Annotated in this window: 48 protein-coding genes and 4 pseudogenes (2 of these 52 running past the window's edge); 24 read left to right on the top strand and 28 right to left on the bottom strand. The window is 61.3% G+C overall.

The genetic code is table 11. From position 1 onward, the window contains the following. From NQL71_RS14845 to NQL71_RS14825, 5 genes and pseudogenes are all read left to right on the top strand, one after another. Positions 1 to 1,853 carry the 3' portion of a copper resistance system multicopper oxidase gene (locus tag NQL71_RS14845; RefSeq protein WP_274642893.1) on the top strand. 7 nt of this gene lie to the left of the window's left edge, so the window shows 1,853 of its 1,860 coding nt (coding positions 8-1,860); the start codon falls outside the window, past its left edge; its stop codon occupies positions 1,851 to 1,853. A gap of 63 nt (positions 1,854 to 1,916) precedes the next feature. Continuing rightward, on the top strand, positions 1,917 to 2,771 hold the full coding sequence (locus tag NQL71_RS14840; protein WP_274642988.1) for a copper resistance protein B: 855 nt from the start codon (positions 1,917 to 1,919) through the stop codon (positions 2,769 to 2,771). Positions 2,772 to 2,846: 75 nt separating this feature from the next. Beyond that, complete coding sequence (copC, locus tag NQL71_RS14835; protein ID WP_077183454.1) at positions 2,847 to 3,233, top strand: copper homeostasis periplasmic binding protein CopC; 387 nt, start codon at positions 2,847 to 2,849, stop codon at positions 3,231 to 3,233. A 3-nt stretch (positions 3,234 to 3,236) separates the two neighbouring features. Further along, positions 3,237 to 4,187: a copper homeostasis membrane protein CopD gene (gene copD / locus NQL71_RS14830; protein ID WP_274642892.1), complete on the top strand. Its 951-nt coding sequence runs from the start codon at positions 3,237 to 3,239 to the stop codon at positions 4,185 to 4,187. A 165-nt stretch (positions 4,188 to 4,352) separates the two neighbouring features. Continuing rightward, positions 4,353 to 4,481: pseudogene (locus tag NQL71_RS14825) on the top strand (response regulator); the annotation flags it as partial. A gap of 12 nt (positions 4,482 to 4,493) precedes the next feature. Here the strand turns inward: NQL71_RS14825 and NQL71_RS14820 are convergent. Beyond that, a complete protein-coding gene (locus NQL71_RS14820; RefSeq protein WP_274642891.1) occupies positions 4,494 to 5,261 on the bottom strand; it encodes an SDR family oxidoreductase in 768 nt (255 codons plus the stop codon). A 16-nt stretch (positions 5,262 to 5,277) separates the two neighbouring features. Beyond that, on the bottom strand, positions 5,278 to 6,015 hold the full coding sequence (locus tag NQL71_RS14815) for a sulfite exporter TauE/SafE family protein (protein ID WP_274642890.1): 738 nt from the start codon (positions 6,013 to 6,015) through the stop codon (positions 5,278 to 5,280). A gap of 196 nt (positions 6,016 to 6,211) precedes the next feature. On the opposite strand from NQL71_RS14815, the gene aptA reads away from it, so the two are divergent. Beyond that, complete coding sequence (gene aptA, locus NQL71_RS14810; RefSeq protein ID WP_046819192.1) at positions 6,212 to 7,522, top strand: omega-aminotransferase AptA; 1,311 nt, start codon at positions 6,212 to 6,214, stop codon at positions 7,520 to 7,522. Here aptA and pdxR read toward each other — a convergent pair. Continuing rightward, a complete protein-coding gene (gene pdxR / locus NQL71_RS14805; protein WP_046819193.1) occupies positions 7,519 to 9,012 on the bottom strand; it encodes a MocR-like pyridoxine biosynthesis transcription factor PdxR in 1,494 nt (497 codons plus the stop codon). The genes aptA and pdxR overlap by 4 nt on opposite strands. Before the next feature lie 183 nt (positions 9,013 to 9,195). Here pdxR and tauA point away from each other — a divergent pair, with 183 nt between their 5' ends. From tauA to NQL71_RS14790, 3 genes are read left to right on the top strand one after another with little or no spacing between them, the layout of a single operon-like run. Next, positions 9,196 to 10,212 (top strand): taurine ABC transporter substrate-binding protein, encoded by a 1,017-nt coding sequence (gene tauA / locus NQL71_RS14800; protein ID WP_046819194.1) that lies wholly within the window; start codon positions 9,196 to 9,198, stop codon positions 10,210 to 10,212. A gap of 46 nt (positions 10,213 to 10,258) precedes the next feature. Further along, the gene (locus NQL71_RS14795; RefSeq protein WP_080957067.1) at positions 10,259 to 11,098 is read left to right on the top strand and encodes a taurine ABC transporter ATP-binding protein; all 840 of its coding nucleotides are present in this window, start codon (positions 10,259 to 10,261) and stop codon (positions 11,096 to 11,098) included. After that, positions 11,095 to 11,964, top strand: a complete 870-nt coding sequence (locus NQL71_RS14790; protein WP_274642889.1) for an ABC transporter permease subunit — start codon at positions 11,095 to 11,097, stop codon at positions 11,962 to 11,964. The genes NQL71_RS14795 and NQL71_RS14790 overlap by 4 nt, the downstream gene beginning before the upstream one ends. A gap of 87 nt (positions 11,965 to 12,051) precedes the next feature. Here the strand turns inward: NQL71_RS14790 and NQL71_RS14785 are convergent, their stop codons facing one another. The 3 genes from NQL71_RS14785 to NQL71_RS14775 all read right to left on the bottom strand — a co-directional run bounded on the left by NQL71_RS14785 (position 12,052) and on the right by NQL71_RS14775 (position 13,374). Continuing rightward, positions 12,052 to 12,513, bottom strand: a complete 462-nt coding sequence (locus tag NQL71_RS14785; RefSeq protein WP_046819196.1) for a hypothetical protein — start codon at positions 12,511 to 12,513, stop codon at positions 12,052 to 12,054. 104 nt (positions 12,514 to 12,617) lie between these two features. After that, entirely contained in the window at positions 12,618 to 13,004 is a 387-nt protein-coding gene (locus NQL71_RS14780) for a cation transporting ATPase C-terminal domain-containing protein (protein WP_256721417.1), read from the bottom strand. A gap of 118 nt (positions 13,005 to 13,122) precedes the next feature. Further along, complete coding sequence (locus NQL71_RS14775) at positions 13,123 to 13,374, bottom strand: Lpp/OprI family alanine-zipper lipoprotein (protein ID WP_052760658.1); 252 nt, start codon at positions 13,372 to 13,374, stop codon at positions 13,123 to 13,125. A gap of 224 nt (positions 13,375 to 13,598) precedes the next feature. On the opposite strand from NQL71_RS14775, the gene NQL71_RS14770 reads away from it, so the two are divergent. From NQL71_RS14770 to NQL71_RS14760, 3 genes are all read left to right on the top strand, one after another. Next, positions 13,599 to 14,246, top strand: a complete 648-nt coding sequence (locus tag NQL71_RS14770; protein WP_077183440.1) for a BON domain-containing protein — start codon at positions 13,599 to 13,601, stop codon at positions 14,244 to 14,246. 85 nt (positions 14,247 to 14,331) lie between these two features. After that, positions 14,332 to 16,179, top strand: a complete 1,848-nt coding sequence (ftsH, locus tag NQL71_RS14765) for an ATP-dependent zinc metalloprotease FtsH (protein ID WP_248686705.1) — start codon at positions 14,332 to 14,334, stop codon at positions 16,177 to 16,179. A 219-nt stretch (positions 16,180 to 16,398) separates the two neighbouring features. Next, positions 16,399 to 16,917 (top strand): GNAT family N-acetyltransferase, encoded by a 519-nt coding sequence (locus NQL71_RS14760; protein WP_166620288.1) that lies wholly within the window; start codon positions 16,399 to 16,401, stop codon positions 16,915 to 16,917. A gap of 49 nt (positions 16,918 to 16,966) precedes the next feature. Here the strand turns inward: NQL71_RS14760 and NQL71_RS14755 are convergent, their stop codons facing one another. From NQL71_RS14755 to NQL71_RS14745, 3 genes are read right to left on the bottom strand one after another with little or no spacing between them, the layout of a single operon-like run. Further along, the gene (locus NQL71_RS14755; protein ID WP_274642888.1) at positions 16,967 to 17,620 is read right to left on the bottom strand and encodes a dienelactone hydrolase family protein; all 654 of its coding nucleotides are present in this window, start codon (positions 17,618 to 17,620) and stop codon (positions 16,967 to 16,969) included. Then, on the bottom strand, positions 17,613 to 18,317 hold the full coding sequence (locus tag NQL71_RS14750) for a phosphoribosyltransferase (RefSeq protein ID WP_046819202.1): 705 nt from the start codon (positions 18,315 to 18,317) through the stop codon (positions 17,613 to 17,615). The genes NQL71_RS14755 and NQL71_RS14750 overlap by 8 nt, the downstream gene beginning before the upstream one ends. 59 nt (positions 18,318 to 18,376) lie before the next feature. After that, positions 18,377 to 19,267 carry a universal stress protein gene (locus NQL71_RS14745; protein WP_046819203.1) on the bottom strand — a complete coding sequence of 297 codons (891 nt, stop codon included), beginning with the start codon at positions 19,265 to 19,267 and terminating at the stop codon, positions 18,377 to 18,379. A gap of 322 nt (positions 19,268 to 19,589) precedes the next feature. On the opposite strand from NQL71_RS14745, the gene NQL71_RS14740 reads away from it, so the two are divergent. Together NQL71_RS14740 and NQL71_RS14735 are read left to right on the top strand one after the other, a co-directional pair. Further along, positions 19,590 to 20,156 (top strand): phosphoribosyltransferase family protein, encoded by a 567-nt coding sequence (locus NQL71_RS14740; protein WP_046819204.1) that lies wholly within the window; start codon positions 19,590 to 19,592, stop codon positions 20,154 to 20,156. Positions 20,157 to 20,196: 40 nt separating this feature from the next. Further along, on the top strand, positions 20,197 to 21,177 hold the full coding sequence (locus NQL71_RS14735) for a ribose-phosphate diphosphokinase (protein WP_274642887.1): 981 nt from the start codon (positions 20,197 to 20,199) through the stop codon (positions 21,175 to 21,177). Positions 21,178 to 21,392: 215 nt separating this feature from the next. On the opposite strand, the gene groL is transcribed toward NQL71_RS14735, so the two are convergent. Further along, a complete protein-coding gene (gene groL / locus NQL71_RS14730; RefSeq protein WP_077183427.1) occupies positions 21,393 to 23,009 on the bottom strand; it encodes a chaperonin GroEL in 1,617 nt (538 codons plus the stop codon). A gap of 605 nt (positions 23,010 to 23,614) precedes the next feature. Here groL and NQL71_RS14725 point away from each other — a divergent pair. The 3 genes from NQL71_RS14725 to NQL71_RS14715 all read left to right on the top strand — a co-directional run bounded on the left by NQL71_RS14725 (position 23,615) and on the right by NQL71_RS14715 (position 26,908). Next, entirely contained in the window at positions 23,615 to 24,487 is an 873-nt protein-coding gene (locus NQL71_RS14725) for a TauD/TfdA dioxygenase family protein (protein WP_274642987.1), read from the top strand. 106 nt (positions 24,488 to 24,593) lie between these two features. Next, positions 24,594 to 25,073, top strand: coding sequence for a 2,4'-dihydroxyacetophenone dioxygenase family protein (locus NQL71_RS14720; RefSeq protein ID WP_274642886.1), 480 nt, complete (start codon positions 24,594 to 24,596; stop codon positions 25,071 to 25,073). 185 nt (positions 25,074 to 25,258) lie between these two features. Continuing rightward, positions 25,259 to 26,908, top strand: a complete 1,650-nt coding sequence (locus NQL71_RS14715) for a 3-(methylthio)propionyl-CoA ligase (RefSeq protein WP_274642885.1) — start codon at positions 25,259 to 25,261, stop codon at positions 26,906 to 26,908. Between the two features lie 107 nt (positions 26,909 to 27,015). Here the strand turns inward: NQL71_RS14715 and NQL71_RS14710 are convergent, their stop codons facing one another. After that, positions 27,016 to 28,077, bottom strand: coding sequence for an alpha/beta fold hydrolase (locus NQL71_RS14710; protein ID WP_274642884.1), 1,062 nt, complete (start codon positions 28,075 to 28,077; stop codon positions 27,016 to 27,018). Positions 28,078 to 28,436: 359 nt separating this feature from the next. Between NQL71_RS14710 and NQL71_RS14705 the strand changes: the two genes are divergently transcribed. Next, entirely contained in the window at positions 28,437 to 29,450 is a 1,014-nt protein-coding gene (locus NQL71_RS14705) for an AraC family transcriptional regulator (RefSeq protein WP_046819210.1), read from the top strand. Positions 29,451 to 29,608: 158 nt separating this feature from the next. On the opposite strand, the gene NQL71_RS14700 is transcribed toward NQL71_RS14705, so the two are convergent. Both NQL71_RS14700 and NQL71_RS14695 read right to left on the bottom strand, forming a co-directional pair. Next, entirely contained in the window at positions 29,609 to 29,743 is a 135-nt protein-coding gene (locus NQL71_RS14700) for a hypothetical protein (RefSeq protein ID WP_265183387.1), read from the bottom strand. Then, positions 29,740 to 31,065, bottom strand: a complete 1,326-nt coding sequence (locus NQL71_RS14695; RefSeq protein WP_046819211.1) for an MFS transporter — start codon at positions 31,063 to 31,065, stop codon at positions 29,740 to 29,742. Before NQL71_RS14695 ends, NQL71_RS14700 begins: the two co-directional genes overlap by 4 nt. Positions 31,066 to 31,216: 151 nt before the next feature. On the opposite strand from NQL71_RS14695, the gene NQL71_RS14690 reads away from it, so the two are divergent. Then, positions 31,217 to 32,248 carry an AraC family transcriptional regulator gene (locus NQL71_RS14690; protein WP_248686710.1) on the top strand — a complete coding sequence of 344 codons (1,032 nt, stop codon included), beginning with the start codon at positions 31,217 to 31,219 and terminating at the stop codon, positions 32,246 to 32,248. Positions 32,249 to 32,353: 105 nt separating this feature from the next. On the opposite strand, the gene NQL71_RS14685 is transcribed toward NQL71_RS14690, so the two are convergent. Then, positions 32,354 to 32,749 (bottom strand): helix-turn-helix transcriptional regulator, encoded by a 396-nt coding sequence (locus NQL71_RS14685; protein WP_265183389.1) that lies wholly within the window; start codon positions 32,747 to 32,749, stop codon positions 32,354 to 32,356. A gap of 30 nt (positions 32,750 to 32,779) precedes the next feature. Then, positions 32,780 to 33,136: pseudogene (locus NQL71_RS14680) on the bottom strand (AraC family transcriptional regulator ligand-binding domain-containing protein); the annotation flags it as partial. A gap of 225 nt (positions 33,137 to 33,361) precedes the next feature. On the opposite strand from NQL71_RS14680, the gene NQL71_RS14675 reads away from it, so the two are divergent. Together NQL71_RS14675 and NQL71_RS14670 are read left to right on the top strand one after the other, a co-directional pair. Then, complete coding sequence (locus tag NQL71_RS14675) at positions 33,362 to 34,165, top strand: enoyl-CoA hydratase-related protein (RefSeq protein ID WP_077183423.1); 804 nt, start codon at positions 33,362 to 33,364, stop codon at positions 34,163 to 34,165. 43 nt (positions 34,166 to 34,208) lie between these two features. Beyond that, on the top strand, positions 34,209 to 35,192 hold the full coding sequence (locus NQL71_RS14670) for an NAD(P)H-dependent flavin oxidoreductase (RefSeq protein ID WP_235431869.1): 984 nt from the start codon (positions 34,209 to 34,211) through the stop codon (positions 35,190 to 35,192). Positions 35,193 to 35,258: 66 nt separating this feature from the next. Here NQL71_RS14670 and NQL71_RS14665 read toward each other — a convergent pair whose 3' ends face one another. From NQL71_RS14665 to NQL71_RS14645, 5 genes and pseudogenes are all read right to left on the bottom strand, one after another. Beyond that, positions 35,259 to 36,071: an HpcH/HpaI aldolase/citrate lyase family protein gene (locus tag NQL71_RS14665; RefSeq protein WP_046819214.1), complete on the bottom strand. Its 813-nt coding sequence runs from the start codon at positions 36,069 to 36,071 to the stop codon at positions 35,259 to 35,261. 13 nt (positions 36,072 to 36,084) lie between these two features. Beyond that, positions 36,085 to 37,299, bottom strand: a complete 1,215-nt coding sequence (locus tag NQL71_RS14660) for a CaiB/BaiF CoA transferase family protein (protein WP_046819215.1) — start codon at positions 37,297 to 37,299, stop codon at positions 36,085 to 36,087. Between the two features lie 157 nt (positions 37,300 to 37,456). Beyond that, positions 37,457 to 37,975, bottom strand: a pseudogene (locus NQL71_RS14655) (MmgE/PrpD family protein); the annotation flags it as partial. Between the two features lie 10 nt (positions 37,976 to 37,985). Continuing rightward, on the bottom strand, positions 37,986 to 39,146 hold the full coding sequence (locus NQL71_RS14650) for an acyl-CoA dehydrogenase family protein (RefSeq protein ID WP_046819216.1): 1,161 nt from the start codon (positions 39,144 to 39,146) through the stop codon (positions 37,986 to 37,988). A gap of 48 nt (positions 39,147 to 39,194) precedes the next feature. Further along, the gene (locus NQL71_RS14645) at positions 39,195 to 40,022 is read right to left on the bottom strand and encodes an HTD2 family dehydratase (protein ID WP_248686763.1); all 828 of its coding nucleotides are present in this window, start codon (positions 40,020 to 40,022) and stop codon (positions 39,195 to 39,197) included. A gap of 285 nt (positions 40,023 to 40,307) precedes the next feature. Between NQL71_RS14645 and NQL71_RS14640 the strand changes: the two genes are divergently transcribed. Continuing rightward, on the top strand, positions 40,308 to 41,276 hold the full coding sequence (locus tag NQL71_RS14640) for a LuxR C-terminal-related transcriptional regulator (RefSeq protein WP_274642883.1): 969 nt from the start codon (positions 40,308 to 40,310) through the stop codon (positions 41,274 to 41,276). Between the two features lie 64 nt (positions 41,277 to 41,340). Here the strand turns inward: NQL71_RS14640 and NQL71_RS14635 are convergent, their stop codons facing one another. Together NQL71_RS14635 and NQL71_RS14630 are read right to left on the bottom strand one after the other, a co-directional pair. Continuing rightward, positions 41,341 to 42,708 (bottom strand): DUF1329 domain-containing protein, encoded by a 1,368-nt coding sequence (locus tag NQL71_RS14635; protein ID WP_046819217.1) that lies wholly within the window; start codon positions 42,706 to 42,708, stop codon positions 41,341 to 41,343. Positions 42,709 to 42,734: 26 nt separating this feature from the next. Further along, a complete protein-coding gene (locus tag NQL71_RS14630) occupies positions 42,735 to 44,642 on the bottom strand; it encodes a DUF1302 domain-containing protein (RefSeq protein ID WP_274642882.1) in 1,908 nt (635 codons plus the stop codon). Between the two features lie 302 nt (positions 44,643 to 44,944). Here NQL71_RS14630 and NQL71_RS14625 point away from each other — a divergent pair, with 302 nt between their 5' ends. Next, complete coding sequence (locus tag NQL71_RS14625; protein ID WP_274642881.1) at positions 44,945 to 47,452, top strand: LuxR C-terminal-related transcriptional regulator; 2,508 nt, start codon at positions 44,945 to 44,947, stop codon at positions 47,450 to 47,452. 54 nt (positions 47,453 to 47,506) lie between these two features. On the opposite strand, the pseudogene NQL71_RS14620 reads toward NQL71_RS14625, so the two are convergent. Beyond that, positions 47,507 to 48,586 (bottom strand): annotated as a pseudogene (locus tag NQL71_RS14620) (LuxR C-terminal-related transcriptional regulator); the annotation flags it as partial. Positions 48,587 to 48,628: 42 nt separating this feature from the next. Further along, entirely contained in the window at positions 48,629 to 49,744 is a 1,116-nt protein-coding gene (locus tag NQL71_RS14615) for a CaiB/BaiF CoA transferase family protein (protein WP_274642880.1), read from the bottom strand. 204 nt (positions 49,745 to 49,948) lie between these two features. Between NQL71_RS14615 and NQL71_RS14610 the strand changes: the two genes are divergently transcribed. After that, the gene (locus tag NQL71_RS14610) at positions 49,949 to 51,661 is read left to right on the top strand and encodes a hypothetical protein (protein ID WP_274642879.1); all 1,713 of its coding nucleotides are present in this window, start codon (positions 49,949 to 49,951) and stop codon (positions 51,659 to 51,661) included. 272 nt (positions 51,662 to 51,933) lie between these two features. On the opposite strand, the gene NQL71_RS14605 is transcribed toward NQL71_RS14610, so the two are convergent. From NQL71_RS14605 to NQL71_RS14590, 4 genes are all read right to left on the bottom strand, one after another. Then, entirely contained in the window at positions 51,934 to 53,121 is a 1,188-nt protein-coding gene (locus NQL71_RS14605; protein ID WP_077183408.1) for a lipid-transfer protein, read from the bottom strand. Positions 53,122 to 53,204: 83 nt separating this feature from the next. Further along, on the bottom strand, positions 53,205 to 54,572 hold the full coding sequence (locus NQL71_RS14600; protein ID WP_077183407.1) for a DUF1329 domain-containing protein: 1,368 nt from the start codon (positions 54,570 to 54,572) through the stop codon (positions 53,205 to 53,207). 25 nt (positions 54,573 to 54,597) lie between these two features. Next, the gene (locus tag NQL71_RS14595; RefSeq protein WP_046819224.1) at positions 54,598 to 56,418 is read right to left on the bottom strand and encodes a DUF1302 domain-containing protein; all 1,821 of its coding nucleotides are present in this window, start codon (positions 56,416 to 56,418) and stop codon (positions 54,598 to 54,600) included. Between the two features lie 110 nt (positions 56,419 to 56,528). Further along, a protein-coding gene (locus tag NQL71_RS14590) for a long-chain-fatty-acid--CoA ligase (protein ID WP_248686720.1) crosses the window boundary here: on the bottom strand, positions 56,529 to 56,582 show its 3' portion. The gene runs 1,509 nt beyond the window's last position; 54 of the gene's 1,563 nt are visible here — the last part of the coding sequence; the start codon falls outside the window, past its right edge; its stop codon occupies positions 56,529 to 56,531.

Here is a 56,582-nt window from a genome sequence, read left to right as displayed (position 1 = left end):
CCAGAACATCAAGACGCACTTTCGTGAAAGCCCTAGCGGCAGGCGGAGTACTTGCAGGCTTTGGACTGTGGCGCAGCCCCGTGTGGGCGATTACCAGCCAAGGCCAGCCGAATGTGCTCGCTGGCACCGATTTCGATCTTTCCATTGGTGAGATGGGAGTGAACTTCACGGGCACACCTCGCACCGCCATGACCATCAATGGCAGCCTTCCTGGCCCGATATTGCGCTGGCGCGAAGGTGATACCGTAACGCTGCGTGTCAGGAACCGTCTCAAGGAAGACACGTCGATCCATTGGCACGGCATCATTCTGCCGGTGAACATGGACGGTGTACCGGGTCTGAGTTTTCACGGCATCGAACCGGGCGGCCTGTACGTTTACTCATTCAAGGTCAAACAGAACGGTACCTACTGGTATCACAGCCATTCCGGGTTCCAGGAACAGGTAGGCGTGTACGGCCCCTTGGTTATTGATGCAAAGGATCCCGAACCCTTCAGCTATGACCGCGACTACGTAGTGATGTTGTCCGACTGGACGGATGAAGACCCTGAGCGACTCATGAAGAAGCTCAAGAAACAATCCAGTTACTACAACCAGCACAAGCGCACCGTCGGCGACTTCATCGATGACGTCAGCAAGAACGGTTGGTCTGCCACCATCGCGGATCGGAAAATGTGGGCTGAAATGAAGATGAACCCCACGGATCTTGCCGATGTCAGCGGCGCCACCTACACGTACTTGCTCAACGGGCAGGCCCCGGACAGTAACTGGACAGGCATTTTCAGGCCCGGAGAACGGCTGCGCCTGAGGTTCATCAATGGCTCGGCGATGAGCTACTTCGACGTGCGCATTCCTGGACTGAAGATGACTGTCGTCGCAGCAGACGGGCAGTACGTCAAGCCGGTGAGCGTCGATGAGTTCCGCATTGCCGTGGCCGAAACCTTCGATGTCATCGTCGAACCCACCGAAAACGCCTACACCTTGTTCGCCCAATCGGTGGATCGCACAGGATTCGCGAGAGGCACGCTGGCTGTACATGAGGGGCTCTCGGCCCCTGTTCCGTCCCTGGATCCACGCCCATTGATCACGATGAGCGACATGGGAATGGGTGATATGGCTGGCATGGATCACGGCGATATGACAGGCATGACCCAGGACTCCATGCAAGGTATGGAGGGTATGGATCACAGCCAGATGGCGCCCACTAGCGACATGCAGGGTATGACAGGCATGGACGGTGGAGCTATGCAGAGCATGGACCACAGCCAGATGCCAGACTCAGCAAGCATGTCTGGCCACTCGATGCACAGCATGAGCGGCATGAGCTCGATGGAGCCGCACCCGGCCTCGGAAGTGAATAACCCACTGATTGACATGCAGGCGATGAGCCCCACGCCGAGACTCAATGATCCTGGCATGGGACTGAGAAACAACGGTCGCCGAGTACTGACCTATGCAGACCTCAAGAGCACCTTCCAAGATCCCGATGGCCGGGAGCCTGGCCGCACCATCACCTTGCACCTGACCGGACACATGGAAAAGTTCTCGTGGTCTTTTGACGGTGTCAAATTCGCGGATGCCCAACCGCTTCTTCTCAAATATGGAGAGCGCATTCGGGTGGTGCTGGTGAACGACACCATGATGATGCACCCCATTCATCTGCATGGCATGTGGAGTGACCTGGAGGATGAAAACGGTGACTTCATGGTTCGCAAGCACACCATCGATATGCCGCCAGGCAGCAAACGCAGCTACCGCGTGACCGCCGATGCCCTAGGGCGATGGGCGTATCACTGCCACCTGATGTACCACATGGAAATGGGCATGTTCCGCGAAGTCCGTGTGCAAGAGTAGGAGCCAGACATGAACTTCGAACGAACCGCTAAACCAATACTCACCGGCCTGGCTATCCTGGGTATGGTTGTCATGCCACTTGCATATGGGCAGACCGAGCCGATGCAAGGTATGGACGGCAAACAGATGCAGGATATGGATCATTCCCCAATGCAGGGTATGGATCACTCCCAGATGCAGGGTATGAAACCCGCCGTGCCCCAGCAAAGCCGTACGCCGATCCCAGCGCTCACCGATGCCGATCGTGCAGCGGTGTTTGAAAGCCATGCCGGCCATCAGATGCACGACCGCTCGATCAACTCGTTTTTCCTGATCGATCAACTCGAATGGCAAGACGCCAACGAGGGCAGTGCATTGCGTTGGGAAGCCAACGGTTGGATTGGCGGCGACACCGATCGTCTCTGGCTACGCAGCGAGGGCGAGCGAACCAATGGTGTAACCGAAAACGCTGAGCTTCAGGCGCTCTGGGGACACGCCATCAGCCCTTGGTGGGACGTGGTCAGTGGTGTGCGACAAGACTTCAAACCTGGCTCCCCCCAGACCTGGGCGGCACTTGGGTTGCAAGGCATGGCGCTCTACAACTTCGAAACGCAAGCCACCGCCTATTTGGGCGAGGCTGGCCAGACCGCGCTGCGGCTCAAGGGCGAATACGACATTTTGCTGACCAACCGCTTGATTCTGCAGCCTACAGCTGAAATGAATTTCTATGGCAAAAACGACCCACAACGTGCCACTGGCTCCGGGCTGTCAGATACCGAAGTTGGCCTGAGGCTGCGTTATGAAATACGCCCCGAGTTCTCACCCTATATCGGCGTAACCTGGAACCGCTCATACGGCAATACAGCAGATTACATCCTTGAAGAGGGAGAAGACCGCAGCGATACGCGTTTTGTCGCCGGTGTGCGGATGTGGTTCTAAACCTGAGAGATACGGTATCTCAACGCAATTCAAACAATAAATCCCATCCACGGCTCAAGCCGTCAGGAGCTTTGCATGTCACCTCTGAAAACCCTCATCACTGTTGCAGCACTCAGCACCGGTCTGTTGTTGAGTGCTGGCGCCCAAGCACATCCAAAACTGCTGTCCTCTTCCCCGACCGAGGGAGCCACGGTGACTGCACCGGCAAAAATCGAACTTAACTTCTCGGAAAAGCTCACCACCCAGTTTTCCGGCGCGAAACTGATCATGACCGAAATGCCGGGTATGTCTGCGCACTCCCCCATGGGTGTCAAAGCGAGTGTCGCAGGCGCCGCCGATCCAAAAATGATGGTCATCACCCCCACAGCACCGCTCACACCTGGCACCTACAAGGTTGAGTGGAGGGCAGTTTCTTCCGATACCCACCCGATCACAGGCACCGTGACCTTTAAAGTCAAATGAACCATGGACGACTCAATCTACATTAGCCTCCGCTTTGCGCTCTATATCGACTTGATGCTGCTCTTCGGACTGGCACTGTTTGGCCTGTACAGCCTCAAAGGAAAGGAGCGCACAGACGGGGCCGTATTGAGTTTTGGGTCGTTGCTGGTGGGAACGGCTGTTATCGGCATACTGCTATCGATGGCGGCTATGCTGCACATGGCCAAGACGATGAGCGGTGTGTCCAGCGTCATGGAGCTGCATCACCACATCCTGCAGATGATGCTGATGGACACTGAAGTCGGGCTGACCTGGATGGTTCGAATAGCCTCGTTGACGGTGGCGATCATCGCCGCGCGCCTCAATCGACGGGCCCCCTCAACGAGCCTCTGGCTGGTCTCACTGTGCGGGGCCATCGCCCTGGCGACGCTGGCCTGGACAGGACATGGCGCCATGGATGAAGGCAGTCGGCGCTACCTGCACTTCACCAGCGATATCGTACATCTTCTCGGAGCGGGCAGCTGGCTGGGCGCTATCGCCGCGTTCGCGCTTTTGTTGCGTACAAACAACCTCACAGGTGATCTGCAGGTTCATCTACTGGCTCGAACGTTGACTGGTTTCGAATCAGCGGGGATGCTCATTGTTGCAACTCTGACCATCACCGGAATCGCCAACTACTTACTGGTTGTCGGGCCAGCATTCGAGACATTGACAAGCTCCACTTACGGGGCCCTGCTGTCTTTGAAAGTCTTCTTGTTTTTCGGGATGCTGGTATTCGCAGCAGTGAATCGCTTTCATCTGAGCCCGCTGCTCAAACGATCCATCAAGACAGGTACTCACAAAATCGCTATCAACGCCTTACGACGCAGCATGATTCTGGAGCTCTTGGTTGCCGTGATCATCATGGCCTTGGTTGCCTGGCTCGGCACCCTCAGCCCAGAGATGGAGATGGAGATGGAGATGTCAGCTCAGTAGACCGTGAAGTGAATGCAGGCAGTGCTTTCCAGTTCTCTATGCCGAACACGTGCGCCCGCGCTGAGTCGACTGTAGAAATTACATTTTCGTCAGCTTGTATTGGAGCATCGGTTTTGGCCGCAAACTGCTGCATTACAGGTCGTGGAGACTGCCAACATGTAACTCTTGGTAGCTGAAGATGAACTAAAGACCGGAATCTACCTGCAGCAAGGCCTCACTGAAGCCGGTTTCAACGATGTGATGATGCCCGGTCTCAATGGTTGGGACGTCCTAAGAAAGATCCGAGACGCCGGCGTAAATCGCCATTCAGCCCAACGCCCCACGCTCAATCGCAAAGTTGTTCCAGGCCTGGGTCACCGGCATCAGCTCCAGGCTGTTGACGTTGATATGCGCCGGCTGGTTCATCAACCAGAAAATCGTTTCGGCAATGTCCGCCGGTTGCAACGGCTTGGCGTTGGCGTACACCGCGTTGTACTTCTGGGTGTCACCGGCAAAGCGCACCAGCGAAAATTCGCTTTCGCACAAACCCGGCTCCAGGTTGGTGACCCGCACCCCGGTGCCTTGCAGGTCGCAACGCAGGTTCAACGAAAACTGGCGCACGAAGGCCTTGGTGGCGCCGTACACGTGGCTGCCGGGGTACGGCCAGTTGCCGGCGATGGAGCCAAGGTTGACGATGCTGGCCCCGGCGCCGTGGGCAATCAATCGCGGCAGCAACAGACGGGTGCTGTAGAGCAGGCCCTTGATGTTGGTGTCGATCATGGTTTCCCAGTCATCCAGCGAGCAGACCTGGGCCGCCTCGGTGCCCAGGGCGAGCCCGGCGTTATTGATCAGCCCGCGCAAGGTTGTGAAGCGCTCCGGCAATTGGTCGATGGCTGTTTGCATGGCAGCGCGATCACGCACGTCCAGTACCCGTGGCAACACATCGCACTGCTTGCCCAGTTCGTTGGCCAGGCTCAGCAAGCGTTCTTCGCGACGGCCGGTGAGCACCATCGACCAGCCGGCCCGGGCGAAGCGCCGGGCGCAGGCTTCGCCAAATCCGGAAGTAGCGCCGGTGATAAACACAGTAGGTTGCATGATCAAACTCCAGTGGTCAGGACCACGACCGACCCAGCAGGCCGAAGCCCGCCAACGCCAGCAATAGCCATTGGGTGAGTCGCGCCGCGTGTTCGGCGCGAATGTGCAGGAACAACCGTTGCCCGATCCACAGCCCCGCCATCAGGGGCAAAAGCAGGGCCAGGGCCTGTCGCGGGACCTGGGGGCCGATGGCCTGGGCGACTGCCAGCCCGGCCAGGGCCGCCAGGTCCACGGCAAAAAAGAACATGATCAGGGTGGCGCGCAGCGTCCGCGCCCGCAGCCCGCAGTGGCTGAGCCAGGCCACCACCAGTGGCCCGCCGATGGAAAACGCGGCGATCAACGCCCCACTGCTGCCGCCCACCAGCCAGGCCGCCCAAGGTCCACGGCCCATGGGCAACGCCACGCGCGCCAGGCCCAGCAACGCCAGCGTCGCCACCAGTCCGTAGACCCACAGGCTCAGCCAGTCGCTGTCGAGACCGGTCAGCAGCCAGATGCCGCAAGGCACGCCAAGCGCCGCCGCGACCAGGACCCGCCGCAGCAGCGGATAATCGGCCTGGGCCCAGGCGCCGCGCAGCAGTATCAGGCTGGATGCCACCTCCAGGCACAACACCAGGGGCACGGCATCGCGCAAGGTACCGAGCATCGCCAGGCCGACGACCGCGATGGCCGCAAAGCCGAACCCGGTGAGGCCACGCACAACGGCGGCGACCAGTACGCACAAGGCATTCAAGGTCCAATTCAATTCCGGGTTCACGGCGCGCTCCTTTGATAATGGCGCCACTCTAGTCAGGCATCCATCCATGCTTTAGAGCCAGACGGGCTTTTCAATGGGTCCAGTGCCGGATGCCCTGGCTCCATCGAAAAGGCCAACTGGATCTAAGCGCGCCGCAGCTGCATGGCTAGTCTGCGGGGCAACCGGCCGATCCGTGCCTGCCCTCAGGAGTAACCCCATGGCAACGAACCTCAACCACCAATGGATGCCCTTCACCGACAACCGGGAGTTCCAGCGTGCCCCGCAACTGTTCGTTCGCGCCGAGGGTGTGCGCTACTGGACCAGCGAAGGCCGCGAGCTGCTCGACGGCAGCTCGGGGCTGTTCTGTTGCGCGGCCGGGCATGGCCGTACCGAAATTGCCGAGGCGGTGTGCAAGCAATTGCTGACCCTGGATTTCACCCCGCATTTCCAGCGCGCTTCGCCCTTGTCCTTTGAACTGGCCGAACGCCTGAGCGAGTTGCTGCCGACGGGGTTGAACAAACTGTTCTTCACCAACTCCGGTTCCGAGTCGGTCGACAGCGCCATGAAGATCGCCCTGGCTTACCACCGCGCCCGTGGCCAGGCCCAGCGCACCCGCTTCGTGTCCCGTGAATGGGCCTATCATGGGGTCAATTTTGGCGGCGTGGCCCTATCCGGCATGATGCGCAACCGCCAGGCCTTCGCCACCGGCGGCCTGCCCCACGTCAGTCACATGCGCCACACCTGGCAGGAAGAACAGCGTTATCAATTGGGCGAACCGGCCCAGGGCGCAGACCTGGCCAGCGACCTCGAGCGCATCATCGCCACCCACGGTGCGGACAGCATCGCGGCGTGCTTTGTCGAGCCCATCGCCGGTTCCATCGGCGTCTATGTACCACCGGCTGGCTACCTCAAGCGCCTGCGCGACATTTGCGACCGCCACGGCATCCTGCTGGTGTTCGACGAAGTGATCACAGGCTTCGGTCGTACTGGCGAGGCTTTTGCCGCACAGAGTTTTACGGTCAAGCCGGACATCATCACCATGGCCAAGGCCTTGACCAACGGCGCCATCCCCATGGGCGCGGTGGCCGTTGACGAGTCGATCTACGACGCCGTGGTCGGGGCCAGCCAGGGCCAGGGTCCGGAGCTGTTCCACGGTTATACCTACTCCGGTCACCCGGCCGCGTGCGCCGCCGCCCTTGCATCACTGGACATCTACCGTGATGAGGATTTGTTCGGTCGCGGTCGGCAATTGGCGCCCTACTTCATGGAGTCACTGAGCGGCCTGCGCGGGCTGCCCCAGGTCAGTGACTTGCGCGGCTACGGCCTGCTCAGCGGCATCCAGCTGACCCCGGGAACCGCCCCCGGCGCCAAGGGCGCACGGGTGCAGCGGGCGCTGTACGACGCCGGCCTGCACGTGAAGACCACGGGCGATGCGATCATCTTCGCCCCGGCGTTGGTGGCCAGCCGCATGGACGTGGACGCGATGTTTGAAGTCCTCAAGCACACACTCGCCCAGGAAAGCCTTTAAGCCAGTTCGGCCTGGCGCAATTCGCGCCAGGCCTTGCCCAACGCCTCGATGCCCGGTTCGATCAAGGCTTCGGCAATCGCGCCGAAGCCCAGGCGAAAGTAACAGCCGGTACGTCCCTCCCCCAGAAAATGAATATCGCCCGGCTCGATCAACACGCCATGCCGGGCAACCCTGCGCTGCAAGGCCCAGGCGTCTACCGCCGGCGGGCCGCTAACCCAGATCGATGAACCACCGGCCATGCCACTGGCGTTGCACTCCGGTAAATGCTCGGCCAGGGCGCGACTGATGACTCGCCACTTACGCGCCAGCCGGTCACGCAGGCGGCGGGCATGGGCGTCGTAATGCCCCATGGCCAGGAACAGCGCCAGGATGCGCTGGTTGTTCGACGGTGGATGGCGATACATGTAGCGGCGCAGCGCGCGTAGCTCATGAATCAGCTCGGCATCGGCGGCAATGAACCCCAACCGTACGCCCGGCAAGAGGCTCTTGGTCAGGCTGCCCAGGTAAATCACCCGGCCACTGTCGTCATAACTTTTGAGCGCAGGATGGTTGCTGCCCAGAAAGTTCTGCTCGCTTTCGTAGTCGTCCTCGATGATCAGAAAATCATGCTCGCGGGCGCTCGCCAACAACTCCAGACGCCGGTACAGCGGCATCGTCACGCCGGTCGGCGATTGGTGGCTGGGCGTGCAGAAGAGCATTTCGCACCCCTGCAATTGCACGTCCACCACCAGGCCCTGGCGGTCGATGCGCAGCGGACGCAGGGTGCAGCCGGTGAGGCTGAAAATGTTCCGTGCATCCACATAACCGGGTTCTTCCAGGCCCATTACAAGGCCAGGGCGGCCCAGCAGGCGCGCGAGCATGTACAGCGAATTCTGCGTGCCGATGGTCACCAGCAATTGCTCGGGCCGAGCCTGGATACCGCGTTTGGGCAAGACCCGCTGGATGATCTGTTCAACCAGCAGGGGATCGTCAAGCATCACCTGGTCATCGACCCAGCTGCGCATGTGCGCACCACTGGCGGCGATCCGTGTGCAATCGCGCCAGCGCGCGGCGGTCTGCTCGTCGTCCTCGATCTGGCCGTAGATAAACGGGTAGCGGTACTCGCGCCAGTTGCGCGGCTTGACGATGGCACGCATCTGCGCCGATTCGGTTTGCAGCCGACGCTCCCAGTCCGGCGCGTGATCGGGCCGTTCGAACAGGGCCGGGGATTTGGGGCGCAGGCTGACGTTGAGCTGTTGGCGCAAGAATTTTTCATTGATGAAATAACCGCGCCGGTCCGAGGGCGTGAGGTAGCCGTCCTGTACCAGTTGTTCATAGACCAGCACAACGGTATTGCGCGACACCTTGAGCAACTGGCACAGCTTGCGCGACGACGGCATGGCATCGCTGGGCGCCAGCGCGCCATCGAGGATGGCGTTGAGCAGGCTCTCGCGCAGTTGCTCCTGCAAACCGCGCCCAGCTTCGAACGGACGAAAATAACGCTCCAACATGGTTCCCATTCCCTAGATGACGCACCCCGATGGCGCACCCGATGCGCTGCACGCCTTACCCGCAAAGGCCTGGCGCTTTGGCTGGTACCAAAGCCCGGCGCAACTGGATCTAAAGCAAGCAACGGGCCGGCCCTAAGATCGAGGTGTGCCAAAAACAATGCCTTCCACCTTAGGAGCCACACCATGTTCAAGCCCCTGCACCAATGGATTCGACGCTCGCTGCTGTTACCCGCCGCCGCGCTGACCCTGGGCCTTGCCACCGCGGCCCAGGCGCAGACAGTGACCATCGGCGTGCAAAGCATGTTCGCGCCGTGGAAGAACGCCATCGCCGAAAAGCAATTCGAGAAGGCCACTGGCTGGGATATCCAATGGCGCAACTTCGACAGTGGCGGCGATGTGATGCTGGCGATGGCGTCCGGCGACGTACAGATCGGCGTGGCGGGCAGCAGCCCGATTGCCGCTGCCGTGAGCCGTGGTGTAGACGCGCAGTTGTTCTGGATTCTCGACAACATCAATGACGCTGAGGCGTTGGTGGTGCGCAATGGCAGCGGCATCGTCGCGCCCCAGGACCTGGCGGGTAAAACCCTGGCCGTGCCTTTCGTCTCCACCACGCACTTTCATGCCCTGTTTGCCCTGGAGCAATTTGGCCTGAGCGGCAAGGTCAAGGTCATCAACCTGCAACCGTCGGACATCCCGGCTGCCTGGGAACGCGGCGACATCGACGCGGCCTTCATCTGGGACCCGGCTTTGGGTCGCCTCAAGCAAAGTGGCCAGGTACTGCTGACCTCCGGGCAGTTGACCCAATGGGGCAAGGCGACCTTCGACGGCATCGTGGTCGACCGCAAGTTCGCCGCCGAGCACAGCGCCGGCATGCTCGCCCTGACCAAGGTGCTGCAGGCCAGCACCGCCGACTATGTGGAGGCGCCCGGGCGCTGGACCGCCGACTCGCCGCAAGTGATCAACGTGGCGCGCCAGTCCGGGGCCAAGCCTGACGAAGTACCGCCTGTGCTGGCCCTGTACCAGTTCCCGCTGGCCACCGAACAGGCCGGAGCCAACTGGCTGGGCGCCGGCAAGGATGGTGGCGCGGCCAAGGCATTGGCGGCCACCGCTGCCTTCTTGAAAGAACAGAAAAAGATCCCGGCGTTGCTGCCCGACTACAGCGTCGCCATCAACCCGGGCTTCGTCCAGGCCGCCCAGTAACCCCAGCCACGGGCGGCGCAGGCCGCCCCACCACGAGGAAATAGCCATGGGCCTGAGCCTGAAAATCCATGACGTGTCGGTGCACTACCCCGCACAGCAAAAAGGCCAGCGGGTCACGGCCCTGGCCGGGGTCAACCTGGACATCGCCTGCGGCGATTTCGTTGTCGCCCTGGGGGCATCGGGTTGCGGCAAGACCACCCTGCTCAACCTGATGGCCGGTTTCATCCAGCCCAGCAGCGGCTTGATCACCCTGGGCGATTTCCACGGCCAGGTGCCGCAACAGACCTCGGCGGTGGCGCAACTGCGCGACCAGGTCACCGGGCCAGGCTCCGAACGCGGCGTGGTGTTCCAGAAACATGCGTTGCTGCCCTGGTTGAATGTACTCGACAACGTCGCCTTCGGCCTGAAACTGCGTGGCGTGGCCAGGGCTGAACGCGAGGAGCGCGCACGGCACTTCCTTGAGCTCACGGGGCTGGCGGATTTTGCCGGCCACGCGGTGTACCAGCTTTCCGGCGGCATGCAGCAACGGGTGGGGATCGCGCGGGCACTGACCAATGATCCGCAAATGCTGTTGCTCGATGAGCCGTTGGGCGCACTGGATGCACTGACCCGCGAACGCTTGCAGGAACTGATCCTGCAGATCTGGATGCGCACCGGGAAGATGATGTTTTTCATCACCCATGACGTCGAGGAAGCCCTGTTCATGGCCACGCGGCTGATCATCATGTCACCGCGCCCTGGTCGCATCACCCACGAGTTCCCGATCGATTTCGGCCGACGTTTTCTCGCCGGCCAGGACGCCCGCACGGTCAAGTCCAGTGCCGATTTCATTGCCTTGCGCGAGCAGGTGCTGAGCATTATCCATGGTGATGAGGAGGCCGCATGAGCCTGTTCGACGAAAAACAACGCAACGCCGTGCTGCGCGCCCTCAACGAACTGCGCCGAGCCGCCCCGGCCCGCCCGGGCGAGCAGTATGGGGCGCCGGGCAACGGTTCGAGCCTGGTCTTGAGTCTGGTCACTGTGGTGCTGGCGTTTGCCGCCTGGTACATCGCGACCAACGCCGGCTGGGTCAAGCCACTGTTCCTGCCATCGCCCCAGGCGGTCTGGGCGCAATTGCTGGAGGTGGCCCGCGACGGTTTCGCCGACGCGACCCTGCTCAATCACATCGCCTGGAGTGCCTTGCGTGTCTTCGGTGCGTTCGTCCTGGCGGTGCTCACGGCGATCCCGGTGGGCATCATGATGGGCGTCAATCGTGTGGCCCGGGGAATTTTCGATCCGTTGGTGGAGTTCTACCGGCCACTACCGCCGCTGGCGTATTTGCCCCTGGTGGTGATCTGGATGGGCATCGGCGAGGGTTCCAAGGTGCTGCTGATATACCTGGCGATGTTCGCGCCATTGGCGTTGAGCGCTCGCGCCGGGGTCAAGTCGGTGGCCATCGAGCAGATCCATGCCGCCTACTCCATGGGCGCCAGTCGCGCCCAGGTGCTGCGACACGTGATCATGCCGGCGGCATTGCCCGAGGTACTGACCGGCATGCGCATCGCCATCGGCTTCGGCTGGACCACCCTGGTGGCCGCCGAAATGGTCGCGGCCACCGCAGGCCTGGGCTTCATGGTGTTGACCGCTTCCAAATTCATGGCCACGGACGTGGTGATCATGGGCATCCTGGTGATCGGCGCCATGGCGCTGCTGTTCGACTTGGGCATGCGCTGGCTGGAGCGACGCCTGGTGCCGTGGAAAGGCAAGACCTGAGTCATGCGCCGCGCCTGTCAGCTCGTTAAGAGCCGAGATTGGCGATGACTTATTCATGCTGAACATGACGGTACGATTTTCAGTCTGTCACTCAAGGGTCAAGCGCTTGGCCAGTTCAGCGCCAGGCTTCCACAGGGCGTTGATGCAGAACTTTCCATCCTCCTCCGTTACCGGTTCTAGTGTCTGCGGATCCAGTAGGTGGCTGTCGACCAAGGCAAGTCGCAGAACGCCGTTTTTATTGAGCAGTGTTTGTGCCTGGCATTCGCACAAGGAGCGCGATAGGGCTTGGATGGGAGGCTCTATCTCGGCTTTTTCAAGCTCGATCTCGAAACGCGCAGAGCAAGAGTCGACCAAATCCCTCAACGTATGGGCTGCAAAGTGATACGCGGTGAAATAACCCGCCGGCAACGCCAGCGAGATCATCAGCAGGTAGATTGCATCACGTTTGCCGGGCCTTTTGCCCGGGCGGCGCAGGTTTCCTGTTGTTGCTCCCCTGCTCCGCCACCAGCCTTGCACCGCATGAATCCCGACCAGCTTGTTGATGTTCATGACCAAGCGCCCTTACCCATGTGTAATAAAAGCATGGGACCGCTAACAGAATGCCCATTGATTTAGATCAACCGCCCTGCACCTGCCTATTCACGTTTCGCACGCTATGTTCTTAACCACTTCCGGCCCTTCAATCGCAAAAACAGCTTGCGCAGTTCAATGAACCAGAACACAGAGCTGGCCACTACAAGACAAAATCCCCACTGGCTCAGCGTCAATGCACGGGTTCCGAACGCCGTGTTCAGCGGCGGCGAGTGCACCACTGCGATCTGCAGGGCGACGGCCAGGCCAATTGCCCCCCACAGCCATCGATTGGCGAACAGTCCGCGCAATGCACTGGTTGATTCCGAGCGCGCGCACAATGCGTTGAACAACTGCGCCAATACAAGGACCGTGAAACCGCCGGTGCGGGCCTCAGCCAGCGACGCATCGCCCGCTATCATCCCTCCGGGCAGCATCCAGTCGAACGTTAATAAACTCGCCAATGCCATGACCAGCCCCACCTCGATCACACCAGGCGATTTGTCCAGTCACGCTATCACCTCTGAATCGCCACTCAAGCGTCAGGCGCTCAGCCAGCTCGGCGTAGGCTCCTTCCCGCACGCATTACTAGCGCCTTGCCTTTTCGCTCATACGGCCGGCACGTTCATTGGCTTCGTCGGCGGTCCGTTGTGCCTGGCGTGCCACTTCCATTGCCAGTTCTGCCTTGAGGTGCGCCTCATCGGCCCTCAATCGCGCCATTGCGGCGTTATTTTCAGCGTACTCCAGCCGGGCATCCAGTTCCTGGGCCTGCTTATTGCTGCAACCGGCCGTCGTGGCCAAAAGAATGCCGAGGCAAACAACAGGCAAACGCTTTTCCATGATGTTCTCCAAATAAGTTCCGACAGTAAAAGCCAGTCAAACCCAGTATCCGGCGTCACCCTCGGATTTCACTGATATTTATCAAACAACCGGCTGGCCTATGGGGACGCGGGCCACTGCGGCCTTCTTGATTTAACTCAATGTCTTTCTGTCGTTCAGGCGTAAAAAAAGACATGGGGCTTTGGTGGCCCATGTACTTCAGTCACACGGGAGAGGACAGGATCATGAGCGACTTAACCTTGCGCAATACCATTTTGGATGAGCTTGATTTTCAACCCGATATCGACGCCGCCCAGATCGGCGTGAGCGTGGACAAAGGCGTTGTCACGCTCTCCGGTCACGTCAAGAGCTATGCTCAGAAAGTCAGTGCCGAACGCGCGGTCAAAGCGATCAAAGGCGTACGTGCGGTGGCTGAGGAAATAGAGGTTCGCCTGGAAAAAGGCGCGGGTACCGCTGATGACACTATCGCCAATCGTGCCGTCAACATTATCTCGTGGCGCTCTGATACACCCGAAGGCGATATCAAGGTCGTCGTGCAAAAAGGCTGGGTAACCCTGGAAGGCCAGGTGGACTGGCAATATCAGAAGGAACTCGCCGAAAGCGCCGTGCGCAAATTGTCGGGGGTGGTGGGCGTGGACAATCGCATCACCCTGCGCCCGCAAGTGAACGTCGTCGATATCCAGCAGAGCATCGAAGAGGCCCTCAAGCGCAATGCTGAAGTCGATGCCAAGGGCATACGTATCAAGGTAGAAGGCAGTGTGGTGAAACTTGAAGGCAAAGTGCACTTCTGGCGCGAGCGTGAAATCGCCGAGCGTGCTGCCTGGTCGGTGCCGGGTGTCACCAGGGTGGATGACCAGTTGCTGATCGCCTGAATGATCGCCCCGGGAAATTCCTGGTTACCCGGGGCCATCCAATGCAATGGCGCCCGCTCCAGCCCCTCCTTCGCGAGCCAAGGCCATGAAAAAAAATCATCAATGGAACCTGTCTTTCTTTGCCGTCGCGTTCGTCGTGCTCACCCTGATGCAATTTTTGTTTATTGACCGCCCAGTGGTGCAGTCCCTTCCGTACAGCCAGTTTCTGCAGTTGCTCAGTGAGCGAAAGCTCAGCGACCTGAGAGTCGAGAAGGACCAGATCAGCGGCAAGCTGGAGGAACCCATTGAGGGCCGCAACCGGTTTTCCACCGTTCGGGTCGATCCTGCACTGGCGACGGACCTCGCCCGTTCGGGGGTCAGCTTCACTGGCGTCAATGAAAACACCTTGGTCAGCGGCCTGCTGGGCTGGTTGCTGCCTTTCGTCCTGATCATGGTGATCTGGCATTTCCTCTTTCGCGGGCTCGCGGAGAAGCAAGGCATGGGCGGGCTGATGAGCATCGGCAAGTCCCGGGCCAAGGTATTCGTCCAGCGCGATACCGGTATCACCTTCGCCGACGTGGCAGGCATCGATGAAGCCAAGGCCGAACTGGTGGAAATCGTTTCATTCCTCAAGGACAAGGAGAAATACGGTCGCCTGGGCGCCCATATACCCAAGGGTACGCTGCTGGTCGGCCCACCAGGCACCGGCAAGACCCTGGTCGCCAAGGCCATTGCCGGTGAAGCCGGGGTGCCGTTTTTCTCGATCTCGGGTTCAGAGTTTGTCGAACTGTTCGTCGGCGTCGGCGCGGCCCGGGTGCACGACCTTTTCGAGCAGGCGCGGCAGGCGGCACCCTGCATCATCTTCATCGACGAACTGGATGCGCTGGGCAAAATGCGCGGCGTCGGTTCGTTCGGCGGCAATGACGAAAAAGAACAGACCCTCAACCAGTTGCTGGCCGAACTGGATGGCTTCGATCCCCGTGAGGGCGTGGTGCTGCTGGCCGCGACCAACCGTCCGGAGGTGCTGGACCCTGCCCTGCTCAGGGCGGGTCGTATCGACCGGCAGATATTGGTCGATCGTCCTGATCGCAAGGGGCGCCAGGCAATCCTCAAGGTGCACCTGCAAAAGATCACCGTGGATCCGGGGCTCAATCGGGAGCTCATTGCCGACATCACCACAGGCTTCACCGGCGCCGACCTGGCCAACCTGGTCAACGAAGCGGCTATCGTCGCCACCCGTCGCGGCGCCAATGCCGTCAACCTCGACGATTTCACTGCCGCCGTGGAGCGCATCGTCGCCGGCGTTGAACGCAAGAGCAGCGTGCTGCGCCCCGAGGAACGCCAGGTGGTGGCCTATCACGAGATGGGGCATGCCCTGGCCGCCAGCAGCCTGCCAGCCATGGACCCGGTGCACAAGGTCTCGATCGTGCCCCGGGCCATTGGAGCGCTGGGCTATACCCTGCAGCGCCCGACCGAAGATCACTTCCTGATCAGTTGCCAGATGCTCAAGGACCGGATTGTCGTTCTGATGGCCGGACGCGCAGCCGAGTTCCTCACGTACGGCCAGATCTCCACCGGGGCCGCCGATGATCTGGCGCACGCCACGGACATCGCCCGGCAATTGATCACCCGGTTTGGCATGAGTAGCGAGTTGGGCCTGTCGGTACTGGAGCGCCAGAACACGGCTTATCTGGGCGATCGCCTGCCCGGTCTTGGCGAAAAGTACTATTCGGAACAAACCGCCAGGGAAATCGACCTCGGCATCCGCGCCCTGCTCGATGAAGCCTACGAACGCGCCAAGGCATTGCTGGCCAGCCGTCGCGCCGACCTGGAGGCCGGGGCACGACTACTGCTGGAAAAGGAAACCCTGACGCCCGAAGATTTTCCAGCGCTCAAGCCTGCACTGCCGATCCCGATGCCCGCCCCGGCAAGGGTAGTGCCACAGGCCAGGTGAAGGTCCACTGCCCTCGTTGCAGCACACCCTGAACAAGATCCCCGGTCGCCGGCTGTCACAAGTTCGCCACAGTTTGACCCCCGCCCATCAAGACTCGCCCTCCTATCCTTAGCCGTGCCTGATCCAGATCAAATCCGGGCGCGGCCAACGGCGTAAAAAAGAACTTGAGCACGGGGATTTCCCTGCGCATCAAGTGACCGCCAGATGGAGGGTTGCACGATGTTCGCTGACAAGCGCCCCGAAGATTGGCATGGCTGGGTCAATGCCGGTGAAAAATCCCGGATTGATGTTCTCAGCAACGGTCGTCCGGTGTTGATCCGGCATGTCGAGCAAGCAGACCGAGCTCGTGAATACGCGCTTGTCCGGCATTCGGCGCCGGCGTCCCGGCACGCGTTTTTACTCAGGCAACAGCATGAACCCCAGAAGGGCCAAGGCTGCATCGCACTGGTCCACGATAATGGCCGCGTGATCGAAATCGGCGCCAGCCGTTATACCGCCATGGGTCAATACCAGTGCGAATGCGCGGTCACCGTCGCCACTGCCTGGAAACGCCTGGGCCTGGGGACGTTACTGCTGGAGCACTTGATCGACGCTGCCCGCAGCAATGGCGTCCACCAGTTGTACTCGGTTGGCGCCTCCAGCAACGCGCCGCTGCGCGAGCTGGCCAGGTTTCTGGGTTTTGAAGCCCACGACGATCCCTTCGACCCCCACCAGGTCATTCACCGCCTGTACCTGTAAAGTCCGAGCAACATCACCATGACACGTCGCACACAGTAAGGGCGACACCCTAAGTGGCCCGCAGGTGTTGTTCAAACCAGTCGCCAGCGAGCCTGGCGACTTCCTCCAGGGTGCCAGGCTCTTCAAAAAGATGCGTGGCGCGCTCCACGACTTCCAGCCGTTGCTCGCACTGCAGGGTCTGGCTGCTCTGGCGATTCAGGCCCAGTACCACCGGGTCCTGTGCGCCGACAATCTGCAAGGTTGGCGCCTTCACCCCGGGCAGAGCCGGCCCGGCCAGATCGGTTCGCCCGCCTCGGCTGACCACTGCCCCTATCACCGACGCTCGCTCGGCGGCGGCCACCAGCGCCGCCGCCGCACCGGTACTGGCGCCGAACAGACCGATGGGCAAAGAACACAATTGGCGATCCCGGCCGACCCAGTCGATCACATCGATCAACCGTCTGGCCAGCAGGGGAATATTGAAGCGCAACTCCCCGCTGAGATTATCCAGGCGCTGCTCCGGTTCCGTCAGCAGGTCGAACAGCAGCGACGCCAGGCCCCGACCGGCCAGGACATCGGCCACATATTGATTGCGCGGGCTCAAGCGCCCACTGCCGCTGCCGTGGACGAAGATGACCAGGGCGTGCGCGTTCGCCGGCAAACGCAAATCGGCCGACAATTCAACGCCCGGCAGCTCCAGGGATCGGAATTGAACTTCAGACATCGCGATGTTCCGTCTGGGAGGCGCTCGACAGTTCCCTCTCCCAGGCCCGTTGCATGAGATTGATGACTTCTTCGTCCGAGGTCTGGGAAAAATCCAGGTACCAGTAGCCGATCGACATCATCCACTCGGGAATGAGCGGGCAAATCACTTCGTCTACTTGCATGGATAAATCCTCGACCGTTTCCCGAGGAGCAACCGGTACCGCGACGACGATGCGCTCCGGCGCCTGCATGCGCACCGCCTGGATCGCAGCCATCATCGAAGAACCTGTGGCCAGGCCGTCGTCGATCAGGATCACCACCTGGCCCTTGAGTTGCGGTGGCGGGCGATCTCCCCGATACGCCTTTTCACGTCGCGACAGCTCCTGCGCCTCCCGGGCGACCACCGCCTCGAAACTGGCTCGATCGATCGGGTGCGCCCGCAGCGCTTCATCATTGAGGACTTGTACACCGCCGCTGGCAATGGCGCCCATGGCGTATTCCGGGTGCGAAGGAGCACCGAGCTTGCGCACCAGCATCAGGTCCAGGCGCACATTCAGGGCGGTGGCAACTTCATAAGCCACCGGGACACCGCCACGGGGCAGGGTCAGGATGATCACCTCAGGCCGGTTGGCGTATTTGAGCAAGGGCTGCACCAGGCGTCGGCCGGCTTCGGCGCGGTTGAGCAAGGTGGTTTGTAATGAGGGACTGTGGATCACGGCAACCTCCTGGGGCGCTGACGACTGGGTTCTTAAGCTGCGGTCCTGGCCGGACTGCGCTAAACGGCCAGGATGCTGCACGCCACCTGGTACAGGGTATGTTCGGTGGTGCTGCCCAACAGTTTGTCCAGGCCATGGGACTGGACCCTGCCCATCACAATCACGTCCATTTCTTGCTCATCGGCGAGCGCATGCAGCACGGCCACAGGATGCCCCTCGATGAAATGTCGCCGGTCAGCCGGCACGCCATATCGGCCAGCCAGGTCGAGGAAGGATTTTTCATGGCGCTGGCGCAACTGACTGTAGAGGTCCGCGAGCGTCAAGCCCCCGCCGCCCATATCGCCCAGGAACAGCGCAGAAGCGTCGCAGGCATACACCAGGTGCAACTCGGCCTGACACTGGATAGCCAGGCTGGACGCCTGCTGGATGATCCGCTCATTGAGCTCGTCGTCCTGTACCAGGGAATTGGAAACATCAACCGCTGCCACGACCTTGCGCGGCAAAGGATGATCACCTTCGCCAGGCAGGTACACCGGTACCGGGCAATGGCGTAACAGACGCCAGTCCAGCGGGGTAAAGAAACCGCGCTTGAGCGCCGGTTCTCGTTGCACCTGCTTGATCAACAGGTCGGGCTGCATTTCCGCGACATAATCGAGAATGTCTTGCTGCAGGTCGTCGGCCCATTTCGCCTCGGCAGTCACTTCAAGCCCCCTGTTGCGTAGATGATCGGCGTGGTATCTGAGCCAGTTGCGCTGGTCTTGCAGATACTCTTCGCGAGCCTTTTCCCGATCGCCTTCTTCGAGTAGCGACAAGAGCTTCCAGGATGGGATCAAGGCGGCGATGTGCAGGCTGGCACCACTGGCCTTGGCCAGCGCGGCGGCATGATCCATGGCTTTGGACTGGCGCAGGGCCGGGTTGATGATCAGCAATAACCGTTGATACTGGCTCATGATCGGACTCCACGAAGCTCGCTTGTTTGTCACTGCCCGCCACCCTGAAGCGCTGTGCTCGCCGGTGGACCAGGCGCCTGTGTCATGGATTCAGAATCCTCCGTGGAAGCGGCCTTGGCGTTGATTTATATCAAGTGCCTGCGCCAGCAGCTGACCCACCCGAAGCCGCTGCCCCCAAGCGCGTCGCCAGACGGGTAGTCGAAGGCTGAAAAGACCGACTTTTGATTCGATCGCGATTGATCAATATCAATCGCGCCAGGGCCAACCGGGCTACATTGGCCGAAAACGCACGCGCTCCATGGTTCGCAGACAGGAGAAGGCAATGACGATCCTATTGGCAAGTCAGCGGTTGCGCCTGTACGAGCGCAATGAGCTCGATGACGTCCTGCAGACGATGGCGCGCCAGGCCGCCAGCCTGCTGCCACCGGCGCACGCCGCCCTGATTGGTATCAAGCGCCGGGGGGAGCCCCTGGCCCAACGATTGCGCGAGCACATTGCGCGCCAGACCGGCCAACCGGAACTCCCTCTTTATCCACTTGAGGTCAAGCGCTATGCCGACGACCTGCAAGTACTGCATGCCTTCACGCAATTGACCGAAAACCCGCTGCTGGCCAAACTGGACCTCGCCAACACCACCTTGCTGGTCGTTGATGATGTATTGTTCGAAGGCCATTCGCTGCTGCGTACCTGCGCCTATCTGGCACAACTGGGAGCTCGTCGGGTCTACACTGCCGTATTGGTAGACCGGCACATCTGCCAGCAGCCGATCCGGGCCGACATTGTCGGCGTGCACCTGCAAGTTGCCGCCTCTGACATTGTCGAATGCAATGTGCCGCCTTTCGAACCGGACTTTTGCATAGAGGTGGTGCGCCACGGCGCCGCCCGTTGACGGCAGAAAAGGCTTGCCAATCGCCTCGGAGGAGACTTGCATGCGCACCCTGCCCCCACTACTTTTTGCCCTGAAAGGTAGCGAGCTATACGCTGCGCGCGTCGCCCATCGGCTGGGTTGCACACTGGCGCAGCATGAAGAGCGAGACTATGAAGACGGCGAGCACAAGTGCCGCCCGCTGGATCTGGTACACGGCCGCGAAGTCGTCGTGTTCCATGGCTTGCATGGGGATGGTCGGCAGAGCGCCAACGACAAGCTGTGTCGCCTGCTGTTTTTCTGCAGCGCACTGAAGGATGCCGGTGCCCGTCAGGTGCAGGTGGTGGCGCCCTACCTCTGCTACGGGCGCAAGGATCGGCGCAGCCAGCCCCAGGACCCGACCATCACGCGCTACGTGGCCGCTTTTTTTGAAGCCAGCGGCGTCGATCGACTGATCACCCTGGAAGTCCATAATCCGGCGGCGTTCGACAATGCGTTTCGCATACCGGCGTGGAACCTGCAATGCGCCGAACTGTTCGCCGGGCATTTCGCCGCGCAGGTCGGTGACGCCGAAGTCGTGGCGGTCTCCCCGGACTCAGGTGGCAGCAAGCGGGCCGAGCAGTTTCGCCAGGCCCTGCAGCGGCTGCTGGGACGATCGGTTGGCAGCGCCCTGATGGAAAAACACCGCGCCCACACCACGCTGACGGGCACCCTCTTGATGGGCGACGTAAGCGGCAAGACGGCCATCGTGTTCGATGATCTGATCAGCACCGGGGCTACGCTCAAGCACGCCGGCCTTGCTTGCCAGGAGGCTGGCGCCACGCGCTTGTTCGCAGCCGCCACCCATGGCTTGTTCACCGCCGGCAGTCAACTGTTCGACCTGCCGATCTTCGAACACATCGCGATCACAGACACCGTGCCGCCGTTTCGCCTGCCGCCTGACTGTGTCTCGCGCCACCTGCAGGTGCTCGACAGCACGGCCCTGATCGCCACCTGCCTGGCGGAAAATGGCGCATTCGATCGCTCTGACCCAGGGCATCGATGATCAACCGGATCGGGACAGGCATATGACCCATCGTTGAACAGCCCAGGACGACTTGTAGATGAGGAGGCTGGAATGAGCAACGAGCAAGACGACAAAAAGCCATCTTGCTGATGCAGCAGGCGCTCGGCTACCTGCACGGTGAAAATCCGATCCTCCATCACCTGGCGTTGACCGATATAGCCGCCTATACCTGAGTGCCCCGCAAGACGGCCTCCTCATTCAGGAAAAGGCGGCTGGGCGGGTGATTCCTTCTCTGGGATATCAGTGATGGTCGCCTCGGTCAGCAACAAAATGCTGGCCACCGATACGGCATTTTCGAGGGCAATGCGCACCACCTTGGTCGGATCTATGATGCCGGCTTCGTACATGTCCACGTAACAGTTGGCAGACGCATCGAAACCGACATTGCCGGGTTCTGCGAGCATGCGCGCAACCACCACGCCGGCGTCCACCGCCGAGTTTTCCGCGATGAGCCTGGCCGGGGCTTCCAGGGCCCGGCGAAGCATTTGCAGGCCGGTCCTGACATCGCCCTCGCAACGGGCTTCTTCGGCCGCGATAAGGGGGACAGCCTTGAGCAGGGCAAGCCCGCCACCCGGCACAACGCCTTCGGCAATGGCCGCGCGAGTCGCCGAGATGGCGTCATCCAGCGCGTCCTTGCGTGCTTTCATTTCCGCTTCGGAAGGCGCCCCGACGCGGATCACCGCTACCCCACCAGACAGCCTGGCCAGTCGTTCCTGGAGTTTTTCCCGGTCGTAATCGCTGCTGGTGTGCTCCATCTGCGTGCGAATCTGTTGCAATCGCGCCTCGATGGCCTCCCGCGTACCTGCCCCACCTATCAACGCCGTGCTGTCCTTTTGCACCACGACGCGGTGTGCCCGCCCCAACTGGCCCAGTTCCACTTGTTCCAGAGTGACGCCCAAATCGTTGGAAACCACCGTTGCCCCTGTCAGCACCGCCATGTCCTGAAGCATTTCCTTGCGCCGATCACCAAAGCCCGGCGCCTTGATGGCCACCGCTCGCAGGACGCCGCGAATCTGGTTGACCACCAGTGTGGTCAATGCCTCGCCTTCGATGTCATCTGCGATCAGGACCAGGGGTTGACCATTTTTCGCAACAAGCTCGAGCAAGGGCAGCAGGTCCTTGAGTGCGCCTATCTTGTGGTCACAGAGCAGCAAGTAGGCGTCATCGAGTTCGACCTGCATTTTCTCGGGGTCGGTGACGAAGTACGGTGAGACATAACCGCGGTCAAAGCGCATCCCTTCCATCACCTCAACCACCGTTTCAGTGGTCTTGGACTCCTCGACGCTGACGACGCCTTCAACGCCGACCTTTTCCAACGCGTCCGCCACCAACTGCCCGATAACGGCATCGTTATGCGCCGACAGCGTGGCGACCTGGGCCTTTTCCTTGGGCGTACTGACGGGCCGCGCCTGGGCGACGAGTGATTCCACCACCAACGACAAGCCGCGATCCAGGCCACGCTTGAGGTCGATCGCGCTGGCACCGGCGACGACGTTGCGAATGCCATCGGCGAGGATGGCGTGGGCCAGCACCGTCGAGGTACTGGTGCCATCCCCTACCGCGTCGCCGGTGCGCTCGGCGGCCTGGCGCAGCATTTGCGCGCCCAGGTTTTCCACGGGATCTTGCAGGTCAACGCGCTTGGCAATCGTCACGCCGTCATTGCAGACAGTGGGATTGCCCCATTTATTCTGGATCAACACCGATTTTGATTTCGGGCCGAGCGTCACGCGCACCGCGTCCGCCAACTGCGTGGCGCCACTGAGGATTTTCTCGCGGGCGGCAGCACGAAAGTCAATTTTACTGTGGGCCATCTGGGTGCACTCCTCGCCATTTGTATAACAAACGCATTGAAGAATGCTCATATGGAGTCGCCCGCCCCATGTTGACCTTTATCAACAAAATCACGGGGATCTGTCTGCCCGGCAGCGGCCTTTGACCGCGATGGAAAATATTGGCAAGCCTGGCCGAAGAGCGCCGCATGCCCAACGCCCCATTACCCAGGGAACATGAAGAAACCTACGGCCCGTCGCTCGGTTGGGGGCGAATGATCTTTCCGCCCCCAACCAGCTCGTCCTTAGTGACGACTACGTCATCGAGGGCGCCCATGGTGATGACCTGATGCTTGAAGCTATGCGGCGGCGACCTTCAGGCAAGACTGCGCCGCAGCTGTCCCAATATGCCAAGAAACTGTCCCGCCGTGCCCATAGCCTCGTGTCCGAGATACCTACTATAGGACCAGTACCCACTGCTCGATCAGCAGGAGTCGGTTACCTATACCGGGTGCACATCTTGCGCACCGCCTTACAAGCACGGATTGGAGACAACAATGACAAAAATCGCCGACATCCAAAACACCCCTTCACCAGCCTCTCCCTCGGCACCCGCCATCATCCGGTCGTCGGTGCGACAGCATTCGATCAAGGTGGAGCTTTGCACACCCGCCATCGGCGCCGAGCTCAGCAACGTGCGCCTTGTCGACGCGGCTCAGGATCCAGACCTGATCGCGCAAATCCGGGCCCTGTGGCTCAAGCACAAAGTGCTGTTCTTCCGTGATCAGGACATCTCACCGATGGAGCAACAGCATTTCGCAGCGCAGTTCAGCGAACTGGAAGCCCATCCCCTGGCGCCGAGCCATCCGGAGGCGGACAAGCTGCTCATGCTGTACCGCAACCTCGATCCGAGCAAGCCCAAGAGCTATGTGGAAAAGGCCAGTCGCGAAAACCTCTGGCATGCCGATGTCACCTACAAACAGGCGCCGCCCCGCGGCGCGGTTCTGCGCTGCGAGCTAGGCCCGGTGACCGGCGGCGATACGCTGTTTTCCAACATGGTAATGGCCTACGAAAAGCTGCCCGAAAGCATCAAGCAACGGATCGATGGCTTGTATGCCAAACACGGTGCCGAGCAGACCTTTGGCGCCCAGTTGCCTCGCGAAGAACGTCATGCGATGGCCCTCAAGACCCCCGGCGTCGAACATCCGGTGGTGCTTGTGCATCCCGAGACCGGCGAGAAGGTACTGTTCGTCAATTCCGCATTCACTACCCATTTCTCGAACTTCTTCAACTTTGAGGACGTCCGTTACGGTCAGGACTTCATGCCCGAGGCACATCATCTGATGAACTACCTGATCTCCCAGGCCGCCATTCCGGAGTACCAGGTTCGCCTGAAGTGGCGCACCAACACCGTTGCCATGTGGGACAACCTGCAAGTCCAGCACTACGCGGTGGCTGACTACGGCAATGCACCACGCAAGATGCTGCGCGCGACCCTGGCGGGCACCCCGCTGTCCTGACCCTGACTGGCTGACAGGCTGCCAGAACACCCGACCATCCATGATGGTCGGGCGGTCCCGGCCGCCGAAAAATTCCCGATCACAACAACAATCAACGGAGTTACCTATGCTCTACGAACACGTCGACACCGCGGTCATCGATGGTGAATCCCTGCCCTGGCTTCCGTTTACCCCTTATGCGGAAAACGTGCTGCTCAAGTACTTCAAGCTCGACCCGATTCGCGGCGAATGGATCGTTATGATGAAGGCGCCGATCGACATGCAGCTGCCCAAGCACCATCACACGGGCACGGTGATGGTCTACACCTTAGAAGGTCAGTGGAAATACAAGGAACATGACTGGGTCGCCGGCCCGGGCAGCATTGTCTACGAGACGGCCGGGTCGACTCACACCCCGGAAGTCGTCAGCACCGGCAATGGCGACGGCTATGTGCTGACCCTGGTCCAGGTCAATGGCGATCTGGCGTTTGTCGATGACAACGACAACATCGTCGCGTTGGAAAACTGGAAGTCCGGCCTCAAGCGTTACCTCGCCTATTGCGAGCTGCATGACATCGAGCCGAAAGATCTCACGGCATTCAACTGATCCGGTTCCAGCAACGCTCCCGGCACGCCCCGATTCACGGGGCAGCCGGGTCGGTTACCTGAGCGCCAACATCCAGGGGAGGAAAACAGGCTGTCCCGGTTCGCGGTCTTGACGTGGAATCTGACAGAGAGCCCTGGCCGCCTGTCCGCTCCCCCGATCTCAGACTTATGAACGGAGCGATGCCCATGCATGGCTTGATGATGCACAAGCAACTGTTGATTTCCTCTCTGATAGAACACGCCGACCGCCATCATGGCGATACACCGATTGTGTCCCGCAGGGTGGAGGGCGATATCCATCGCTACACCTTCCGTGATTGCCACCGTCGCGCGCGCCAGATGGCCAGCGCCTTGACCGGCCTGGGCGTGCAGCTGGCCGACCGCATCGGTACGCTGGCCTGGAACGGCTATCGTCACCTGGAGTTGTACTATGGCATCGGCGGCATGGGTGCCATCGTGCATACCATCAACCCGCGCCTGCATGAAGACCAGGTGGCCTACATCGCCAATCATGCCGAAGACCAGTACATCTTTTTCGACATGACCTTCCTGCCGTTGATCAAGCTCATCGCTGGCCGCTGCCACACGGTCAAGGCGTTCATCGCCATGACCGATCAGGCCCACATGCCGACAGACGCCGGTATCGACAACCTGCTGTGCTATGAAGATCTGCTGCAACAGGGCGCCTGCGACTATGCCTGGCCGGATCTCGACGAGGATGCCGCGTGTACGCTCTGCTACACCTCCGGCACCACGGGCAACCCAAAAGGTGTCTTGTACAGTCATCGCTCATCGCTGCTGCACACTTATGCGGCGGCGCTACCGGATGCCCTGAATTGTTCGGCGCGCGACGTCATCCTGCCGGTTGTGCCGATGTTCCATGTCAACGCCTGGGGGCTCCCGTATATCGCCTGCATGGTTGGCGCCAAGCTGGTATTTCCGGGACCTGCGCTGGACGGCCAATCGCTTTTTAAGCTGCTCGAAGCCGAGCAGGTGTCGCTGTCCGCCGGCGTACCGACGGTCTGGCAAGGCCTTCTTGGGCATCTTGAGGTCACAGGTCAGCGGTTCTCCAGCATGAAGCGCACCATCATTGGCGGCGCAGCCTGCCCCACGGCCATGCTGCACACGTTTCAGGAGATCTTCGGCGTAGCAGTGCTGCACGTCTGGGGGATGACGGAATTGAGCCCGATCGGAACCATTGGAACCCTCAAGGCCAGGCACCTGGTCATGTCCCCGGCCGAGCGTAATGCCGTGCAGTCCAAACAAGGCCGCGCAGTATTTGGCGTCGACATGAAGATCGTCGGTACGGACGGCGTGGAACTGCCTTGGGACGGCGCGACCTCGGGTGACCTGATGGTGCGTGGACCCTGGGTGGTACGCGACTATTTCAGAAACGAAGGTGAGTGCTCGCCGCTGCTCGAGCACGCCGGCCAGACATGGTTCCCGACCGGCGATGTGGCGACCATCGATGGCGATGGCTTCATGCAGATCACCGATCGCAGCAAGGATGTGATCAAGTCGGGTGGCGAGTGGATTGGCTCCATCGACCTGGAGAACATTGCGCTGAGCCATCCGTCAGTCGCCCAGGCGGCCTGCATCGCGGCCAAACATGCGAAGTGGGATGAAAGGCCCTTGCTGGTCATCGTCAGGAAAGCACAGGCAGCCCTGACCCGGGACGAACTGCTGGCCTTCTATGAAGGCAAGATTGCCAGGTGGTGGACACCGGATGATGTGGTCTTCGTCGACACGATTCCATTGGGTGCTACGGGCAAGATATTGAAGAACCGCCTGCGCGAGCAGTTCGGCGATCATCTGCTGGTCAAGGCGGTCAGCTGAGCAGCAAGGTAAAAATCCAGCCCTGTCCTTGTGCAAAGGCAGGGCGGACGTTACGGCACATGCCGGCAGCGTTCGCCCTGCGTTTTGCATTGATGCTATGAAAGGGTTTAGCGTGCCGCTGGATCGGAGGACATGAACTGCTCGAGAAACTCCAGCAGCAATTCGTTGACCTGAGCCGGGCTTTCCTCGGCGGCGCTATGGCCTACACCGGGTAGCAGCACCTTTTTGCGCAGTGCGGGCAGGTAGGCGTCCATCTGGTCGTAGAGACCACGGATTTCCAGCGGCTCCAGGGAAGGGTCGGCAGCACCACCGATGAACAGACTCGGCTGGCTTACCTTTGCGCCGTCGAGAAACGCGGTGATTTCCCAGTTGCGGTCGCGACAGCGGTAGTAGTTGAGGGCGCCGGTGAAACCCGTGCGCGTGTACTCGGCAACGTAGTAATCCAGCGACCGCGCGCTCAACCAGGACGGAAACTCCCCTTTCGGCTCGGTGAAGGCATTGAGAATGGGTTCACCGGCCTCGACGAACAGACGCCAGCGTTCGGCGCCCACGGCGCTGCCGGAGATCGAATAGAAAACGCTGCTCAAGGTCTTGCGCGGATCATCGGCCAACTCGCGATCCGGCTTGTCGAGCTGCTGGAAATACAAATGGTGGTAGACCCGTCCTTTCGCCATGGCCTGCAGACCCACGGTCGGCTTGACCTTGCCACGCGGTGGCACCGGTGTATTGAGCATCACCAGGCCTCGGAACAGATCCGGTCGCAACAGGGCCGATGCTTGAGCCACCCAGGCCCCCAGGTCGTGCCCAATGATTACCGCGGACGTTTCGCCCAGGGCCGCCATCAAACCCACCATGTCGCCGACGGCCTGGCTCATGTCATACGCTTCGATGGCATCGGGTCGGTCCGATTGTCCGAACCCCCGTTGATCAGGCACGACGACCCGATAGCCAGCCTCGGTCAAGGCCACGATCTGGCGCCGCCACATGTACCAGAGGTAGGGGAAACCATGCAGCAGGATGACGAGCGAGCCCTGGCCCTCGTCGATGTAATGCATGCGAATGCCGTTGACTTCGGCAAAGCAGTGGTTGAATGAATCAGGATCGTCGGCATCCACAGGCGCCATTGCGGCGAGCGGTTGACCGATATGCCTTGAAGTGCGCGTCTCCATTTTCTACCTCCATCTTATTAATTGTGGGCCTGAAGGTAGCGCCGCGAGGGTGCCCTGCACTGAGCTTCCCAGGACACAATCTTGTGAAATTGGGACAGCGCAAACGCCTGCAGCGCGGCGCCTTCGGCCATCATTTCCAGCCCTTCGGCCATGTCCCAATATGCGAAGAAATTATCCCGCCATGCCCATGACGCCGGGCCCGAGTTCCCTAAAATAAGGCCGCACTACCTGCTCTGCATTACACCAGGCCAGGGGTTGAAGATCGCTGCCGCTTGCAGTACCGCGACATGCGCCCTCTTCCCGCGCAATACATTCGATGAAGAAAGCAACGCCGCCATCGGCCGAGGGAGATCCTGCATATGCCCAAGCTTGTTCGCGCCGCCGTCTTGGCCAGATACCTGGAAGTCACCCAGGACCTGGGATTCAACCCGTGCGACGCCATGAACGTCGTCGGTTTGAACAAGGCTCAGCTGCGAGCCCCGGAAAACCGTATACCCATCGATTCCGCCGTGCGCCTGCTGGAAGCGACTGCCGTCGCCAGTGGTTGCAAGACCCTCGGCCTGCGCATGGCCGAGGCGCGCCAGCTTTCAGACTTCGGCGCGGTCAGCCTGCTGCTCAGCCAGCAACGCACACTGCGTGAGGCTTTTGAGGTAATGGAGCACTACCGCCATCTGATGAATGACTCCCTGGGAATCTTCGTTGAAGAGGCCGGCAAGATGGTGATCATTCGTGCCGAGATGGTCACCGAATCGCTGTTGCCCAGTCGCCAGGCTTCGGAATTGGTCATCGGCGCGCTGTTCGGCCTGTGCTCGACACTGCTCGGCGCGCAGTGGCGCCCGTACAGCGTCAACTTCATGCACCAGCCGCCTGAGAACCTGCATCTGCATCGGCGCCTGTTCGACTGCAACCTGGAGTTTGGTAGCGATTTCAACGGCATTGTCTGCTCCGATGCCAGTCTGGACATGGTCAACGCCAATGCCGACTCGGCCATGGCGAGTTATGCCAGGAACTACATCGACTCGCTGCAAGGCGATAAAAACACCTCGTTGCTGTTCGAAGTGCGCAAGGCCATCTACCTGCTGTTGCCCATGGGCCGCGCCACGATCGAGCAGATCGCGCTGTCACAGGGCATGAACGTGCGCACCTTGCAACGCCGCCTGCAAGACGACGGCTGTGCCTTCAACGACCTGATCAACGAGGTGCGCCGTGACCTGGCGCTGCGTTATCTGGAAAACCCGAATCACTCGATGAGCCGCATCGCCGACATGTTCGGCTTCTCCATGGCCAGCTCCTTCACCCGCTGGTTCATCAACCAGTTCGGCATGCCGCCAGCGGCGTGGCGTCGTGCGCAGAAACAAACGGTCGCTCCCTGACAGGGAGCGCTGTCCCCAACCCTTTCAACGCACCAAAAAAAGACGACTGCTGGTACAGTCGCCGCGAAAACCGGTGCTTGTGACACCGGTGGTGAGCCTCACTGTAACGAGGAGCCAGCCCAGTGAAGCCCTGCCATAAACCTTTATGAAGCCTGTATTCAAAAGCCCCAGTGCAGCATCTCGCGCAGGCGGCCCGGCAGCCCTTGAGAAGGTTGCGCACCTTGCTCCTGCTGGCGTTTGCCGATCCGGCACCCGGGGCAATCGAAAAACACACCAACACTTGAACGACTCACAACTTCACCTCTGACGCGGCGCCACTGACAGGGGTCGCGACGCTGCCACCCGTTAAACGGGCAATGTCTTTGTAGTAGTGGCATTTGGCGTAGAAGAACACCGCCGCTGCCGCGAGGCTGACCAGAGGGACCAGTTGAAACGCGGCATGCAGGCCGACCAGGTCGGACACCCGGCCGGTAATGAATGGCCCCGGAGCCAGGCCCAGCAGGTTGTTGGCCAGAGTCAACGTGGCGAACGCGGTGCCGTGCACCGAGTAATGGGTCAGGTTGGCAACCATCGCCCCGCTAGGGCCGGTGGTCCCGGTGGCAATCAGCATGCCCAGGCAGATCAACAGCAATTGCACGGGCCCCGCCTGCAGCGCGAACGCCGCCGACAGCAGCAGGCAACTGCCCAGGCAGAAAGCGATGGCCAGGCTGACCTTGCGCTGCGGTGAGTTGCGACACAGCCGATCGCTGAGCATGCCGCACAAAATCATCCCCACACCGCTGCACAGCACAATGAGGGCCGCCATACCGCCGGCCTTGTCCGTCGGCATGGCGTAGTAGCGGTTCAGGTAGCTGGGAATCCACACCATCAACGTGCCGCCGACGAACAACTGCAAACCACTGCCCACATAGGTCGCCACCACCGAACGGCTGGACCACAGCGTGCGCAACGGGCGCAGGTCCTGCGCCCCCTTGTCCAGGGCCCGCGCCGCACGTTGCGGCGCAATGCGCGCTTCCTTGACGATGATCGGGTACAGCACCGCCAGGCACAGGCCGAACAACGCCATGCCGGCGAACGACCAGCGCCAGCCCAGCTTCGCCGCGATCGCGCCACCCAGGGCCATGCCCAGCACAGCGCCGAACAAGCCGCCGGCCATGAACGCGCTGGCCAGGGTGGCGCGCATGTGTTTCGGAAATACCGAAATAACCAGTGCGATGCCGACGCTGCCGTAGGCGGCTTCGCCGACGCCGACCATGAAGCGCGCGATGAACATCTGTTGGTAGTCCTGCGCCAAGGCACAGCCCAGCGTGGCCAGGCTCCACAGTAGCGCCATCAGCGCCAGGCTCTTGACCCGGCCGAAACGGTCGGCCATCAGCGACAGCGGGAACGTCAGCAGGCCGACCATCAGGGCGACAATGCCACTGAGCAAGCCAAGCTGGCCATCACTCAGTGCCCACTCGCCCTTGAGCAGCGGGAACACCGCATTGAGCACCTGGCGCGACATGTAATCGGAAATCAACAGGCCGAAGGTCAGTGCAAAGACTACCCAGGCATATTTGCGTGCAACGTTGACGCAACCAGCGGCGTCATCGTTGGCGATTGGGTGAAAGGCCATGCAGCCTCCTCATGGGTTTTATTGTTGTTATCCAGCGGATGGCCGACGAGGTGCGGCCTCCTCTACTTTCAGCGACCTGAAGGTAGCTCTGGCGGGGCGTCCTGCACTAAGCTTGGGAGGACACAATCTTGTGATTTTGGGACAGCCCAGCATGTACACCCTGACCCGCAGTGCCAGCCTGACCCACTATGAGCAAGTGGCCCACTCCGTAGGGCTGGACCCGTTTCGCATGCTGCGCCTGGCCAAGCTGCCGGCCAGTATCCTGGCCGATCCGAACATCATGATCAGCAGCGATTCGGTCGGCTGGCTGCTGGAGGAGTCAGCGCGCCTGTCTGGCCATGAGGCGTTCGGGCTGTTGCTGGCGCAATCGAGGCAACTGTCCAACTTCGGGATGCTGGCGCTGCTCATTCGCGAAGAGCCGACCCTGCGCGCAGCCTTGCTGTCCTGCGCGCGCTACTCCCGACTGCATAACGCTGGCGTGGAGCTACGGCTTGAAGATCTCGGTGACCTGGTCCTGTTGCATATGGGTGTGAACATGCAAGGCCATCATGGCGTCTGGCGCCAGGCGATCGAACAGGCGACCGGGATTATTGTGCGCACGTTGAGCAATCTCAGCGGGCAGACTTTCCGGCCAGTCAGGGTCAGCTTTACCCACGAGCGACCCGCCAGCCTGGAGGTCCATCACCGTGTGCTGGGAACGGCGATCGAGTTCTCCCAGGAATTCAATGCCATCGTTTGCCGCGCGCGCGATCTCGACGCGGCCATTCCTGCGGCAGACCCGACGCTGCATCGCGAAGTGAAGCGATCCCTGGACCTGCTGTTGGCCAACCTGCGCGACGAGCCGACGCAGCAGGTGCGCCAGGTGGTCAAGATGTTGTTGCCGGGCGGCCTGTGTTCCGTCGATGGCGTTGCCCAGCACCTGGGCGTACATCGACGCACGCTGAACCGGCACCTTGCGGTGGAAGGGCAAAGCGTCACCACCATCATCAATGCCGTGCGTGCCGAACTCGCCGAAGAATACCTGGCCAACAGTAAGCGTCGGCTATATGAGGTCGCCGAGCTGATTGGTTTTTCCTCTGCCGGTGACTTTTCCCGCTGGTTCCGTGGCCAATTTGGCCAGACGCCCTCGAGTTGGGTCACAGCCTACCGCGAGAGCCAGGCATCACCCGGGTTACACACCTGATATCGGTGACAACCTGCTGATCAGTCGACCGGTTCAGAACCCACGGACGCTACCGTGCGTTTCCTTTGCGAGCCAACGAGCACAGATTGTAGCTGTGATCACTGGTCACTCCGGTCCAACTCTTGGCGCACCACGCCCTTGGCTTTTCCTCCACATCAATGCCGTCATGCCGAAGTTTTTCCTGAACCAGAAGCCGAACGCGCTCGGGGTTGAGAACCCGAGCAGGTCGGCAACTTCTGCCAGTGAACCGTCACTATCGATAAGATGTCGAGAGGCAAACTCTGATCGAACAGTGCGCAGCAACAACGAGAAATTCGTTCCTTCAGCGAGCAGATGCCGATGGAGCGTACGTCGATCCATGCCCAGCGTCTTCGCCACTTGGTCCGCCGTGCAACGGCCAGTTGGCAGGAACGCGATGATGGTTCGCCGAGCGTTATGCGCCGAACTTTCACCGGCGCAGGAAAGGGCGTTATCCAGGATGCGGCGCGCATAGAGCGCCATGCGAGAGTCCGAGGGGGACAGCGGTGAACTCAACTGCTGTGTGGCGCAGACGATGCCGTTGAAATCTGCATTGAACTCCACAGTGCCACCGAACATCGTTTTGTGGAGAGTCGGACCACGCGGTGGACGGTGCTCAAGACAAACACTTCTGGGCTTCCAACGGGGTCCTAAGAGTTCGGCAATACTGCGGTAGAGCACGCCCATGGACAACTCGGTCACCTGCCGAACCGATCCGTGCGCTTCTGTTAACACCACCTCCAACCGAACAACTGACCAATCGTCGTGCTCCTCGACGCTTGTCAGTAGAGACGCGTTTACAAGCCGCATATAGCGACAGAGGTTATCGATCGCCTCACGCGCAGTCTGGGCTTCACGCATCAGGACACTGAGCGGGCCGAGGTAACGTCAGGTAAACGTCCGGTTCGTCCTCCCCCTACCGGGGGGGCATTGCGAACGATCCTGTGTTCTTGCGCAGGCTTCCCCCCTGTTCCGGGTAGCTCCCGGCACCCCATCGTTCGCGATAGCGTTGAACAAGAGCCTTCGCTTGGCATCATCGCGAATCAACGGTGCGCTCAGTTGTGGCCAATGCTTCAGTCACTAAGGAAAGCCTGCATGAGTTACCAGACCATCATGTACACCCGGGAAGATTGCGTAGCCTGTATTACCCTGAATCTGCCGCAGCGACTCAATCCCATCGGCGCCGATTTGGTTAGCGAGCTCAGGGACGCACTCGCGCAGGTGCGCACCGATAAGTCAGTGCGCGCGTTGCTGCTGACGGCCAATGGAAAATTATTCAGTTGTGGTGCTGATCTGGGCAGTGGTGCTTTCAATGACCAGGAGGAGTCGCGAGGCACCCGCGCCGGGAAAGTCATGCGCAACTCGGTCAACCCGCTGATCACCGAGCTGCATGAGCTTCCCGTGCCGATTGTCATTGCATTGAACGGAGGGGCAGCAGGCGGTGGTGTCGGCTTGGCGCTGGCGGGCGATATCGTGTTTGCCGCACGCTCTGCCTATTTCTACCTGCCGTTCATCAAAAAACTGGCGTTGGTTCCGGACATGGGTGCCAGTTGGTTTCTCCAACGGCGCCTCGGCCCCGCCCGTACGTTGGCACTGTGTCTTACGGGAGAACGCCTCTCGGCTGAGAAAGCCGAGCAATGGGGATTGATCCAGGCTTGTGTCGATGATGGTGCGCTGCTGACTGTCGCCACGCAGATGGCCCGGCAGCTGGCGCGTTTACCCGCTGACGGCATCATTGAGGCGCGCCAGCTATGTGCGGCGGCCAGCAGCAATGATCTGCGCGCGCAACTGGCGTATGAAGCAGAGCGACAACAGATACTCTTCGATTCTCCAGCGTTGGAGGAAGGTGTGAAGGCGTTCTTCGAAAAACGCGAGCCAGATTTTCCCGGTCGCCAGTAATCCACCAGCAATGCTTCTCCACCGCCCCTGAAAAGACCCTTGAATGAACATCATGAAAACCCGCATTACCGAGTTGCTGGGCATCCAGTTCCCCATCGTCGAAGGGGGCATGCAGTGGGTTGGTCGTGCGCAACTGGCCGCGGCTGTCTCGAATGCGGGTGCCTTGGGCATGGTGGCGGCGCGAACGCAGCCGACGCCGGATGACTTGCGTCATGAAATCGAGCGCACCCGTGAACTCACTTCCAAGCCGTTTGGCGTGAATCTCACGCTATCGCTGACCGCCAGCAATGTGAATTACGACGGCTGGATCGAGGCCATCGTCAACAGTGATATTCGCATCGTCGAGACCGCCGGCAACAATCCCCAGCCCGTGATAGCCAGACTGAAGGAGCAAGGGATTAAAATTATCCATAAGTGCACTTCGGTCCGGCATGCCTTGTCCGCTGAACGCTACGGCGCTGATGTGATTTCCATTGATGGCTTCGAAGCAGCCGGGCATTGCGGTGAGGACGACGTCCCTGCCCTGATCATGCTGCCTGCGTTGGGTAAGGTACTGAAAATCCCTTACATTGCTTCCGGCGGGATCGCCAATGGGCGCAGCATGGCCGCCGCGCTGCTTCTCGGTGCGGAGGGTGTGAACATGGGCACGCGTTTTATGCTGACCCAAGAGTCCATTCTCCATGACGACATCAAGCATGCTCTGTTAGCAGCCACTGAACGTGACACCGTTTTGATCAAGCGAACGCTCAAGCGAACGGCGCGTTTTTTCAACAGTCCCGTCTCACGGCAGATCATCGAACTCGAACGACGCCCTGGCGGCGCTGGTTATGACGACTTACAGCACCTCTTATCGGGCCAACGAGGGCTGGAGGGATTGGAGTCGGGTGATACTGGCGCCGGTCTGATCTGCGCCAGTCAGGTCATCGGATTGGTTGACGACCTACCGACGTGCGCCGATTTGGTGGCGCGCATGGTCATCGAATGTCGGGAAGGACTTGAGCGCACACTGGCTCGATTCGACCGATGAATCCAGCGCAAGGCAAGCTCCTGCAGGATGTGCCAAAACCCTGTAGGAGCTGCGATCTTTTGCTCCTTAGCCCATCGCCAACAACCTGCGCGCTCGACCCAGCACCGGTGCATCGACCATTTCCCCATCCACCTTGAACGCTGCCTCGCCGCACTCGGCCGCACTCACCACGCGGTGCGCCCACGCCAATTCTTCGGCACTGGGTGCCAGTGCCGCATGCACAACGGGCACTTGCCGCGGATGGATGCACAAGGCACCGCCCATGCCCATGTCGCGGGCACGGCGCATTGCCGCGCCTAGCCCGGCGTCATCTTCGAAATTCGGGTAGACGCTGTCCAGCGGCGCGGGCAGATCGTTGACCCGAGAATGCAACAACAGCGCAAAACGCGTCTGGTCGAACAGCGTTTCCACAGCCGGACTGCCCACCTTCCACCCCAGGTCCAACGCCAGGTCCAGTGCGCCGAACGTCAGGCGTTGCACGCCCTTGCAGGAGGCAATGGCGCCGATCGCAAGCACACCCAGCGCGCTTTCGATGATGGGCCAGACAGGTTTGCCAGTTGCGGCGGCGTGGTTCACCTGGCCGACTGACTCGGCCTTGGGCAGCATGACGGCGCTGACGCCGGGTTGCTGACGACAGAGCGCCAGGTCGGCCTCGTGTTCATCGGTTCCCGCCGCATTGACCCGTACCAATAGCCGGGCGTCTGGATTTTGCTTTAGAAACGCTTGCAGATGCTCTCGGGCCAAGGCTTTATCCGCTGGCGGTACCGCATCTTCGAAATCGATGATGACTGCGTCGGCGCCACTGGCCAGTGCCTTGGCGAATCGTTCAGGTCGATTGCCGGGCACGAACAGTGCCGAGCGAATCCACAGAATGGACATACACATGCCTCCCTCAACCGTTCTGGACAATGCCTGTTTCGCTCAGGCGCTGAATATCCATGGCGCTGTAACCCAATTCGGCCAGGAGTGTGTTGCTGTGCTGACCCAGCCCAGGTACGGCCGCCATGCGCGGTGAGAATGCATTGCTGCTGGCCGGCGGCAACAGCGTCGGCAGAATGCCCACCGGGCTGGCGATCTCTGTCCAGCGGCCTCGGGCCTTGAGCTGCGGATGTGCCCAGACGCCGGACATGTCGTTGACCTGGGCGTTGGCGATCTGCGCGGCATCGAGCCTTTCGATGACGGTGGCGGCATCCAGTTGGGCAAACACTTCATGGATGATGGCGCGCAAAGCCTGACGGTTGTCCGAGCGTTTGAAGTTGGTGATGAAGCGTTCGTCGTCGATCAACTCGGGACGCTTGAGCACCGTGACGCAAAACTGCATCCATTCACGTTCGTTTTGCAGCCCGATCATGACCGTGCCGCCGTCACCTGACGGAAATGGGCCATAGGGATAAATCGTCGCGTGTGACGCTCCCGTGCGCTGCGGTGGCGTGGCGCCCTCGAAGGCGTAGTACATCGGGAAGCCCATCCATTCGACCAGGCTTTCCAGCATCGAAATCTCGACACGACTGCCCTGCCCGGTCCTGTCCCGCAACAGTAGCGCCGAGAGAATGCCGGTGTAGGCGTACATGCCGGCCGAAATGTCGGCGATCGAACAGCCGGCCTTGGCCATGCCCTCCTCTGCGGCGTTACCGGTCACGGACAAAAAGCCGCTTTCGCTCTGGATCAGCAGGTCATAAGCCTTCTTGTCTTCGTAGGTACCGCCTTCGCCATAACCGGAAATGTCGCAGACAATCAGTCGCGGATAGTCTTTGTGCAACGTCTCGAACGACAGCCCCATCCGCGCGGCGGCGCCCGGTGCAAGGTTCTGTACCAGCACGTCGGCCTGCTGCAATAGCTGGTCGAGAATGACCTGGGCCTCCTGCTGCTTGAGATCGAGCGCGATGCTTTCCTTGGAGCGATTGGTCCAGACGAAATGCGAGGCCATGCCACGTACGCGCTGATCATACCCTCGGGCAAAGTCGCCGCTGCCAGGACGCTCAACCTTGATCACCCGTGCGCCCAGATCCGCCAGTTGCCGCGTGCAGAATGGCGCGGCAATGGCATGTTCGAGGCTGATCACGGTAATGCCGTCCAGCGGACGCAGGTTGTTCTGGTCATTGCTCATGGATGTTCTCCATCAAACCCTTGAGGTTCAGTGCATCACGCAGCGCCCAGACCCGGGCGATCAATACTCCGGCCTGATCACCATTCATTTCGCCGGCAAACGCCAGCAAGCGGCGGAACTTGTCTTCCAGTTCGGCGCGGGACAGCGTGTTGTCGGGGGAATCGTCTGCATCGCACAGAAATTCCCAGAGTCCGGCGGCCTGGGTGCCGACGGTCGCCGTGGTGTGGAAAATCCGGTAATGGGAGCGGCCGAGGAATTCACCGAGGCGGATGCCGGCTTCATAACCAGCCACGGCGGCCAACAGCAGCTCGGCACCGAACTTGCCCAGGTCCTGGGCCGCGGCCAGCACGGCGGGAAAGACCACGGTGGCCGGGTGCAGTACGGAGCTGTTGTGCAGATCGTCCTGCTCGACCAGGTGTGAGGAGGCAGCATTGACCAGCGCGGCGAAGTACGCCGAGGTGCCAAGGCCATTGACCAGCAGTGTCGCCGGGCCGTGGGTCGGGCCCATGGTCGCGGCGTAGCGCTCGAACAAGGGGATCGGGTGCGCGCCCTGGCTGGCCAGGGCGGAACCCAGCCAGTCAAGGAACAGGTCTTCTGAGCGGGCAAGCACCGCTTCCGGCAGGTCTGCATAGCTCAGGCGGGCGAGAAAAGTCGCCAGCGAACGGGTATGGCTCATCGATTTGCCCTTAAAAACTGCGTGGCAGTTCGAGCAGGTGCTCGGCGACGTAGGACAGGATCAGGTTGGTGGAGATCGGCGCCACTTGGTACAGCCGCGTCTCGCGGAATTTGCGCTCCACGTCGTATTCGCAGGCGAAACCGAAACCGCCGTGGGTTTGCAGGCAGGCATTGGCGGCCTCCCAGGAGGCTTTGGCGGCCAGGTATTTGGCCATGTTGGCGCTGGCGCCGGCGTTGACCCCACTGTCGTATTCAGCGCAGGCACGCCAGCGCATCAGGTCGGCGGCTTCGATTTCGATGTGGGCCTCGGCAATCGGGAACTGCACACCCTGGTTCTGTCCGATAGGACGGCCGAAGACCACGCGATCGCGGGCATAGGCGCTGGCTTTCTCGATGAACCAGCGTCCGTCGCCAATGCACTCGGCGGCGATAAGGGTGCGCTCGGCATTCAGGCCATCGAGGATGTACTTGAAGCCCTTGCCCTCCTCGCCAATCAGGCTGTCGGCTGGAATCTGCAGGTTGTCGAAGAACAACTCGTTGGTCTCGTGATTGACCATGTTGGCGATGGGCTGCACGGTCAGGCCATTGCCGATGGCTTCGCGCAGATCGACGAGGAAAATCGACATGCCCTCGGACTTTTTCGTCACTTGTGCCAAGGGTGTGGTGCGAGCCAGCAGGATCATCAGGTCGGAATGCTGGATGCGCGAGATCCATACCTTCTGGCCGTTGATCACGTATTTATCGCCCTTGCGCACGGCGCTGGTCTTGATCTTGGTGGTGTCGGTGCCGGTGGTTGGCTCGGTAACCCCCATCGACTGCAAACGCAGTTCGCCGCTGGCCAGTTTCGGCAGGTAGTAGCTTTTCTGCGCCTCACTGCCATTACGCAGCAGGGTGAACATGTTGTACATCTGCCCGTGCACGGTGCCGGAGTTGCCGCCGCAACGGTTCACCTCCTCCAGGATCACCGAGGCTTCGGCCAGGCCCAGGCCCGAGCCGCCGTATTGCACCGGGATCATCGCCGCCAGCCAACCGGCCTTGGTCAATGCTTCGACGAAGGCTTCCGGGAAGCCTTTTTGCTCATCGATCCCACGCCAGTAGCTGGCATCGAATTCAGCGCACAACGCACGCACACCTTCACGGATCGCATTGAGTTCGTCACTGTTGGGGTTCATCGGGTGTCCTCGATTGTTGTTATGGGGCTGCCAGGAGAAGGCCGCAAATCAGTCGAAAATCAGTTCGGCGCGCTGGGCGATTCCGCCGTCGTCGCCGGCCCAGAGCTCGGCCCTGCCGGGTGCATACAGGCGTCCACCGACCATGAAGGGCTGTGGCGAGATCAACGGCCGGATGCCGCGATAGTCAAAGCGCCGGATTCGCGCCTGCGGGTGGGCGCGGCGGAAGACGTGCAGGTTGAGCGTGGCAATCAACGGCCCCTGCACCACCAGGCCGGGATAGCCCTCGGCTTGAGTGACATAGGGCCAGTCGTAGTGGATGCGATGGCCGTTGAAGGTCACGGCGCTGTAGCGAAACAGCAAGGTCGGGCTGGGCGTGATCGATTCTTGCCAACCGGCCAGGGGCAAGGCTTCGCCACTGGCGAGCCGAGGTGGGGTCGGGTCGCGATAGACGATGTCCTGCTCCTCGCGAATCGCCAGTTGCCCGTCCTGGGTGTAGTCGTGACGCAGGGTCGCAAACAGCAGCGAACCGCTGCGCCCGGATTTTTCCTCGATATTCATCACGGTCGTGGTACGCGTTGCCTGGGCATCCACCCGCAGCGCCTCGTAGAATTCCACGCGTCCGCCCGCCCACATCCGATTGCGATTGTGGGTCGGTGGCAGCAGGTCGTTGTGGGCCGGGTGACCGTCCAGGCCGAGCCCGGTTTCTTCTACCGCGGGCTGAAAGAATGCCCAGTGCCAGAGCGCGGGCAATGGCTGGCCCGGTTCAGGGGCGACATCACCCAGGGTTGCGGCGATGCGCTTGACCAGGCCCGAACTCAAATGCTCGGTGGTGTGCTCGCTGCGCCCGATCCAGGCGGCGTAAGGGGAATCACTCAGGGCTGACATGCACAAAATCCTCTCAGGGCGCGTAAGCCCTATGCTCGGATGTTTGCTGGCCCCGGCAGAACTCCCCGCATCGGGGGGCATCGGTTATGTAGGCGCTGGCTTGCCAGCGCCTACAGAGGATCTTTGCCGGGGCGACAGTCGAATGAGTGAAGCCTGGGATGAAGTTGACGGCGTCCGAAGGAACGTACGCTGGTGGGAGAATGGCACCTGCGAATTTGCTACTCCCCGACGGCCGGAAAACAGAGGATCGTGGCTGAATTTACCGGGATCACTGTCATGCCTGGCCTCCTTGCCCCCCGTCACGTGGCACCCTGCCCAGACCCGTTGCGCGATGCGCTCACGGCCCTTGCGTTTTATGAGCGCGGTGAACTCCATGAGGCCGGGCAGCGACTGACAGACATCCTGCCCGAAGTCCGGCGGATCGCCGTAGCCGATGCCCTGGTCATCAGCCACGTGCTGCTGGCTCGCCTGGCCCTGATGCGTGGCGAGCGAGAAAGCTGGTTGCGCCACTTGATCGAGCTTGAGCGGTTCGGGCAACAATCGGGCTGCGCGCAAGCCCAATGCGCAGCCTGGCTGGAACGCACCCGGGTGGCGACCCTGAACAACCAGCTGGATGTGGCGCAGGTGGCCTTGCAAACATCGCTAACCATCAGCGACCGACGGTTTTGCGGATTGGCCACTGGCGAATTCGACATCCCGCTGATCGCATCCCAGCGCCTGCGCATTGCCCAAGGCAATTACAACGCTGCGGTCGACGATCTGCTGTTGGCGCTTCACACCCCACAACAGAATCGTCCCCGGGAAATCAGGCTGCAATTGCTGTTGGCCATGGCTCAGGGCGGTCTCAAGCAAAATCGATTGGCCATGCAGACACTCGACCGCGCCTTGCGTTTGGCGGGCGATGGCGGTTTCTGGCAGTGTTTGATTGACGAAGGTGAGCCCTTGGCGGCGCTGTTACGACGCTGGGACGAGCAGCGATGCGCGCATGCCGACAGGGGTATTGATCCGGCCTTTGTCACGCAAGTGCTTGGTCGGCTCGGCATCCCCCCCATCACCCTTACCCCAAGAGAAACACAGGTATTGCATCTGTTGGCCGCCGGGCATCGCAACCGCACCATCGCGCAGAAATTGTTCCTCGGCGAATGCACGGTCAAGTCGCACCTGCACAAAATCAACGTCAAGCTCGGTGCCCACAGCCGCACCCAGGCCCTGGCGATCGCCCGCACCCGGGGCTGGCTGGATTGACGCTTGTATAGATCGTTCCCACGCAGAGCGCGGGAACGATCAGCTCGGGAGCGATCGGTGGTGCCTAGCGAATACCGGCGTTACGCAGGGCCGCCGGGGTGAAGTCGGCCATGGTGGGCTTATAGCTGTAGTCGGTGCCGCGCTTGTTTTCGTTGCCCAGGTTCGACACCAGGTAGCGCCCGGCGATCAGGTCATAGATGCCGATCCCGGCGTAGACCGCCACGCCTTGTTGGTAATCGTTGACCAGATACCCCTCGCTGACACGCCACAGTTGACCGCGACCGTCGTACTGGTCGATTTCCACCGCCGCCCAGGTGTCCTCGTCGAAGTACATATGACGCTTGGCGTAGATGTGGCGCTCACCCGGGCGTAACGTACCCTCCACTTCCCACACCCGATGCAGCTCGTAGCGGGTCAGGTCCTGGTTGATATGGCCGGGCTTGATGATGTCGGCGTACTTGAGTTTCGGCGATTGCAGCTGGTAATTGTTGTACGGGACGTAGATCTCCTTCTTGCCGATCAGTTTCCAGTCGTATCGATCCGGCGCGCCGTTGTACATGTCGGCGTTGTCCGCCACTCGCATGCCGTCGGCGGCGGTGCCCGGGCCGTCATAGGCCACTTGCGGCGCCCGGCGCACGCGGCGCTGGCCGGCGTTGTAGGCCCAGGCCATGCGCGGCTCCTTGACCTGGTCGAGGGTCTCGTGGATCAACAGCACACTGCCCGCCATCCGTGCCGGCGCGGTCACCGTCTGCTTGGCAAAGAACAGGATGTTGGCGGTGTCCTCGGGCTTGGCATCGACCATTTTCCACGGCAAACCCGCCGCGATTTCGATGTCGACGATGGTGTAGTCGCCATTGGTTTGCGGCGTCGCCTGGGCCTGGCGGTTGATGAAGTTGGTGCCCCGTGAACGTGTCAGGTGGTTCCACACCACTTCCAGTCCGTTCCTGGGAATCGGGAACGCGTAGTAGTGCGATTGTTCGAAGTTCTTCAGCGCATAACCGCCATTGGTCGCCTCGGTGGTCACCGCGCTTTTCTTCGCCGCGTCGTAGACCTCTTGGGGCGCCGAGGCTGTGCGCTGGGTCTTGTACACGGGGATTTTGTAGCTGTCGGGGTAGCGCTGGAACATCGCCTGTTGCCCGGCGGTCAAGTTGGCCTTGTACTGCGCGGCATTGGCGGCGGTGATCACGAACTGCGGCTTCTCTCCTTCGAACGGGTTGCCGAGAAAGTCGTTGGTCATCGGCGCGGCGCCGGGTTTCAGGCCTCCGGTCCAGGCGGGGATGCTGCCGCTGGCATTGCCGGCCTTTTCCCCGCCGAGGGGCGTCAGGCTGGTACCCAGTTTTGCCGCTTCCTGCTCGGAAACAGCGGCCAGAATGCTGGTGGATAACAGACTCAGCGCAAGGGTGCCGCATGCAACAAGAATGATTTTTTTCATGGTCTCGATCCTTTGCTGTTGGGCTATCAGAAGTTAACGCCGAGGCTCAAGGCCACGTAGTCGCGATCGGCATTGGTGTTGAAATCGCCGCCAAAGAAATCCGTGTAGCTGAGGCTCGCGGTATAGAGGTTGGCGTAGTCGGCATCCACCCCGACGCTGATGGCCTTGAGGCCTTCCTCGAAATTCGGGCCATTACCCTCGACGTCATGGGACCAGGCGAGGTTCGGCGCCAGGTTCACCCCGGCAAACACGTTCGGATAGTCGAGTCGACCGCGCAGGCGATAACCCCAGGAATCGGTGGTGTAGAAACCGTGGCTGTTGCATTCCTGTTGCGGGTTGCTCGGCCTCGTCACTCCGGCTGCCACACCCGGTACCTGGCTCGGCGCACCGGCGCAGGTTTGCGCACCGGTGGCACCAGCTCCTGGGCCCGTCGCCAGTAAGCCTGCGCCGAAAATCGTGCTGCGACCGAAACGCATGTCAGTGCCGTCAGCGTCCCCCAGGCCGTTGATACGGTTGTAGCCCACCTCGCCCACCAGGGTCAGCCGGCTGGCACCCATCACCTGATCGAAGAAACGCGTTGCGCTGAATTGGGTTTGCAGCACCGGCATCCGCACATAGCCGTCCAGTGGAGCACCGGCGACGTTCTGCGAGCGCCCCGCGACAAACGAAGGTGCGTTCTTGTTGCCCGTGGCGGCCAGGTTGAGGTCGGCACCGTTGAGTTGCAGTGGCATATTTGGCCGGTAGCTGATCTCACCCCCCAGCGATGTACCGAGGGCGTTGGTCGCGAAGCTCAAGCCGTAGAGACGAATGTCCTCGGGGTAAACCACATGGTACGTCGCGGTGCGGATCGAGTTGATCGCCCCTGGTACGGTCGCCAGGCCCGCGCCGGTGTTAGTGGTCACGGTGGCGCGGGTGAAGTCCAGGTTGGGGTTACGGCTGTGGTAGTTGAGCAAGTAAGCCCCGAACTCGGTGTCGTTCAGGTCAGGCGCGAACCAGCGCAACGCCACGCCGAACTGGCCGCTGTCTCGGGCATCACGGGTCTTGGTACGCGTCACGTAGGCATCATCGACGCCGCCGCCCTGTGCACCGGAGCCCGCCACTTGCAGGCCTGAGCCGGAGTTGCTGCCAACGCCGGGTGGTAGATCGAGACCGGCGATCACGGCGCGATCGTTGCAGCCTTCGGGCGTAACGTCGTTGCCGAAGAAGGTGCCACAGTTATCGATCACCGACGGCGCCCATTCGATCTGGTAGAACGCCTCGGCGGTGACGTTTTCCGTCAGGCCCTGGGACACGTACAGCATGTTCACCGGGATCAGCCCTTCCTTGACCTCGGCCCCCGGACGACGCAGCGCTGCCACGTCGATCGGGTTGATGCTGTTGATCGAGTTACCGATGAAGGTGCTCTCGCCCCAACTCACCACCTGTTTGCCCAGGCGTACGTTGCCCTGCAATTCGTCGATCGTGTAGTTGTGGTAGACGAAGCTGTCGAGGAACATCGCCCCTGACGACTTCGCTGCACGCTGGCGGCCGTGATCGTCGATTTCGTAGAACGGACGACTCTCGTCCATCAGTTCGAAATCGTACCAGTACTTGCCGCGCACAAACGCGCCGCTGTCGCCGTATTTCAGTTCCAAGTCGTGCACGCCCTTGAAGATCTTCGAGAAGGTTTCGCCCTTATTGAAATTCAGGCGGTTGTCATCGTTGGTCCGCGACGAGGCGCCCCCCCGAACGCCCTGGGAATTGAAGTTGGAGATGAAATCCGGATCTGGCCCGCGCACCGCCCAACTGGCCCCCACTGACAGCGATGAATCGAAACTGCCCTCAATCTCACCCATATCGAAATTTACAGCGCAAGCCTGCGCGCTAATCCCCAGTGCAACGGCTGCTGTCAGCAGGTGCGGTTGAAAGATTGCGCACTTTGTTGTTTTTGTCATGCGGCTCCCCGAACTACGGTTTGTGTTGGAGCGCCAACAGTAGGGACTGTGCCATCACGCTGACATTCCCTGATGGGGTGATTTCGGGTTACCCGTTTGGGTGATTAGGGGGATGGTGTCGATACGGGAAGTAACGCGGTTCGTCAGTGATTTTGTTTGGTGGCCGGCTCCCACAGTGGATCCGGTGTAGCCGCAAGAGAAGCGCTGACGTTTCAACCGAAAAGGGTATTGCCGGCGATGGCCAGCCTGCGGATGCTGTGGACCGAACGCAAGCGCATCGCCCAAAGGCCCGGGAGAACGACATGTCGCAGTCCCTTTCACCTCTCTCTCTTGAAGCCTGCAAACCGATCAGCCTGAACGCCGAGGTACCCTCGTCTTCCCCGTGGTTGCTACCACGCCAACATCTGACCGCTCAGTTACTGGAAAAACCGCAACGACTGCGCCTGCTCTGCGCACCGGCAGGTTATGGCAAGACCTCGTTGATCAGACAATGCATGACCCGATCCGTACCGGCACCGCGAATCCTGCAACTCGATCTGGCGGGACAACCCCTGACCCTGGCCCGGTTTTGCACACGCATCGCCGAGCAGCTCGCCGACCTGGCGCAGCCCGTCAATACGGCGGTCGCATTGCTCAGCTGGCTTGAAGGATCGAAACAACCCTGGACCCTGATCCTTGACGATTACCCGGCCAGGGCCGATACCGCACTCGATGCCTGGATCGACCACCTGCTGCTGCATTCCCCCGCCGCGATTGAACTGTGGGTCAGTTGCCGACAACGCCCGGCCTGGAACCTGCCGCGCCTGATGCTCGAGGGTGAACTGCTGGAGCTCGATCACCGGGCGCTGGCCTTTTCCCGCCAGGAGTCCGACGACCTGGTGCGCCGGTTCGCCCCGACAACCGGCGACGCGGGCTGCGAGGCGATCTGGCAGCAGGCTGCGGGTTGGTGCGCGGGCACACGCCTGCTGGTCAATTCGGCAACAGGCGCACGAGCGATGCTGTACGACTACCTGGAACGTGAATTGCTGGCCCACCTGAATGCGGAACAATGCAGCCTGCTGTGCGGCCTGGCCTATTTGCCACGGTTTAACGAAGCCCTGTGCGCTGAGTTGTGGGAGGAACACCACGACACATCATTCCTGGGTGAAATGCTGCGCGCCCATACGTTCTTCCAGCCGCTGGACAGTCAGGGTCAATGGCATTGCATCCTGCCGGCCGTGGCGCAGGCCCTGCAGGGACGAATCGACCTCAACCCAGTCAATCGACTACGCCTGCGCGCCTGCCGGGGCTTGAGTGCGGCGGGCTTCATCGAAGATGCCATCGACCTGGCCTTCAGTGCCGGCCGCGCCGATGTGGCCGCCAATTACATGGCCACCCTCAATCCGGACTGGCTGTTGTCGGGGCGCAATCTGCCACGCCTGCTCGACTGGCATGGCCGTTTGCCCGCCGGCTTGCTGACCAGCACGCCGCAACTGGTGGTCCTCAATGCCTGCGCCCTGATGATGAATGTGCGCCTGGATGAAGCGCAGGTTTGCCTGGCGCAACTGAATCGCTTCCTGCCACAACCCACGGCCGAACAGAACCGACGCCTGCTGGCACGCTGGCAAGCCTTGTGCGGCGCCATCAACGGTTTGCAGGGCCACGGCACGCTGGCCACGGAGCACTGCCAGGCAGCACTCGATCACTTGGGTGACGATCAACGCCACATGTCGTTCGTCTGCACGTTCATCCTTGCGCGCCTGGCCATGAGCAACGGCGAAACCGCCCAGGCCCAGCAGATCCTGATGCTCGCCGTCGAACAGGCCCGCCGCCAGGGTTGCCTGGTCCGGGAAGTACAGGTCAATATCCAGCGCATCTGCCTGATGATTCTGTGCGGTGAGAGCGATCTGGCCGAGCGCCTGTTGCAGCACAACCTGTCATTGCTACAGGCCGACGGCGACCGGCATGTGATGTTGCTTGGACGCTTGCGGGTGTTGCAGGGCAAGTTGCATTTGCAGCGCGCAGAACTTGATGAGTGCGAGCGGCTCCTGCATCAGGCCATGCAACTGGCCAGCGGTCATTACCTGTCCATCCTGCAAGCCCTGATGGGCCTGTCGCAAGTGTCCGCCTGCCGGGGCGATTTCCAACAGGCCTGCGCCTTCCTGCAGGACGCCGAGCGCCTTATGCAATGCGCCAATGTCCAGGAAAGCAGCTATCGCGGGGTGCTCAATCTGCAGACGCTGAGCGTATTGATCCTTCAACGGAACTGGCAGCAGGCCCTGCTCATGGCGCAGATGACCGAGCAATATCTGCGCGGCTCTGCCGCACGGTTGACCAGCGTGCAGGTGCCGTCGTTGCCGGTGCACAGTCAGCTGCTACTGGCCATCGTCGAACAGGCCGTGGGGCAAAACCGGGATGCCTGCAGGCGCCTGGAAACGGCGCTGCGCGAATGCCAACGCCTGAACTTCCATGGGCTTGAAGCCAAGGCATTGCGCCTGTTGCAACACTTCTCCCAGGACGCTGGCGCGGTCCAACCGACCCGACCGTCGAGGGCGAACGCCGGCAACTTCAACCTGGTGGTCAGCGAAACCCGGTTGGCCCCGCCAGGTCAACCCACGGTCAACAGCAAACGCGATGATCGGCTCACGAGCCGGGAGATGGCGGTGCTGGAGTTGCTCGCCGAAGGCTTTTCAAACCGTGAGATCAGCGAGCGCCTGTACATCTCGACCAATACGGTCAAGGCACACATCAAGCACGTCAATGAAAAACTGGGCGTCACCCGACGCGCCCAGGCCGTGATGCGGGCCAAGGCGACCGGTGTGCTGCTGTGAGAGAAAGGCTTCGGATGGGCAATCCAGCACCCCCCGCGCCCTGGCGATAGCGACAGCTTGCGCCTGGCCGTGGGCGTGAAGCTTGCGATAGAGATTGCGCAGATGGACCTTTACCGTGTGCGCGGAAAGCTGCAAGTGCTCGGCAACCGTGATAATCGGGTGGCCGCGGGCAACCAGACGAATCACCTGACACTCACGCTCGGTCAGCGCCGCGCTTTCCCGGATTTCTGCCCTGGACGGCGTGTCATTGCGGTGTGCAAAGCGCTTGAGCAGGTCGTCCACGAACCCCTGCACCTGCTGTGGCGGCGTCAAGCGACGCAGCAACGCGGCCAGACGGGGGCCCTCTTCGACAAAAGTGCTGCACCAGCCCTCCTCGTAGGCGAATGGCAACACCCCGCTCAACTGCGCCATCGCCGCATTCTGTCGACCCTGGCCATCAAGGGCCATGGCCAACAGCAAGCGCAGCTTGAGCGTGCGGCGCAAACGGCCGCGCTGCCGCGCGTGCTCAATGTCCGGTTGCAACGCTGCAATGGCCTGGTCGAAACGGCCCTGGGCGATGTGCAGGCGCACGTGGGCGATGGTTGGGGTATCGACGTCGTTGGCGACGAAAAATCGCTCCGTATCGGCCCAGTCGACATATCGATCCACTTGAGCCAGCGCTTGCGCCGCCGCTTTGGCGCGACCGTCCAGCGTCGCGACACGGGCACGCTCGATCCACACTGAACACCGGATGCGATGGCAAGCCTTGTCCCGCGCGGTCTGCTCAAGTACGGCGAGGTGATGGTGGCTGACCGACTGATCACCCCAGGCCCAGGCGATACGCGCCATGAGCAGACGGCTGAGGATCCAGGCATCCGCTGGAGAATCGTCAGGCCTGCATGACAGGTTTTGAGTGAGCACGCGTTGCGCTTGCGCGAGCTCGCCACTCTCATACAGCACCAGGGCACGCACACTATCGGCTTGCGTGCCAGCCGGGGCATAACATTCCAGGCGCAGGCGCGCCGTCGCCAGGCCTCCCTGGCTGAGGTCGATGAGGCTTTCCAGCGCCGTCGCCGCGCAGGCCAAGCCATCCACGCCCTGCCCGATCGCCCGGGCCAGCCTGCGCCTTGCCTCGTCGAACCGACCGAGGGCCATCAGGCGCGAGGCTGCCCGCAGGGTGATTGCGACGTCCAGACGCTACGACTTCCAGACTGCCGCAAGGTCGCCGGCGTCGAGTGCTGTCATGATCCCTGCCGTGTGCTCGCCATGGGCCGGGATCGAGCCTGGCACCTCGAGCCGACCATCGAACCGTGGCGCGGGGCTGGTTTGCAACAAGCCGTCGCGTTCGAAGTACACGCCCCGCTCCACCATATGCGGGTGCTGCGAGGCCTCGCGGGGACTCAGGACCGGGGCAAAGCACACGTCGGTGCCTTCGAGCAGGTCGCACCAGTGTTCCCGCGGCTGGCTGGCAAACACCTCGGCCAGCAAGCCGCGCAGTTCCTCCCAGCGGCTCATGTCCCACTGTTTGGCGAAACGCGGATCTTCCTGTAAGCCGAGCTTGTCGAGCAGCAGCGCATGGAACTGCGACTCCATCGAGCCCACGGCCACGTACTGGTCGTCGGCGCAGCGGTAAGTCGCGTAGAAATGCGAGCCGTCGTGCACGCTTTTACCCCGTTGCTCCTTGAGCAACCCTCGACCATTGAGCGACAGCATCAACTGCATCATGTGCGCCGAGCCGTCGACGATGGCCGCATCGACCACCGTGCCCTTGCCGGTCTGCCGCGCATTGAGCACACCGGCCAGGATGCCGATCGTCAGGTACAGCGCACCGCCACCGATATCACCGATCAGGGTGATGGGAGACGACGGCGCTTCGTTGGCGGTACCGCTGTGATAAAGCGCACCGGACAGGGCGATGTAATTGTTGTCATGACCCGCGACACTGGCCATCGGACCGTGCTGCCCCCAACCGGTCATGCGCCCGTAGACCAGGCGCGGGTTTCGCGCCTGGCAGTCCTGCGGGCCGAGACCCAGGCGCTCCATGACGCCCGGGCGCATGCCTTCGATCAGCACGTCGGCGCTTTCGATCAACTTCAGGACCAGATCACGGCCTTCCGGGCTTTTCAGGTCAGCGACCACCGAACGCTTGCCGCGGTGAATCGGATTGGCCGGGGCCTTGCCCGTCATGCCGATCGGCACCGGTTTTTCACGTTCGACTGCGATCACATCCGCGCCCAGGTCCGCCAGATGCATGGCACAAAACGGCCCTGGGCCGATCCCGCATATTTCTACGATCTTGATACCTGAAAGCATTTCTTTCCCTCGTTCGTGGTGACCAGGCGACGGGCGCTGGACGCCCTGGGTGCCCGATTGCGACTGCGCCATCAATAGTGGACACGCTAGCAAAGCCCGCCGCGAAGCGTGGCCCCCCGCCACGGGGGGCTCGGGACTGAACCCCGGGTTGGTTACTCTAAGACTTCATCCTCAAGCCATAACAACAATAGAAAGGAAGAACATATGTTTGCTCTACGTTCCCATTGGACGCTGCTGGCGGGCCTGCTGACGGTTCCGACGCTGGCCCTGGCCCAGGTCGCACCGGCCAACCCTTATCTGGCGCAGTCCTACAACAACCAGACCCATTGGAACGATGGGGCCTCGGACAGCACCGACATCGCCGTGCCGCGCGGTGCGTACAAAATGACCCCGGACGCCTACCGTGTATTGCCCAATGAGTCGGGCAGCCTGGTGCAGTACAGCGACAAGGTTGGCGATACCGACCTGTACTGGTTCTGGGCCGGTTTTTCGCTGCGCAAGGTGAAGATCGCGGACGACTTCAAGTTCACCGAAGTGGCCCGCGTCGACCTGCCGGTCAAACTGCCCAATTACCAGCCGATCACCCCTGAACAACGTCTGGAGCAAGCCGCGCAAACCCGCAAGTTTCTCGAGGCCAAGGACGAGAAAGGTTTGCTCGATTACATGAGTGCGCAACCGAACCGCATGTTGACCGGCACCACTGACCAATTGTTGGGCGGCGCTATCTATTCCCTGCTGACCCGCGACGATGCCTTCATTGGTGCCAGCGCTCGCCGGGTGTTCCGCATCGACCAGAACGATCACAAGGACCCGAGCTCCGGCATGAAGCTCACCCGGGAAGTGCAGCTTCCGGATGAACTGTTCAACAATGAAAAGACCAAGAACGGTGTCGGCGTGCCGATGGACACCACCTTCGGCATGGGCATGACCCCCAACGGCTTCCTGGTCGTCAATACCATGGGCGGAACCGTCGCTACCCTCGACCGCACCACACTGAAACTGATCGACAGCTATCGCGTGCAAGGCAGCGACGAATTGTTCCTCAACTCCTTCGCCACCGGCCCGGAAGTCGATGGCGGCGCGGTGTATGTCGCGTCCAACCAGAACATGTACCGCCTGGTAGTCGACAAGCAGGGCAAGATCCACGCGGACGAAGCCAGTGGTGCCTGGAAGGCACCATACGAGCGAGGGCCACGCTTCACGTCAATCAAGATTGCCGACGGCACCGGCTCTACACCGACGCTGATGGGCTACGGTCCGGACGAAGACAAACTGGTGGTGTTCACTGACGGCGCGAAAAAGATGAACATCGTCGCCATGTGGCGCGACGGGATCCCGGCCGGCTGGAAGCAGAAGCCCGGCACTTTGTCGCCGAGGGTGGCCGACCAGCGTGTCGTCGACATGGGTCCGAACGTGCCAACCGTGCAATCGGAACAATCGGTGGCGGTGTATGACGGGCACGCGTTCGTGGTGAACAACATCCCTGCCGTGGAAAAACCGGTACTGGCCAGGTCCGGCTACTACGTGACCATGCTCAACGGCATGACCCGCCCTGCCCCGAGCGGCGTGGCAATGTTCAAGTGGGACAATGCCAAGGACCAGTGGGACACCTTGTGGACCCGTGACGACGTGGGCTCGATCTCGATAGTGCCGATGATCAGCGGTGGCAGCCGCATGGCGTTGATCAACGGTTTCTACGCCGGTCGACTGGGTGAAGGCTTCCACATCGGCATGGACCTGGACACCGGCAAGACCGTGCTGGAAATCGCCACCGGCAGCGACCCCGTGTTCAACGGCATGTACGCGCCGATGAAGGTCGATACGCAGGGCCGCCTGATGTATGGCATGGCCTTCGGCATGGTGCTGATGGACACCAACCGCATGCAGAAAGTCGAACAGGTCGCCAAGAGCGAGTAACCGCGATCCTTCAGCCAGCGACGCCGGCCCCTCTTTGAGGGGCCGGCGTTTTTTATGCAATTAACATATCCCTGCGCAGATCCACTGTGGGAGCGAGCCTGCTCGCGAAGGGGCCGGCTCATTCGACATCAGCGGCGACTGACACTCAGCCTTCGCGAGCAGGCTCGCTCCCACAATTGTCCTGTGTACCCATTATTGGCAGCATAAAAAAACCGGGCGCATGGCCCGGCGAAACAAGGAGCTAGGTTTGGCGGCATGCGCCGCCGGATGTATCAGGCGCGACCGTAAAGGGTCACCACGCAAGCACCCCCCAGGCCCAGATTGTGCGCCAGGGCCAGGTTGGCGCCCTCGACCTGGCGTTTGTCGGCGTTGCCTCGCAACTGTTGGGTCAGCTCGTAGCATTGCGCCAGGCCGGTCGCTCCCAGCGGGTGTCCCTTGGACAGCAGGCCGCCGGACGGGTTGGTCACCACCTGGCCGCCGTAGGTGTTGTTGCCGTCAAGAATGAACTGCTCGGCGCAGCCCACATCGCACAGGCCCAGGGATTCATAGGTCAGCAGCTCGTTATGGGCGAAGCAGTCGTGCATCTCGGCGACGCGAATGTCCTGCGGGTCGACGCCGGCCTTTTCGTAGACTTCCCTGGCTGCGCGCTGCGCCATGTCGAAACCGACCACTTCGATCATCGAACGGGTTTCGAAGCAGATCGGTTTGTCGGTCGTCAACGATTGCGCGAGGATCACCACGTCCGTGCGCAGGCCATGTTTCCTGGCGAACGCTTCGGAACAGATGATCGCCGCCGCTGCGCCGCACGTTGGCGGGCAAGCCATCAGGCGGGTCATCACCCCCGGCCACATCACCATGTCGTTCATCACGTCTTCGGTGGTCACGACTTTGCGGAACAGCGCCAGCGGGTTGTTGGCGGCGTGGCGGCTGGCCTTCGCGCGGATCGCGGCGAAGGTGCTCATCTGCGTGCCGTATTTTTGCATGTGTTCGCGACCGGCCCCGCCGAACATCCGCAGCGCGCTAGGGATCTCAATATCGGCGGTGAGCTCGTCGATCACCGATTGCGTCATGTGCGTGGTGGCACGGGGGCGATCTTCCCAGTTGCCTTTCAGGGCGCCGGGTTGCATCTGCTCGAAACCGAAGGCCAAGGCACATTCGACTGCCCCGCTTTCCACGGCCTGACGCGCCAGGAACAGGGCGCTGGAACCGGTGGCGCAGTTGTTGTTGACGTTGATCACCGGGATGCCGCTCATGCCCACTTCATAGAGCGCGGCCTGGCCGCTGGTGGAATCGCCATACACGTAGCCGGCATAGGCTTGCTGTACCAGTTTGTAGTCAACGCCTGCGTCTTGCAGCGCCAGGCGAATCGCCTGGGAGCCCATTTCGATGTAAGTACCGCTGGTACCAGGCTTGACGAACGGAATCATGCCGACGCCGACAACGTAAGGTTTTTGCGACATTGCTTCTCTCCAGATTCAGTGAACGGGACGCAGGGGGAAGCCGTTCGCCCTCATCGAGGGCGAACGGCAATGGTTCGAATGACTTAGCGAATACCGGCGTTACGCAGCGCTGCCGGGGTGAAATCGCCCATGGTCGGTTGATAGGCGTAATCGGTGCCGCGCTTGTTCTCGTTGCCCAGGTTGGACACCAGGTAGCGGCCTGCCATCAGGTCGTACACGCCCATCGCGGCATACACGGCGACGCCCTGCTGGTAATCGTTGACCAGGTAACCCTCGCTGACCCGCCACAGCTGCCCGCGACCGTCGTACTGGTCGATTTCCACCGCCGCCCAGGTGTCCTCGTCGAAATACATGTGACGCTTGGCGTAGATATGGCGCTGACCTGGCTTGAGCGTGCCCTCCACCTCCCATACCCGGTGCAGTTCATAGCGGGTCAGGTCCTGGTTGATGTGGCCAGGTTTGATGATGTCCGCGTATTTCAACTTCGGCGACTGCAGCAGGTAGTTGTTGTAAGGGACGTACACCTCCTTTTTGCCGATGAGCTTCCAGTCGTAGCGATCCGGCGCGCCGTTGTACATGTCGGCGTTGTCGGCGACTCGCATGCCATCGGCGGCGGTGCCCGGGCCGTCATAAGCCACTTGCGGGGCCCGGCGCACGCGGCGCTGACCGGCGTTGTAGGCCCAGGCCATGCGCGGCTCCTTGACCTGGTCGAGGGTCTCGTGGATCAACAGCACACTGCCGGCCATCCGTGCCGGTGCGGTCACGGTCTGCTTGACGTAGAACAGGATGTTGGCGGCGTCCTCCGGCTTGGCGTCGGCCATTTTCCACGGCAGCCCCGTCGCCATTTCGATGTCGACGATGGTGTAGTCACCGTTGACCTGCGGTGTCGCCTGGGCCTGGCGGTTGATGAAGTTGGTGCCCCGCGAGCGTGTCAGGTGGTTCCACACCACTTCCAGGCCGGTTTTCGGAATCGGAAACGCGTAGTAACGCGACTGCTCGAAGTTCTTCAACGAGTAGCCGTCGTTGGTCGCCTCGGTGGTCACCGCGCTTTTCTTCACCGCGTCGTAGACCTCCTTCGGCGCCGATGCCGTGCGCTGGGTCTTGTACACGGGGATCTTGTAGCTGTCGGGGTAGCGTTGGAACATCGCCAGTTGCCCGGCGGTCAGGTTGGCCTTGTACTGCGCGGCATTGGCGGCGGTGATCACGAACTGCGGCTTTTCCCCTTCGAAGGGGTTGCCGAGAAAGTCGTTGGTCAATGGCGCGGCGCCGGGCTTGAGGCCACCGGTCCAGGCGGGAATGGTACCGCTGGCATTACCCGCCTTTTCCCCGCCCAGGGGCGTCAGTGTGGTGCCCAGTTGTGCCGCTTCCTGGGGGGATACGGCGGCCATCACGCTGGAAGCGATCAGGCTCAGGGTCAAGGTGCAGGCTTTAATCAGAGTGCTTGATTGCATTTTTATTATCTCCGTCTGACCCGTGTCAGAAGTTCACGCCGAAGCTGAGGGCGACGTAGTCGCGATCAGTGTTGGTATTCCACTTGCCACCGAAGTAATCGGTGTAACTGAGGCTCGCGGTGTAGGTGTTCATGTAGTCGGCATCCACGCCCAGGCTGATGGCCTTGTTGCCTTCCTCGAAATTGGGACCCACGCCATTGACGTCATGGGACCAGGCCAGGTTGGGCGACAGGTTGATACCGGCAATCACGTTGGGGTATTCGAGCTTGCCGCGCAGGCGATAGCCCCAGGAGTCGCTGGTATAGAAACCGTGGCTGTTGCATTCCTGCTGCGGGTTGCTCGGCCGGGTCACGCCAGGCTGGCCCGGCACCGGTGTGGCCTGGCCCACGCAGACGGCCTGATTGACCAGTTCGCCTGCGCCGAACGCGGTGTTGCGACCGAAACGTTCCTCGCTGCCGTCGCTTGCGCCCAGGCCATTGATGTGGTTGTAGCCGACCTCGCCCACCAGGGTCAGGCGCTCGGAACCGAATACCTGGTCGAAGAACCGGGTGGCGCTCATCTGCGCCTGCAGTACCGGCATGCGCTTGTAGCCCTCGACGCTGGCGCCTGCGACATTGGCAGACTGACCACCGACGAACAGCGGCGAAGCGGCGTTACCCACGGCCGCCAGGTTGATGTCGGCGCCGTTGAGGTTCAATGGCATGTTCGGCCGGAAACTCACCTCGCCGCCCAGGGAAGTACCCATCGCGTTGGTGGCGAAGCTCAGGCCATACAAGCGCACATCTTCGGGGTAGACCACGTTGTAGCTGGCGCTGCGAATCGCCGTCACCGCGTTGGCGGTATTGGTCGCGCGGGTAAAGTTCAGGCTCGGGTTGCGGCTGTGATAGTTCATCGCATAGGCGCCGAACTCGGTGTCGTTGAGCTCTGGCGCGTACCAGCGCAAGGCCAGGCCGAACTGGCCGCTGTCCCGGGCGTCCTTGGTCTTGGTGCGCGGGATGTAGGCGTCATCCGCAAGGCCAGGGGCCCCGGTGTTGTTGGCCACGCCCGGTGGCAGGTCGAGACCTGCCAGCACGGCGCGGTCGTTGCAGCCTTCGGGCGTGACGTCGTTGCCGAAGAAGGTGCCACAGTTGTCGATCACCGACGGCGCCCATTCGATCTGGTAGAACGCCTCGGCGGTGACGTTTTCCGTCAGGCCCTGGGACACGTACAGCATGTTCACCGGGATCAGCCCTTCCTTGACCTCGGCCCCCGGACGACGCAGTGCTGCCACGTCGATCGGGTTGATGCTGTTGATCGAGTTACCGATGAAGGTGCTCTCGCCCCAACTCACCACCTGTTTGCCCAGGCGTACGTTGCCCTGCAATTCGTCGATCGTGTAGTTGTGGTAGACGAAGCTGTCGAGGAACATCGCCCCTGACGACTTCGCGGCACGCTGGCGGCCGTGATCGTCGATGTCGTAGAACGGACGACTCTCATCCATCAGTTCGAAATCGTACCAGTACTTGCCGCGCACAAACGCGCCGCTGTCGCCGTATTTCAGTTCCAGGTCATGCACACCCTTGAAGATCTTCGAGAAGGTTTCGCCTTTCTTGAAATTCAGGCGGTTGTCATCGTTGGTCCGCGACGAGGCGCCCCCCCGAACGCCCTGGGAGTTGAAGTTGGAGATGAAATCCGGGTCCGGTCCCCGTGCAGCCCAACTGGCGCCAACCGATAGCGCGGAATCGAAACTGCCTTCGATTTCACCGATGCTGAAATCCTTGGCAAAAGCCTGTGGGGTGACCGCCGCAGCGACGGCGACTGCCAGCAGGTTTGGGTAGCAAGCTCTACGCAATCTCGTAATGCTCATGCGTCCTCCGATTGAATTGACACAAGGAGACCCGTGCGCACCGGTGGATGCGCTTGAGCTCCTGGCGTTGGAAATAAGATGCGCGGCCGCAACGACCGCGCGGCATGGGTTCAGGCGATCCCGCGTTGCTGGTTTTCCCAGAAGGGTTTGCGCAGTTCGGTCTT

It is taken from the genome of Pseudomonas serbica (assembly GCF_028823535.1).
Taxonomy (GTDB): domain Bacteria; phylum Pseudomonadota; class Gammaproteobacteria; order Pseudomonadales; family Pseudomonadaceae; genus Aquipseudomonas; species Aquipseudomonas serbica.
The sequence above is the reverse complement of the archived record's forward strand: the minus strand, read 5'-3'. Positions and strand labels throughout refer to the sequence as shown.

Excerpts from the sequence above, each read along its gene's own strand:
- NQL71_RS14740 (WP_046819204.1), top strand. The coding sequence starts at position 19,590 with ATGACGATCCTATTGGCAAGTCAGCGGTTGCGCCTGTACGAGCGCAAT.
- copC (WP_077183454.1), top strand. The coding sequence starts at position 2,847 with ATGTCACCTCTGAAAACCCTCATCACTGTTGCAGCACTCAGCACCGGT.
- NQL71_RS14735 (WP_274642887.1), top strand. The coding sequence starts at position 20,197 with ATGCGCACCCTGCCCCCACTACTTTTTGCCCTGAAAGGTAGCGAGCTA.
- NQL71_RS14675 (WP_077183423.1), top strand. The coding sequence starts at position 33,362 with ATGAGTTACCAGACCATCATGTACACCCGGGAAGATTGCGTAGCCTGT.
- NQL71_RS14780 (WP_256721417.1), bottom strand. The coding sequence starts at position 13,004 with ATGGCATTGGCGAGTTTATTAACGTTCGACTGGATGCTGCCCGGAGGG.
- NQL71_RS14755 (WP_274642888.1), bottom strand. The coding sequence starts at position 17,620 with ATGTCTGAAGTTCAATTCCGATCCCTGGAGCTGCCGGGCGTTGAATTG.
- tauA (WP_046819194.1), top strand. The coding sequence starts at position 9,196 with ATGTTCAAGCCCCTGCACCAATGGATTCGACGCTCGCTGCTGTTACCC.
- pdxR (WP_046819193.1), bottom strand. The coding sequence starts at position 9,012 with ATGTTGGAGCGTTATTTTCGTCCGTTCGAAGCTGGGCGCGGTTTGCAG.
- NQL71_RS14785 (WP_046819196.1), bottom strand. The coding sequence starts at position 12,513 with ATGAACATCAACAAGCTGGTCGGGATTCATGCGGTGCAAGGCTGGTGG.
- NQL71_RS14665 (WP_046819214.1), bottom strand. The coding sequence starts at position 36,071 with ATGTCCATTCTGTGGATTCGCTCGGCACTGTTCGTGCCCGGCAATCGA.
- NQL71_RS14840 (WP_274642988.1), top strand. The coding sequence starts at position 1,917 with ATGGTTGTCATGCCACTTGCATATGGGCAGACCGAGCCGATGCAAGGT.
- aptA (WP_046819192.1), top strand. The coding sequence starts at position 6,212 with ATGGCAACGAACCTCAACCACCAATGGATGCCCTTCACCGACAACCGG.
- NQL71_RS14605 (WP_077183408.1), bottom strand. The coding sequence starts at position 53,121 with ATGTCGCAAAAACCTTACGTTGTCGGCGTCGGCATGATTCCGTTCGTC.
- groL (WP_077183427.1), bottom strand. The coding sequence starts at position 23,009 with ATGGCCCACAGTAAAATTGACTTTCGTGCTGCCGCCCGCGAGAAAATC.
- NQL71_RS14660 (WP_046819215.1), bottom strand. The coding sequence starts at position 37,299 with ATGAGCAATGACCAGAACAACCTGCGTCCGCTGGACGGCATTACCGTG.
- NQL71_RS14775 (WP_052760658.1), bottom strand. The coding sequence starts at position 13,374 with ATGGAAAAGCGTTTGCCTGTTGTTTGCCTCGGCATTCTTTTGGCCACG.
- ftsH (WP_248686705.1), top strand. The coding sequence starts at position 14,332 with ATGAAAAAAAATCATCAATGGAACCTGTCTTTCTTTGCCGTCGCGTTC.
- NQL71_RS14720 (WP_274642886.1), top strand. The coding sequence starts at position 24,594 with ATGCTCTACGAACACGTCGACACCGCGGTCATCGATGGTGAATCCCTG.
- NQL71_RS14790 (WP_274642889.1), top strand. The coding sequence starts at position 11,095 with ATGAGCCTGTTCGACGAAAAACAACGCAACGCCGTGCTGCGCGCCCTC.
- NQL71_RS14820 (WP_274642891.1), bottom strand. The coding sequence starts at position 5,261 with ATGCAACCTACTGTGTTTATCACCGGCGCTACTTCCGGATTTGGCGAA.
- NQL71_RS14705 (WP_046819210.1), top strand. The coding sequence starts at position 28,437 with ATGCCCAAGCTTGTTCGCGCCGCCGTCTTGGCCAGATACCTGGAAGTC.
- NQL71_RS14690 (WP_248686710.1), top strand. The coding sequence starts at position 31,217 with ATGTACACCCTGACCCGCAGTGCCAGCCTGACCCACTATGAGCAAGTG.
- NQL71_RS14685 (WP_265183389.1), bottom strand. The coding sequence starts at position 32,749 with ATGGCGCTCTATGCGCGCCGCATCCTGGATAACGCCCTTTCCTGCGCC.
- NQL71_RS14745 (WP_046819203.1), bottom strand. The coding sequence starts at position 19,267 with ATGAGCCAGTATCAACGGTTATTGCTGATCATCAACCCGGCCCTGCGC.
- NQL71_RS14770 (WP_077183440.1), top strand. The coding sequence starts at position 13,599 with ATGAGCGACTTAACCTTGCGCAATACCATTTTGGATGAGCTTGATTTT.
- NQL71_RS14615 (WP_274642880.1), bottom strand. The coding sequence starts at position 49,744 with ATGCTTTCAGGTATCAAGATCGTAGAAATATGCGGGATCGGCCCAGGG.
- NQL71_RS14625 (WP_274642881.1), top strand. The coding sequence starts at position 44,945 with ATGTCGCAGTCCCTTTCACCTCTCTCTCTTGAAGCCTGCAAACCGATC.
- copD (WP_274642892.1), top strand. The coding sequence starts at position 3,237 with ATGGACGACTCAATCTACATTAGCCTCCGCTTTGCGCTCTATATCGAC.
- NQL71_RS14600 (WP_077183407.1), bottom strand. The coding sequence starts at position 54,572 with ATGCAATCAAGCACTCTGATTAAAGCCTGCACCTTGACCCTGAGCCTG.
- NQL71_RS14795 (WP_080957067.1), top strand. The coding sequence starts at position 10,259 with ATGGGCCTGAGCCTGAAAATCCATGACGTGTCGGTGCACTACCCCGCA.
- NQL71_RS14670 (WP_235431869.1), top strand. The coding sequence starts at position 34,209 with ATGAACATCATGAAAACCCGCATTACCGAGTTGCTGGGCATCCAGTTC.
- NQL71_RS14635 (WP_046819217.1), bottom strand. The coding sequence starts at position 42,708 with ATGAAAAAAATCATTCTTGTTGCATGCGGCACCCTTGCGCTGAGTCTG.
- NQL71_RS14715 (WP_274642885.1), top strand. The coding sequence starts at position 25,259 with ATGCATGGCTTGATGATGCACAAGCAACTGTTGATTTCCTCTCTGATA.
- NQL71_RS14640 (WP_274642883.1), top strand. The coding sequence starts at position 40,308 with ATGCCTGGCCTCCTTGCCCCCCGTCACGTGGCACCCTGCCCAGACCCG.
- NQL71_RS14630 (WP_274642882.1), bottom strand. The coding sequence starts at position 44,642 with ATGACAAAAACAACAAAGTGCGCAATCTTTCAACCGCACCTGCTGACA.
- NQL71_RS14650 (WP_046819216.1), bottom strand. The coding sequence starts at position 39,146 with ATGAACCCCAACAGTGACGAACTCAATGCGATCCGTGAAGGTGTGCGT.
- NQL71_RS14710 (WP_274642884.1), bottom strand. The coding sequence starts at position 28,077 with ATGGAGACGCGCACTTCAAGGCATATCGGTCAACCGCTCGCCGCAATG.
- NQL71_RS14595 (WP_046819224.1), bottom strand. The coding sequence starts at position 56,418 with ATGAGCATTACGAGATTGCGTAGAGCTTGCTACCCAAACCTGCTGGCA.
- NQL71_RS14695 (WP_046819211.1), bottom strand. The coding sequence starts at position 31,065 with ATGGCCTTTCACCCAATCGCCAACGATGACGCCGCTGGTTGCGTCAAC.
- NQL71_RS14760 (WP_166620288.1), top strand. The coding sequence starts at position 16,399 with ATGTTCGCTGACAAGCGCCCCGAAGATTGGCATGGCTGGGTCAATGCC.
- NQL71_RS14610 (WP_274642879.1), top strand. The coding sequence starts at position 49,949 with ATGTTTGCTCTACGTTCCCATTGGACGCTGCTGGCGGGCCTGCTGACG.